Origin of the sequence: Rathayibacter sp. AY1C2, assembly GCF_002931195.1 — a bacterium.
Classification (GTDB): Bacteria; Actinomycetota; Actinomycetes; order Actinomycetales; family Microbacteriaceae; genus Rathayibacter.
Map to the genome: position 1 here is coordinate 113132 of NZ_PSWG01000005.1, position 55202 is coordinate 168333.

Consider the following 55202-nt stretch of genomic DNA (forward strand, 5'->3'; position numbering starts at 1 on the left):
CGCGCAGACCTCGTCGCCCTCCGAGAACCCGGTCGCGTCCTCGCCGAGCGCGACGACCGTGCCGGACACCTCCATCCCGAGGATCTCGGAGGCGCCGGGCGGCGGCGGGTAGACCCCGCCGCGCTGGCCGAGGTCGGCGCGGTTGACGCCGGCGGCCGCCACGCGGACGAGGACCTCGCCGGGTCCGGGGGAGGGCGTCGGCACCTCCTCCAGCACGAGTCGGGAGTCGGGGCCGGGGTTCTCGATGCGGATCGCCTGCATGAGGGGGATGCTACGCCGCGGGCCTCGGCGCTCGCGGTGCTCCCGTCCGGCGAGGGGCCGGCTCATCGCTGCTCCGCCAGGAACGCCAGCACCGCGTCCTTGAAGCCCCGCGCGGGCACGGTGCTGGTGTGGTCGCGGCCGGGGACGCTCACGAACCGCGCCCCCGTCTCCGCCGCCAGCAGCTCTCCGCCGGGAGCGATCGGATCCGCGCCGCCGGTCACGAGCAGCGTCGGCAGGCCGGGGTGCCGCCCGTGCTCCGGGTGCGCCCCGCCGCGGACGCCGTCGGCCACCGCCACCAGTGCCGCGAGGTCGTTGCCCTGCACGCCCTCCGCCATGCCGATGAAGGCGCGGGTGAAGCCGTCGTCGATCTCGCCACCGGAGGCGACGCGGGCCCGGGCCGCCTCCGCGTCGAAGGAGCGGAGGGGCTCGCCCACGGTCAGCCCGCCGAGGCTCAGCGATGCGAGCCGCTCCGGGTGCTCGAGTCCCAGCACCCAGCTCATCCGGGCGCCGAGGGAGTAGCCGAGGACGTGGGGCGCGTCGAGGTCGTAGGAGTCGAGCACCCGCACCAGGTCGGCCACCATGGCGTCCACGCTGTAGGAGTCGGAGTGGTGCGGCTTCTCGCTCGCGCCGTGCCCGCGCTGGTCGAGCGCCACGACGCGGTACCCGGCCCGGTGCAGCGTCCGCAGCCAGCCCGACGTCTCCCAGTTGAGAACGGCGTGGGAGGCGAAGCCGTGCACGGCGAGGACGGTCGGGGCGCTCTCCTCGCCGACGGAGTAGGTGGCCAGCCGCACTCCGTCGTCGGCCACGACGTAGACGGGCGGAGGGAAGGCGATCACTCCACCACCCTGCCCGCCGCCGCGACGTGGAGGGGGGCACCGCGCCGCGGACACGCCGGGCGGAGTCCCAGGAGCGGAGAGCCGCCGTGCCCGGTGTCCCCGGACGGTCAGCGCGGCGGACGGGTGGAGCGGGCGAAGGGCACGGCGATCCAGAGGCGCACGGTACGGCCCTGGCCGGACCGGACTCCGAGGACGACGCACAGCACGAGGTTGAGCACGGCCAGCGCGAGGATCGCCGAGATCGTCGCGAGCGGCCAGTCGGCGCCGAGCGAGTCGCGCACCGATACCAGCGCGAGGTGCAGCGGGACCAGCATCAGCTGGAGCGCGAGGTAGGTGAGCTGCCAGTTGACGGCGACCAGCCCGTTCCGGTCGCTGAGGGTGCCGATCCGTCGCCGCGACCCCCACACCATCACGGTCGCCGTGAGGGAGATCACGGGGGAGATCACCACGAAGCCGGCGAGCGCCGACAGCCCGGCGAACCAGACGGCCCGGGCGCCCTTGCGGTCCCGGGTTCGGTGCCGCAGCTCGTCGTCGTCCATCGTCGCCGCCTCCTCGCGCCGGGACCAGTCTCGCACCCGCCCCCGCGTCGAGGCGGGGGATCGCCCCCGAGTTCCGGGGGTTCCCCGGATGGGGCGGGTCCGGGCTCGTCCGTAGCGTGGAGGCATCGCCGGAGCACACCGGCAGCACCGCCGGCCCGCCCGGCGGGACCGCATCCCGCCGGGCGACCGGCACCCGAGAAGGAGCACACCGTGACCACCGACGACCGCACCGCCCGCCTCTCCACACCCGCCGACGAGCAGCCGACCGTGGACCTGGGCGCGACCGCCGTCCTCACCGAGGAGCGGCCGTCCGCCGGGGAGCGCCCCGCCGCCGAGGAGCCCGCCTCCTCGCAGCAGGCCCGCGCCTCCTACGGCACCCCCGCCGTCCCGCCCGCGGCCCTCGCCCCGGCGCCCTCGACCCCGTTCTCGCTCACCAGCCTGATCCTCGGCGTCACCTCCGTCTTCTTCGGACTGACCGTGATCGCTCCGGCCGCGGGCCTCGTCTTCGGCATCCTGGGCCTGCGGAGGGAGCCGACCGGCCGCACGCTCTCGATCTGGGGCATCGTGCTCAACTCCGTCATGCTCGGCCTCGTCCTGCTCTTCGCGATCGCCGTGCTCGTCGTGGTCGTGCTCGTGCCGCTCGCGGCCCTCGCGTCGGGCAGCGACTACCGCTGATCCGCCGCTTCCCGCGTCCCGCGCCTCCTGTCCGCTCCGGCGGCGGGAGGCGCGGTCGTTCCGCGCCCGTCGACCGGACGCTCCGCGCCCGCGTCCGCCGCCGCCCCGCGCCCCGGCGATAGGCTGGCCGCGCAGTTCGCGAGCCCCCTGCACCCTCCGGGGCCGCACGACGACAGCAACGGAGCTGGACGTGACCCTCGCACCGAGCACCCTCCCCGACCGCGACCCGGAAGGCAGAGCCCTGGACGACACCGAGACCCCCGCCACGCGCACCGAGAGCGACTCCCTCGGCTCGATGGAGATCCCCGCCGAGGCCTACTGGGGCATCCACACGGCGCGGGCCCTCGACAACTTCCCGATCTCGAAGCGCCCCATCTCGATCTACCCCGATCTCGTCCGGTCCCTCGCCACGGTCAAGCTCGCGGCCGCCCGGGCGAACACCGAGCTCGGCAGCCTCGCCCCCGCCAAGGCCGAGCTGATCGACGCCGCGTGCCGCCGCATCATCGACGGCGAGTTCCACGACCAGTTCGTGGTCGGCGTGATCCAGGGCGGCGCCGGCACCTCGACGAACATGAACGCGAACGAGGTCGTCGCCAACGTCGCACTCGAGATCGGCGGCTTCGAGCGGGGCGACTACGCCCACCTGCACCCGCTCGACGACGTCAACCGCAGCCAGTCCACCAACGACGTCTACCCGACCGCGATCAAGATCGCGATGACCTGGTCGCTGCGCCGCCTGCTCGACGAGCTGGCGCTGCTGCGCGAGTCGTTCTCCCGCAAGGCGGTCGAGTTCGGAAGCGTCCTGAAGGTCGGCCGCACGCAGCTGCAGGACGCGGTGCCGATGACGCTCGGCCAGGAGTTCCACGGCTTCGCGACGACCCTCGGCGAGGACCACGCCCGCCTCTCCGAGACCATCTGGCTGCTCGCCGAGGTCAACATCGGAGCCACCGCGATCGGCACCGGCATCACCGCCGATCCGCGCTACGGCGCAGCCGCGGTCCGCCACCTCAACGAGATCACCGACCTCGACCTCGAGATGGCGCAGGACCTCGTCGAGGCGACGAGCGACACCGGCGTCTTCATGTCGTTCTCGAGCGCGCTCAAGCGCTCCGCGATCAAGCTGTCCAAGATCTGCAACGACCTGAGGCTCCTCTCCTCGGGCCCTCAGGCCGGCTTCGGCGAGATCAACCTGCCTCCGCGCCAGGCGGGATCCAGCATCATGCCCGGCAAGGTGAACCCGGTCATCCCCGAGGTGGTCAACCAGGTCGCCTACTCGGTGGCCGGGGCCGACGTCACGGTCACGATGGCGGCCGAGGCGGGTCAGCTCCAGCTCAACGCCTTCGAGCCGGTGATCGCGCACTCGCTGCTGCAGAGCATCACCTGGATGACGCAGGCCTGCAGGACGCTCCGCGAGAACTGCATCGACGGCATCACCGCGAACGTCGACCGGCTCGAGGCCATGGTCGCCTCCTCGGTCGGGGTCGTGACGGCGCTCACGCCGAGCATCGGCTACACCGCGTCCGCCGCCCTCGCGAAGGCCGCCCTCGCGACCGGCCGCAACATCGCCGACCTCGTCGTCGAGGCGGGGCTCATGTCCCGCGAGGAGGTCATGCGGCTGATCTCGCCGGCGCGGCTCTCGGGCATCGAGGCGATGACCGCGGCGCTCCCGATCATCGACCCCGCGCCGGAGGCGTGACCGCGGCCGCGAGGCGCGCCCCGGCGTAGCTGCGCCAGGGCGCCCAGCGGCGCCCGGCCTCGGCCAGCCCGCGTTCGCCGGCGGGCAGGCCGAGCGCCGCCGCGCCCCGCCGGAGCACGGGATCCCCTGTGAGCAGGACGTCCGGATCTCCGGTCGCCCGCTGCGCCACCTCGGCCGCCGTGGCCGCGTCGATCCCGGGGACCGCCAGCAGCTGCTCGGCGAGCTCCTCCCGGTCGGCGTCGAGCCGCAGGGCTCCCTCGGCGAGCAGCGTGCAGGTCCGCACCAGCACGTCGGCGGATCCGCGGAGCACGTCGGCGGCGTGCTCGGCGATCACCGCGGGGGAGGGGAAGGCGCGTGCGATCGATCCGCTCGCCACGGACTCCGGGAGCGTCGCGCCGAGCGCCGCGACCAGCCGTGCGGCCTCCCGCCGGCCGAGCAGCGCGCGCACCAGCGTCTCGGCCGGATCGACGGAGCCGGGCACGCGGACACCGGGGCGGGCGGCGACGCTCGGAGCGAGTGCGGGATCGGCCGCGAGGGCCTCGTCCACGGCGCGGGCGTCCGCGTCCAGGTCGAGCAGCCGCCTCACCCGGGCGACCAGCGGCCCGACGTCGGCGACGGAGACGAGCGTCGCGCTGCAGCGGACGCTCTCCCCGTCCGCCGCCAGCCGGATCAGCGCCGCGCCCCCGGGCAGGACGAGCGAGCGCGCGTAGCCGCCGGGGGACGCCTCCTCGATGCCCGGGAGCGCGGTGCCGCCGAGCACGTCGAGCACCCCGGGATCGAACGGAGCCCGCACTGCCAGCCGGAGCTCCAGCGTGGTCGCGCCGTCGTGGACGCTCGCCTCGGAGCGCGTGCCGCGGGCCGAGGCGCGCAGGGCCGTCGGGGTCCGCTCGTACACCTCCGCCAGGGTCGCGTTGAACTGCCGGATGCTCGTGAAGCCGGCGGCGAAGGCGACGTCGGACACGGGCAGGTCGGTGCTCGTGAGCAGGAGCCGGGCGGTCTGGGCGCGCTGGGCGCGAGCGAGGGCCAGCGGAGGCGCGCCCAGCTCCTCGCGCAGGATGCGGCCGAGGTGGCGCGCGCCGTAGCCGAGCCGGGCGGCCAGCCCCTCGACCCCCTCGCGGTCGACCACTCCGTCGGCGATCAAACGCATGGCGCGCGCCGCCGTGTCGTCGCGCAGGTTCCACTCGGGGGAGCCGGGGACGGCGTCCGGCAGGCAGCGCTTGCAGGCGCGGAGCCCCGCCTCGTGCGCGGCGGCGGCCGTCGGGTAGAAGCGCACGTTCGCGCGCCGCGGCGTGATGGCGGGGCAGCTCGGACGGCAGTAGATGCCGGTGGAGTGCACGCCGGTCAGGAACCGCCCGTCGAACCGGGAGTCGCGGGAGGCGACGGCGCGGTAGCGCTCCTCGAAGAGCGGATCGGAGTCGGGCACGCCTCGAGCCTCGCACGCGGCGACGTCGAGCAGGAGCGGGAATCGGACACGGGCGTCCGCACCCCGGCCCTCCTCCACGCGCCCGGCGCGTGTCAACCGCCGACAGCGCACCCCGCCCGTGCCCTACTGTCGGCCCCATGAGCGCCTATCCGCCGCCCGCACCGCCCGCCACCGCCCGCCCCTCCGTCGTGCCGACCGTGCTCGGCTCGATCGGCGTGGCGCTCCTCGGGATCCTGCTGCTGCTCGTGCTCGCCTACGTGGTTCTCGGACTCGGCGTCAGCGCCGCGGGGATCTGCGCGGTCATCGCCCTCGTCCCGCTGACCGTGGTTCTGCTGGGCGTCCGCTGGGTCGACCGGTGGGAGCCGGAGCCCGCGCTGGGCCTGTGGTTCGCGTTCCTCTGGGGTGCGGCCGGATCCGTCGCGATCGCGCTCCTGGTCGACCTCGGCGTGCAGATCGCCGTCTACGCGTCCGGGCAGCAGCCGAGCGGATCCGACTTCGTCGGCGCCGTGATCCAGGCGCCGCTGGTCGAGGAGACGGCCAAGGGGATCGGCGTCCTCCTCGTCCTGCTGATCTGGCGCCGGACCTTCGACGGACCCGTCGACGGCATCGTCTACGCGGCCGTCGTCGCCTCCGGGTTCGCCTTCGTCGAGAACATCCTCTACTTCGGCAGCGCGCTGGTGGAGGGCGGTCTCGGCTCGCTCGCCGTGACCTTCTTCCTCCGCGGGGTGCTCTCGCCCTTCGCGCACGTGCTCTTCACCGCCTGCACGGGCGCGGCCCTCGGCTTCGCCTCGAACCGGCCCGCCGTCGCGCGGCTGCCCATCGCCCTGCTCGGGCTGGCGCTCGCCGCGTTCCTGCACGCGCTCTGGAACGGCTCGTCGTTCCTGGTGTCCGACTGGTTCGGCTTCTACGGCGTGGTCCAGGTGCCGCTGTTCGCGGTCGCCGTGGTCGTGGTGGTGCTGCTGCGCCGGCAGGAGCGGCGCGTGACGCTCCAGCGGCTCGACGACTACGCCGTCGCCGGCTGGCTCTCGCCGGCCGAGGTGCGGATGATCGGCACCGCGGAGGGGCGCCGCACCGCCGCCCGCTGGGCCCGGAGCGCGGGAGGGGACCGGCCGCGGGCGATGCGGGACTTCCTCCGCTCGGCGACGCGGCTCGCGCACCACCGGCAGCACCTCCTGCTCGGCCGCGGCGGACGCACCGGAGCGGTCGACGAGCAGGTCCTGCTCGACGAGCTCGTCGCCCGCCGGGCGGTGCTCACCCGCTGAGCCGGGGCCGCCCCCGCTCAGCCCCGGCGCGCTAGGCGGAGGCGCTGCGCACGCGGCGCTCGCCGGCCGTCACGGGCACGCCGAGCCGGTTCTGCGCGGGCGGCAGCGGGCAGTTGTAGTGGGGCGAGAAGCCGCACGGCGGGATGTACGCCCGGTTGAAGTCCAGGAGCACCGGACCGGGGGTGCCCGCGTCGGCCGCGCCGCCGATCCGCTGCACGACGAGGAAGCGGCCGACGGGGTAGCTCGCGAGCTCCGGGTCGTCGCTGCGGTTGGTCGGATCGCCGAACGGGACGAGGAGCGTGCCGCCGTCGTCGAACGCCGCGACCGTGTACTCGCGGGCGCGCCCGTCGTCCACGAGCGAGAAGGTGATGTCGCCGGGCACGACGAGCTCGCGGGTGGCGCCGTTGTCGCGCAGGTGCTCGAACGGGACCGTGCGATCCTCGGCGACCGGCTCGAACCACGCCTCGAGCACCCAGGCGGCGTCGAACGGGAAGGTCTCGATGGCGTCGAAGGAGCGGATGCCGTCGGAGGCCGCGTCCCAGACGCGGTAGCCGTACTCCGGCTCGCCGGTGTCGAGGTTCTCGCGGCGCATCCGCGTCAGGGTCGCCGAGGGGCCGTAGCCGGCCAGCGCCTGCTCGTCGTCGACGCTCTCGCCGGGCTCGAGCCAGCGCGTCTCGACGAGGGCGAGATCGCCCCGGGGTCCGGTGACGCGCTCGACGCGTCGGGCGAGCCACGACTCCCAGCCGGCGCGCGCCGACTCCGTGAGGTCGATCGAGGCGCGGGAGGGGGCGGTGACGCTGCTGCTCGGAGTGGCCATGGGGCGTGCAACGCGGAGCCGTCCGGTTCTCTTCCCGGTCGATGACCGGACGGCGGACGGGCTCCCGCGAGAAAGAGCTCGACGCCCTGCGGCAGCGGCAGGGCCGGCTGCTCGGACGGGGCGTCGAGCTCTTCGTGAGAGAGAGGATGCTCCTCCGCGGCGCCGAGCGCAAGAGGCATCCGGATCCCGCTGTCGGGACGGGCCGCTTCGGATCGCTCGGTAGACTGGACCGCCTGTTTTCCCGCGGCCCCCGGAGCGCATCCCGCGCCTCCCGGCCCGCGGCGGCGGACCCTCGGAAGGCGGACGATGACGGACGGCAGCACTGTGCAGGCCACCGAGCTCTCTCGGGAGCGCGACTACGTGGCGGCGCTCTACGCCCGCCTCGACGAGCTGATCGCCCAGGCCCGCGAGGCTCTGGACACCGTCCGCATCGAGAGCGTCGGCGGCAACCACCAGAGCCGCTCCGAGCGCGACGCCTACGCGCGGCTCTACGAGGACCGCATCCGCTCGCTCACCGGCGCCGACGACCGGCTCGCCTTCGGCCGGCTGACGCTCGCGGACGCCGACGCCGAGCACCGCTACATCGGCCGGATCGGCCTGCGCGACGAGGAGCAGGACACGCTGCTGCTCGACTGGCGCGCCCCGCAGTCGGCCGCGTTCTACCAGGCCACCGCCGCCCGGCCGATGGGGACGCGCGCCCGGCGCCACCTCACCACTCGGGGCCGCGAGGTCCTCCGCTTCGAGGACGAGGTCTTCGACGAGGAGCTGCTGCGCGAGGGCACCGTGCTGCAGGGCGAGGGCGCGCTCATGGCGGCCCTCGGCGCGCAGCGCACCGGCCGGATGCACGACATCGTCGCGACCATCCAGAGCGAGCAGGACCGCATCATCCGGTCCGAGCTGCGCGGCGTGCTCGTCGTGCAGGGCGGGCCGGGCACCGGCAAGACCGCGGTCGCCCTGCACCGGGCCGCCTACCTCCTCTACTCCTACCGCGACCGCATCGCCTCCTCCGGCGTGCTCGTGGTCGGCCCCTCGCGGTCCTTCCTCCGCTACATCGAGGCGGTGCTGCCCTCGCTCGGCGAGACGGGCGTCGTCCTCTCGACGCTCGGCCAGCTCTACCCGGGCCTCGACCTCGTCGAGGAGGACGTGCCCGCGGTCGCCCGCGTGAAGGGCTCGGCGCGGATGGCGGAGCTGCTCAAGCGCGCGGTCCGCTCCCGCCAGACCGTCCCGGCCGAGACCCAGGTGCTCGACGTCAACGGCGAGAAGCTCCGTCTGGAGCCGCAGGACGTGGAGCGCGCGATCACCCGGGCGCGCGACACCCGCAAGCCGCACAACGAGGCGCGCGTCTCCTTCGTCAAGACGCTGCTCTCGCAGCTCACCCGCCAGCTCGCCGATCAGCTGCGGAGCCACGGCAGCACGGTCGACGAGGCCGACGAGGCGGTGCTGCGCGAGGACGTGCGGACCGCCCACGACGTCCGCGTCGCTCTCAACACCGCGTGGATCCCGCTGACCCCCGAGAAGCTGCTGCAGGACCTCTACGCCCGTCCGAACTGGTTCGCGACGCTCACGCCGCGCTGGACCGCCGCGCAGCGCTCCCTCCTCCGCCGCGACCGCGACGCTCCGTTCACGGTCTCCGACGTACCGCTGCTCGACGAGGCCGCGGAGCTGCTCGGCGCCTACGACGACCACGCCGACGCCTCGAAGAAGGCCGAGAAGGAGCAGCGCAAGCGCGACGTCGAGAACGCGGAGGCCGCCATCCGCAACATGGGCGTCGACGGCCTCGTCAACGCCAAGGACCTCGCGGCCGGCTTCGCCGAGCGCTCGGTGCTCGGCACCACCGCCGAGCGGGCCGCGGCCGACCGCACCTGGACCTACGGGCACGTCGTGGTCGACGAGGCGCAGGAGCTCTCGCCGATGCAGTGGCGGGTGCTGCTGCGCCGCTGCCCGATGCGCTCGTTCACGATCGTGGGCGACGTCGCGCAGGCGTCCGGCGCCTCCGCCGCCTCGAGCTGGGACGCCGCGCTCCGCGACACCTTCGGCCGCCAGGGCCGGGGAGTGGAGGCGGCGCCGTGGCGCCTGGAGGAGCTGACGGTCAACTACCGCACGCCCGCGCAGATCGTCGCCTTCGCCGAGCGGACGGCGCGCGAGAACGGGCTGGAGATCACGCCGGGGGAGGCCGTGCGCTCCACCGAGTGGCCGGTGCGGACGATCCGCGATCGCGGCGACGCGAGCCTCTCGGAGCGCGTGCTGGCGGCCGTCGTCGAGGACCGGGCGATCGAGGCGGAGGGGACGCTCGCGGTCATCGCGCCCGACGACGACCTCGCCGCGATCGCCGAGCGCCTCGAGGAGCGGTTCGGCCGGGAGGTGGGCCGTGGAGCGACCGGGCTCGACCGCGCGATCGCCGTGCTGTCGACGAACGACGCCAAGGGGCTCGAGTTCGACTCCGTGATCATCGCCCGCCCTCGCCTCATCGCGCAGACCGGCGAGCGCGGCGCCGCATCGCTCTACGTCGCGATGACCCGGCCGACGCAGCGCCTCACGCTCGTGGAGTGAGTGCTCGCAGCCCGCTCCCAGACTCCGCTCCCGAGCGCCGTAGGATCGAGGCATGAGCAGCGAGAACCTGACCAAGCCCGAGGTCGACGCCCCTGAGGGCCCGGCCCCCGACACCCTCGTCGTCGAGGACATCGTCGTCGGCGACGGCGCCGAGGCGCAGCCCGGCTCGACCGTCGAGGTCCACTACCTCGGCGTCGAGTACGACACCGGCGAGGAGTTCGACTCCTCCTGGAGCCGCGACCAGTCGATCAACTTCCCCCTCAACAACCTCATCCGCGCCTGGCAGCAGGGCATCCCGGGGATGAAGGTCGGCGGCCGCCGCAAGCTGATCTGCCCGCCCGCGCTGGCGTACGGCCCGGCCGGCGGAGGGCACCCGCTCTCCGGCAAGACCCTGATCTTCGTGATCGACCTGCTCGGCACCAAGTAGCTCCGAGCACACGACGAAGGCGCAGCTCCTAGCGGGGCTGCGCCTTCTTCACGCGGTCGACCAGCTCGCGCCAGGCTCCGTCGAGCTCGGTCTCGCCGAGGCGGACGTGGTGCGTCTGCACGCGGATCTCGTAGACGAAGCGGTCGGCCCGGCCGGGGGACTCGCCGTCGGCGGCGTCCCAGGGGAGCGAGCCGAGCAGGTCGCGCCAGGCGCGCTCGTCGGGCTGCTGCTCGACGTCGACCCGCCACACCCGGCGGAGGCCGGCGACTCCGCCGCTGCGCGACACGATGACGTCCATGCGCGCGATGCTACCCGCCTCCGCCCTCGAGCGGACCGGCTCAGGCGGACAGCGTCACGCCGACCGTCGTCCAGCCGGTGCGCACGGCGGCTTCGACCTCGGAGCCGGATCCGTAGCGCTCGGCGGCGGCCCGCACGGTGAGCGCCGCGAACGCCTCGAAGTCGGCCGTCGCGGTGAGGACGCCCCCGGTCAGCACGTCGTACCAGACCTGCCCAGCGCGCTCCCACGCCTTCCCGCCGAGGGTCGTCGCCGCCACGGCGAACGCGCGGTTGGGGATCCCCGAGTTGATGTGCACTCCGCCGTTGTCGTCGTCGGTCTCGACGTAGTCGGCCATCGAGCCCGGCTGCGGGTCGGAGCCGAGGACGTCGTCGTCGTAGGCGGTGCCGGGGGCGATCATCGACCGCAGGGCCGTGCCCTGCACCTCGTCGGTGAAGAGCCCCTCGCCGATCAGCCAGCTCGCCTCGTCGGCGCTCTGGCCGGCGCCGTACTGCTCCATCAGGGCTCCGAACACGTCCGAGACCGACTCGTTGAGCGCTCCGGACTGGCCGCGGTAGACGAGGTTCGCCGTGTACTCGGTGATGCCGTGGGCGAGCTCGTGGCCGATCACGCTCTGCGAGACGGTGAAGCGGCGGAACACCTGGCCGTCCCCGTCGCCGAAGACCATCCGCGAGCCGTCCCAGAAGGCGTTGTCGTAGTCGTCGCCGAAGTGCACGGTCGCGTCGAGCGGCAGCCAGGCGTCGTCGATCGAGTCGCGGCCGTACGCACCCTGCAGGAAGGCCGACATCGCGCCGAGGCCGTCGTACGCCTCGTCGACGGCCGCATCCCCCGTGGCCGCCTCGCCCTCGCGGCGGACGACCGTGCCGGGCAGCGTCTCCTCGGTCCGCGCGTCCGCGATGGTGCGCTGGAGGGACTGCACGCGGGTGCGCGGCGAGGACGTCGCGGCGGCGGTCGGCGCCCCGCGGTCGGGCGCGGGCTCTCCGGGCCGGACGCGCCGGAACGGCACGTCCTGCTCGAGCGAGCGGCTCGCGGCCCGCGCGGCCCGGGCGAAGGCCGGGTCGTCGAGGCGGGCGATGCGGACGAGGAGGTACGGCGGCACGACGGTTCGTCTCATGCCCCGATCCTGGCACCGACGTCCGACACGGTCCCGGGCTCGCCCGGCGGGCCCGCATGCGGTAGCGCCGAGCGGTAGCGTGAGCGCGACGAGCGGTTTCCAGCGATCCGGGGCCAGGCCCCGAGGACGACGAGGGCGGACATGGGCATCATCACGCGGGGCTTCTTCGGCAAGAGGGAGGCGGACCCGGACCTCCCGCCGGGCCAGCACCTCGAGAACGGCTTCCCCGTCCTCTCGATCGGGCCCACCCCGAACATCCACGAGTGGGCCTTCTCCATCGACGGCGGACCCGCGGGCGTGCGCCGCTGGAACCGGGAGGAGTTCGACGCGCTCCCGCACGAGGACGTGCACACCGACATCCACTGCGTGACCCGGTGGTCGAAGCTCGGCACCAGCTGGCGCGGCGTCTCGGTCGACACTCTGCTGGAGGGCCTGGAGACGGACGCCGGCTTCGTCATGGCGCAGAGCTTCGGCGGCTACACGACGAACCTCCCGCTCGCCGAGATCCGAGGCGGGAGGGCCTGGGTCGTCACCGAGTTCGAGGGGAAGCCCCTCGCGGCCGAGCACGGCGGCCCAGCCCGGCTCCTGGTGCCGCACCTCTACTTCTGGAAGAGCGCGAAGTGGGTGCGGACGCTCCGCCTGATGCCCGGCGACGAGCCCGGCTTCTGGGAGCAGAACGGCTACCACATGCACGGGGACCCCTGGAAAGAGGAGCGCTACTGGTGATGTGGACGGAGGCGGTGGCCGAGTCGGTCGCGCCGCTCACGCCCACGTCGCGCCTCCTGGTGCTCCGCGTGCCCGGGTGGCCGGGCCACCTGGCGGGGCAGCACCTCGACGTGCGCCTCACCGCGCCCGACGGCTACCAGGCGAGCCGCTCCTACTCGATAGGCGCCCCGGCCGACGGGGAGCGGGTCGAGCTCGCGGTCGAGCGGCTGGACGACGGGGAGGTCTCCCCGTACCTGGTCGACGGCCTCGAAGCGGGCGACCGGCTCGAGATCCGCGGTCCGATCGGCGGCTGGTTCGTCTGGCGTCCGGAGCAGGCGGAGCCGGTGCAGCTGATCGCGGGCGGGAGCGGCGTGGTGCCGCTGATGGCGATGGCGCGCGAGCACGCCCGGTCCGGGAGCGCGGCGCGGATGCAGCTGCTCTACTCGGTCCGCTCGCCCGTCTTCGCCTACTACCGCGAGGAGCTGGCGGCGCTCGCCGAGCTGCCGGCCGCGACGGGCGGAGTCGCGGTGGACCACGTCTTCACCCGGGTGGCGCCGGCGGGAGCGGCGCGTCCGGCCGGCCGCGTCACTCCGGAGCTGCTCGCCGAGGCGGCTCTGCCGGCCCCGCTCGAGCCGACCGTCTACGTGTGCGGCCCGTCCTCGTTCGTCGAGGCCGTCGCCACCGCCCTGGTCGAGCAGGGCCACGCGCCCGAGCGCGTCCGCACCGAGCGCTTCGGCGGCGCCTGACGCCTGTCCCCGCGAGGCGCCGCGCCCCGGCGGCGCCTCGGGGGGAGGGATCACTCGAAGGAGACGGTGCGGTTCTCGCCGATGTCGGGCTGTCCGCCGGTGACGGCGGCCTTGAGGACCTTGAACAGCACGACCGGACGGGGCTCGTCGGTCGCCCACAGCTCGACGGTCTCGGCCTCGACGCGGATCAGCGCGACGGTCGGGTCGTCCTTGCCGTCGGGGAACCAGCCGGCGACGGCCGGGGACCACAGCTCGTCCACCTTCGCCGGGTCGTGCACGACAGTCGCCGAGCCGGCCACCGACAGGTAGCCCTTCTTCGACTCGAACGCGACGTTGACGCTCGGGTTCGCGCGGATGTCGTCGACCTTGGGCGACGGGTCCTGCGTGAAGAACCACAGTTCGCCGTCGAAGTCGATGTCCTGGGCCTTGAGCGGACGGCTGACGAGCTGCCCGGTGGCGTTGACGGTGGTGAGGAGCCCGATCCCGGCGCTCTTCACCATCTCGGTGATCTGCTCGCGGTCGTCGGAGTCGGCGGGAGTGATGTCGGTGTCGGTCATGGTGCCGACGCTACGCGGACCGTGCGCCGCCGCAAGGGGTGGCGACGCCTCACCGCGCGTGTCTAGCGTCGAGGCATGGACACCGAATCGACGTACACCGCCATCCTCGACAGCGGAGCGGAGCAGGAGAGCATCCGCCTCGAGATGATCGACGGCTCCCCGCAGCGCTCCTTCACCCGCCTGGCCGACATCGACGGCGAGGAGGTCGAGGTGGTCTGGGAGCTGGAGCCCGACGACGACGGCTTCCACGTCTACCGCCCGGTGCGGGTCGAGGGCCGCGACGACGACAGCGGACTGGTCTCGGACGACCGGCTGACCGACGGCGGCGGCGCCGACGCGGCCTCCGGCGACTGATCCCCGGCGCGCCCGTCCGCCGGCCTGAGCCGAGCGGGCGGGCGCGCTGTCCCATCCGGCTCGAGGGAGACGCCCCTCCGCTCAGGCCGTCGGGTGCAGGGCGTCGTACCCACGGAACCCCGGTCGGAGTCGCAGCACCGCGGCGAGGATCGCGATGATCGCGAGCCCGCCCGCGAGCGGCGGCAGCCAGAGCAGCGCGAGCGAGGCGAGCAGTCCCGTGTAGAGGTCGCCGACCCGCGGGCCGCCCGTCACCACGACGATGAACACGCCCTGGAGCCGACCCCGCATGTTGTCGGGGACCGCGGTCTGCAGCATCGTCTGCCGGAAGATCGAGCTGACGTTGTCGGAGGCGCCCGCGCCGGCCAGGGCGACCGCCGCCAGCGCGATGAGCACCGCGTTCGGCGCCGACGCGTCGTGCTGCACGAGTGCGGCACCGAGCAGGACCGCGCCGAACGCGACCACGAACGCTCCGTACACCTGGATCGAGCGGCCGATCGCGAGGCCCTGCCGGCGGACCCCGGTCAGCCGGCCGGAGAAGACGCCGCTGATCAGCGCCCCGATCGCGAACGCGGCCGTGAGCGCGCCCACTGTCACCGCGCCTCCGCCGAGCAGCACGGCGGCGGCCGCCGGGAAGACCACGCGCGGCTGTCCGAAGGTCATGGCCACGATGTCGACCAGGAAGGACATCCGGATGTTCGGGGCGCCCTTCAGGAAGCCCAGGCCGTAGCGGAGGGACTCCAGCCCCGGCCGCTGCCGCTCGCCCTCGGGCATGAGCGCCGGCAGCCCCGCGATGCCGAGGAACGCGGCGAGGAACAGCACGACGTCGATCGTGTACGTGATCGCGAAGCCGGAGGAGGCGACCAGCACGCCGGCGACGGCGGGCCCCACGGTCACCTCGACTCCGCTCGCGATGCCGCCCAGCGCGGCGGCGGCGGGGACCAGCTCGGTGCGGAGCAGCCGCGGAGCCAGCGTCATCCGGGTGGTCACGATCACCGTCGTCGCCACCGCGTTCACGGCGGTGAGCACGTAGAGGGAGAGCGGGGTCTCGGCGCCGAGCCAGGCGAGGACCGCGATCCCCGCGGTCGAGCCCCAGGCCACGACCGCGGCGAGCAGGAGCACCAGGCGGCGGTCGAACGCGTCGGCGAGCATCCCGCCGTAGAGGCCGGCGATCACGGTCGGGACCAGCGCCACCACGCCGACCAGCGCGACCGCGAGGGTCGATCCGGTGAGCTCGTAGATGTGCAGGCCGACCGCGACGATCGTCATCTGGCCGCCGATGCCCGAGATCACGTTGCCGGCCCAGAGCCGGGCGAAGGCCGGGGACTCGCGGAGGGGGGAGACGTCGAGGACGTGGCTGCGCCGGGGGGCGCGGGGGGTCTGGCTCACTCGCTCCATTCTGCTGACTCCGCCGCCCCGGCGGGCCGCGTCGCGTCGATCCGGGGGCTCAGGGGTCATCCCCTAGGGTGAGAGGCATGAGCACGTCATCCGACGGCGCGCCCGGGCGTCAGGGTCCTCCTGCCCCGCGAGCAGCCGGAGCCGCCCCCTCGCGACGCTCGATCCGCACCGCCGCCGAGGCGGGCGCGCGTCGCGCGGCGGCCGCCACGGGCGGTCGGCGCAGCTCCACGGGCGGCCTCCGCGCCGGAGCCGCTCGGACCGGTGCCACGGCCTCGGGCGCTCGCGGGTTCCTCCGCCGCTACGGAGCCGGGATCGTCTCGGTCCTCCTGGCCGTCCTCGCCGTCCCGCTGTCGTTCTTCGTCTGGTACGCCCTGATCTCGCTCGGCGCCTACCCGGGCGACCAGGCCGTCAGCGACCTGCTGGTCGGCGTGCTCTACACCGCGCTCGTGCACGCGGTCCTGCTCGCCGGGATCCTGCTCGCCGTCTCCACCCTCCGCGCCCGGCGTCGCGAGAAGCGCCCGCCGATCGCCGGCTGGATCGGCGTGGTCCTCAACGTCCTCGTGCTCGTCTACTGGCAGCTGCTGGTCTCGCCGTGGCTCGTCGTGCTCTGGAACCGGGCCACCGGCTCCTGATACCGCCCTCCCTCTGGTAGAGTCGTCCGGTTGCCGTTCGACGGCCGCGGATCAAGAGAGCCCACGCATCAGGCGCCGGGCACCGCGCAACGAGAGAGAGGGGATCCCATATATGGCACTCGAAGCAGATGTCAAGAAGGCGATCATCGAAGAGTACGCGACCCACCCCGGTGACACCGGATCCCCCGAGGTGCAGGTGGCCGTCCTGACCAAGCGGATCAAGGACCTCACCGAGCACCTCAAGGAGCACAAGCACGACCACCACTCGCGTCGTGGTCTGCTGCTGCTCGTGGGTCAGCGTCGTCGACTCCTCGGCTACCTGTCGGATGTGGACATCAACCGCTACCGCTCGCTGATCGAGCGTCTCGGTCTGCGCCGCTAGCTCCTCCTGGAGCAGGGCGCGGTCTCGATGACACCGCGAACTTCTTGCCGAACGGGCCGTCCTCCTCGCGGAGGGCGGCCCGTTCGCGTTCCCGGGCGGACGAGGCGCGCGGCGCCGGTCAGGGCAGGGGAGCGGGGCGGTCGACTCCGCCCCACGAGTAGCCGCTCGAGGCCGAGAACCAGTCGGCCGCGGCCCGCTGGAGCGCCGTGTCCTCCTCGGGGCGGCCGGGAGCCTCCACGGCGTCGACGAGCCCGGGCAGGGCGATCCGCCAGGCCGCCGCGCTCCGCTGGGCGCGGGCCCAGTGGCGCGCGCACACCGGGTCCTCGGCCGCCGCGGCGAGAGCCCGCGGCGAGGTCACCCGCCAGCCGGTGTCCGACTCCGCGACCACGACCGCGCAGGTGAGCGCGGCGCCGCGGATGATGCTGTCGGGACCGGCGGAGGGGCCGATCGCCTGATCCTGAGCCGCGACCACCGCGGTGAGCGCGAGCTGCAGCCGGGTCGAGGGCTCGTCGGGCCGCGGTCGGATCCTCCCGTCGCCGGCCGAGACCGAGGCCGCCGATCCGGGTGCGAGGAGCAGCCCGGAGGAGGACTGCGACGCGTGCAGGCTCAGCAGCCCCGTCACTCCGTCCGTCCCGCTCGTCACGCCCCGCACCGAGGCGTCGCCGAGACTCCAGACGACGGGGGTGCGGTTGTGGATCGTGAGGCGCCGGTGGTCCTCGTCGAGGCAGGCCACGAGGTGGCCGGCCGGCACGCCCGCTCCGCCCTCGAAGGCGGACGAGGCGGCCAGCAGCTCCCGGGCGTCGTCGCACTGGGCGGGGGCGTCGGAGGCGGCGGCGGCCTGGTCGGCGACCGGCGCCCGGGGGGCGAGGGAGCCGTGCACGCTCGCGACCGCCGCCGTGGTGAGCGCCGCGGCGGCGAGGAGGAGGACCACACCGCGCCTGCCCATCCTCCGCACCTCCTGGTCGGAGGCTAGCCCGGCGCGGGCGCTCGGGCCAGCGCTGCGAGGGGCTCGCAAAGTGTCCGGCAGGAATTCTTTCGAAGAATCTCAGACCGGGTGCATCCGAGGAGGCGCCTCGGCCGGAAGTAGTGGTGAAGGCCCTTCTCGACCACCCCCCGACCCCACGCGGGTCCCATCGTGAAAGAGGAACACCGTGACCACCTCCCGCTTCTCCCGCAGCCTGCTCGCCGGTGCCTGCATCGGAACCCTGGCCGTCGTCGGCATCGCCGCCACGCCCGCCGCCGCCGCCGACGCCGACTCGGCCGACCTCTCGGTCCTGCACGCCGTCCCCGACACCCCGGTCGACGTCTACGTCGACGGCAAGCTGACGCTCGACGACTTCACCCCCGGCTCGCTCGCCGGCCCGCTCGACCTCCCCACCGGCACCTACAAGGTCGCCATCACGGCCTCCACCGCCGCGGACGCCAGCGCCCCCGTGATCGGCCCGATCGACATCAGCCTCGAGGCGGGGAAGAGCTACACCGTCGCGGCGCACCTCAAGCCGGACAACACCCCCACCGCGACCCTCTTCACCAACGACATCTCGAAGACCGCCGCGGGCGAGGGCCGGCTCACGGTCCGCCACATCGCCGCCGCTCCGGCCGTGGACATCCTCGCCGGAGGGTCGCCCGTCCTGACGAACGTGACGAACCCGAACGAGGGCGTGCTGAACCTCGCCCCGGCCACGATCTCGACCGTGGTCGCCGCGACCGGGACCACCGCGCCGGTCATCGGCCCGGCCGACGTGCAGGTCCAGGAGGGCGTGAACACGATCGTCTACGCCTGGGGCAGCCTGGAGAAGGGCAACCTCGCTCTCGCGACGCAGACCATCGATGGACTGCACTCCTCGCCGTCGGGCGTCCCCGCCGGTGAGGCCGGCCTCGCGGCGGACAACCGCCCCGACGCCGCCGCGGGCTGGTGGGGCGGAGCACTGCTCGCCGCCCTCGCCGCTGCCGGCGCCGTGCTGATCGGCCGCCGCACCGCCGCCTCGCGTCGCTGACCCGAGGATCCGACCGCCGGGTCGGCCGTGCTGGAGCGCGGCCGTCCCTGCACCCCCGACCACGACCCAGGAGGACGCCATGAGCCGGAGCCCCTTCCCTCTGCGCGTCCTCGCCGTGGTCGGGCTGATCGTGGCCGGTGCCGGTCTCGCCGGATGCGCGGCGCAGGAGTCCCGGGTGGAGCCCGCTCCCGCCGCCGTCTCCTCGGCGCCCCAGCAGCCGGTGCCGGCCACGGTCCCCTCCTCGCCCGCGGCGGCCCTGCCGGAAGCGGTGCCGTCCGTCCCGGTGGCGGACGCCCGGCTCGGCGCGACCCCCGCCCCCACCGCGCTCGCTCCCGAGCGGCTCGTCGTCGACGGGCTCCCCGTCGACATGGCCGTCGAGCCGGTCGGAGTCGCGGACGACGGCACGATGGAGCTCGTGCCCGACACGCAGGTCGCCGGCTGGTACCGCTTCGGCGCCGGCCTCGACGAGCCGGAGGGCACGGTCGTGATCGCCGCGCACGTCGACTCCCTCGCCTACGGCCTCGGGCCGTTCGTCGAGCTGAAGGAGGCGGTCCCGGGCCAGACCGTGACCCTCACCGGCGCGGACGGCTCGGAGCGCGCGTACACCGTCTCGACGGTGGAGACCACGGAGAAGACCACGGTCGACCTCTCGGCCGTGTTCGCCGCCGACGGACCGCCGCGGCTGGTCCTGATCACCTGCGGCGGCGACTTCGACTACGACACCCGCCACTACCTCAGCAACGTGGTGGTCACGGCCGTCCCGGCCGGCTGATCCGCCCGCCCGAGCCTCAGCGACGTACGATGAGCCTCGCAGCGCCGCACGCCCCCGGGCGGCAGCGCTCCCCGCAGCCCTGGAGGGATCCCCTGATCGAGACCATCGAGCCCGCCGACGGCGCCGAGGCCGACAGCGCTCTCGTGGCCCGGCTCAGCCGCCGCTTCGCCGCAGGGGAGGAGGCGGCGCTCGCCGAGGCGTACTCGCGCTGGTCGCCGCTGGTCTTCACGCTGGCGCTGCGCTCGCTGGGCGACCGCGGCGACGCGGAGGACGTGGTGCAGCGCGTCTTCGTCTCGGCCTGGACCTCGCGCTCGGGCTTCGACCCCGGACGGGCGGCTCTCGGAGCCTGGCTGGTGGGGATCTCCCGGAGGAGGATCGCGGACGCGCACGAGGCGCGGGCGCGCGAGCGGAGGCTCACCGAGGCCCTCGTCGCCGTCACGCCGGTCGAGGAGGGGGAGGCCCCCGTCGACATCGAGGCGCGGATCCTGATCGCCGACGAGCTGGCCCGCCTGGATCCCGTCCCCCGGCGGGTGATCGGCCTCGCCTTCTACGAGGACCTCACCCACACCGAGATCGCCGAGCGCACCGGCCTGCCGCTGGGTACCGTCAAGAGCCACATCCGCCGCAGCCTCGACCGGCTCCGCTCCCGCCTGGAGGTGAGCAGCACATGACCCACCTCGATCCCGACGAGCTCGCCCTGCTCGCCCTCGGCGAGCACTCGAGCGACGCCGAGCAGGCCCACCTGCGCGACTGCCCCGACTGCGCCCGGCAGCTGGTCGAGCTCGGCCACGCCGCGGGCCTGGGCCGTGCGAGCCGTGCTGTCGAGCTGGAGGCGCCGCCCGCGATCGTCTGGGACCGCATCCGCGAGGAGCTCGCCCTCGGCGACCTCGGGCCCGGCGCCCTGCCGTCGTCGGCGGCTGCCGTGCCGCCTCCGCTCGCCCTTCCCCGGGGACGGCACCGTCCTGCGCGCCGCCGCCGGCCCCGCGCTCTGAGCGCCGTTCTGGCAGCTCTCGGCGCGCTCGTCATCGGGGTCGCGGGCGGAGCCTGGTGGCAGGCCTCGCGGAGCGACGACACCACTGCCGTCGTGGCTCGCGCTGATCTCGCCGCTCTCCCCGACTGGCAGGGAGCGAGCGGAACCGCGGAACTGGAGGACGCCGACGGCGCCCGCCGCCTGCACGTGCACCTCGATGCGCAGAGCGCGGACGACTCGTACCGGGAGGTCTGGCTCCTCGCCGCCGACGCCTCCGGGCTGGTCGGCCTCGGCGTGCTCGACGGGACCGACGGCGTCTTCGCCGTGCCCGACGACGTCGACCTCGCCGAGTACTCGCTCGTGGACGTCTCCCAGGAGCCGTTCGACGACGACCCGGAGCACTCCGGCGACTCGATCGTCCGCGGCCCCCTGCGCGAGGGCTGAGGCCTAGGCCGAGCGCTCCGCCAGCACGGCCGTGAGCGCCTGCACCGCGGCGGAGGGGCGCGGCGCCGTGCAGACCGAGAGCTCCCAGACCAGCCCCGGCCAGTCGAGCGCGAGGGCCGTGACGCCCTCCAGCGGCTCGACGCCCGCGCGCGGCACGATCGCCGGCCCCAGCCCCGCCTGCACGAAGCGGGGGATCCCCGGCAGATCGGCGACCTCGGTGGCCACCCGGCGCGACGCCCCGGCTTCGCGGAAGGCGAGGTCGACGGCGACCCTGTTGCCGAAGCCGGCGGGCGTGTCCACGAAGGTGAGCCCGTCGAGGTCCTGCGGGGAGGGCGGTCCCGCCGCGGCGAGCGGATGCGCGCTCTCCACCAGCAGGACGTAGTCGCTGCGCACCAGCCGCGTCACCGCCAGGCCCCGCAGCTGCGTCGCCGGCAGTGCCAGCAGAGCGGCGTCGAGCAGGCCGCGGCGCAGGTCCTCGGCGAGACCGGTGGAGCCGGTGGTCGAGGTGCGCAGGAGCAGGTCCACCAGCGGGTGCCGAGTGCGGAAGACGCCGAGCGCGCCGGGCAGGTCGACGAGGTCGAGGGCGGAGAAGGTGCCCACCCGCACCCGCCCGCGGAGCCCCGCCGCGTCGTCGGCCGCGAGCGAGCGCATCCGGTCGAGGCTGTCGATCGCCGATCGGGCCGAGGGCAGGAGCGCCTCGCCGACCGCGGTGAGCGCCACCCGCCGGGTCGAGCGGGCGAACAGCGGCGAGCCGAGCTCCTGCTCGAGCGAGCGGATGCTCGCCGAGAGGGTCGACTGCACGACGAACAGGCGCGCGGCCGCCCGGGTGAAGCTGAGCTCCTCGGCGACGGCGACGAAGGCGGCGAGCTGGCGGTCGTCCATGCGCCCATTATCCAACAGGGACGATCAATTCATCCGAGATCCTCCGTTGGACACGGATGATGGGGCGGAGCACTGTGGACACTGTGACCACCACCGAGCGCTCCCTCCCGTCCGTCCATCGCCGCGAGCTCCCGCACCGTCACGGCTTCTGGGTGATCGCCGTCGCCTTCCTCACGGTGATGGCGTTCTCGACCGTGCCGACACCGCTCTACGCGATCTACCAGCAGCGCGACGGGTTCCCGGCCTTCGTCGTCACCGTGGTCTTCGCCGCGTACGCGGTCGGAGTCGTGGCGAGCCTCTTCCTCGCCGGGCACGTCAGCGACTGGCTCGGCCGCCGCCGGATCCTGCTCGCGTCGATCCTCGTCGAGGTCCTGGCGGCCGCCGTGTTCCTGCTCTGGCCGGACGTGCCCGGGCTGATCCTCGCCCGCCTGCTGACCGGGCTCGGCGTCGGCGCGCTCACCGCGACGGCCACCGCCCATCTCTCGGAGCTGCGCGCCGTCGCCCGCCCGGAGGAGGGCCCCGGCACCTCCCGCGCCGTCTCCGCCCTCGTGAACATGGGCGGGCTGGCGCTCGGACCGCTCGTCGGCGGGGTGTTCGCCGTGACGGTGCGCGAGCCCCTGGTCGTCCCGTACGCCGTGTTCCTCGTCCTCCTGGTCGTCCTCGGGATCGGCGTCGCGCTCGTCCCCGAGACGGTCGAGCGGCGCGAGGTCCTCCCGGCCTACCGTCCGCAGCGCCTGGCCGTGCCGGCCGCGTCCCGCGGCGTCTTCCTCTCGGCCGCGGTCGGCGCGTTCGCCGGGTTCGCCGTGTTCGGCCTCTTCACCTCGCTGGCGCCGACCTTCCTCGCCGGGCGCTTCGGCGAGACCTCCCACCTCGAGGCGGGCGCGGTCTCCTTCGGGGTCTTCGCCGCCGGAGCCGTCGCGCAGCTGGTCTCGATCCGGCTGTCCTCGCGGACGGCGCTCCGCCTCGCGGCCGTGGCGCTGACGGCCGGGCTGCTGCTGGTCGCGACCGGCGCCGTGATCGTCTCGGTGTCCGCCTTCATCGTCGGCGGGGTGCTCGCGGGAGCGGGCGTGGGCCTGCTCTTCCGCCTGGCGCTCGGAGTCGCCGGCTCGCTCGCCACCGACGAGACCCGAGGCGAGGTGCTCGCGGCCGTGTTCCTCGCCGCCTACCTCGGCCTCGCGGTGCCGGTCCTGGCGATCGGTGCCGCGCTCGCGCTCCTGCCGGCCGTCCCGGTCCTGCTCGGCTTCGTCGCCGTCGTGCTCGTCCTGGTGCTCGCGGCGATCGCCCGGATGCGGCGCACCGCCTGACGCGAGCGGGGGAGGGGCCGCGCGCTGGACAATGGAGGCATGAAGCTCTTCTCGTTCGGACGCGGCGACGCGAACCCCCTCCCCTCCGACGACCGCGGCTCGGGCAAGCTCGACGACTACGACTACGAGCTGCGCCCGAAGTCGCGGCGCGGTGACACCCTCCTCCGCCTCGCCGACTCCCGGCCGCACCAGGACGAGATCGCGCGGGTGCTCGCCCTCGGCGAGGACGAGGTCACGGCCGTGATCCCGCGCCGCACCGCGGAGGAGGAGCGCGTGGACGCTCCGATGCCGGTCCGCCTGTTCGCGGCCCAGCGCCCCTCGGGGCTCGTCGGCCAGGTGCCGCGCGGTCTCGAGAACGTGGTCGAGGCCGCCCTCGCCCGGCTCTCGGAGGCGGGGAGGTCGCCCCGCGTGCCGGCCCGCATCGTGACGGTGAGGGGCGGGCTGCGCGTCGAGCTGCTGATGCACGAGACGCGGGGCTGACGGGCGGAGGGCCCGCCGGGTCGGCGCGGTCCATGGAGGAACCGCACCGCGGCTGATAGCATGAACCGGTTCCGAATCCGAAAGCGACCGCCGGTCGACCCAGGATTCGAGCCACGGAGCAGGCCGGCAGGAAGCTGGTCCTCGGTGGTGGAGTCCCGGACGGCGGCAGCGTGCGACAGAGCACGGGCCGCCGCGGCACGAGTCGCAGGCGGCACGTCCCGCTCGCGGCACAGGTCGCGACAGCCCGGAGCTCTTCTACTGGTGGCCAGCACGAACGCCCTCCACACGACGGCACGGCGCGAAGCCCTGCCGTGGGATCGTCTCGATTCCTGACCGGACCGCTGCTCCGACGAACGCCGGCGCCCAGAAGGGGCGCCGCTGCAGACGTTAAGGAGACAGACCTCTTGGAAGGTCCTGAAATCACATTCGCCGAAGCCGTTCTCGACAACGGCTCGTACGGCACCCGCACCGTCCGCTTCGAGACCGGCCGCCTCGCGCAGCAGGCTCAGGGCGCCGTCGCCGCCTACCTCGACGAGGACACCATGCTCCTCTCGGCCACGTCGGCCTCGAAGAACCCGAAGGACAACTTCGACTTCTTCCCGCTGACCGTCGACGTCGAGGAGCGCTCCTACGCCGCCGGCAAGATCCCCGGCTCGTTCTTCCGCCGCGAGGGCCGCCCCTCCACCGAGGCGATCCTGGTCTGCCGTCTGATCGACCGGCCGCTGCGCCCCTCGTTCGTCGAGGGCCTGCGCAACGAGGTCCAGATCGTCATCACGGTCCTCAGCATCGCGCCGGACGAGTTCTACGACGCCCTCGCGATCAACGCCGCGAGCGCGTCCACGCAGATCTCCGGCCTGCCGTTCTCCGGCCCGGTCGCCGGCGTCCGCCTGGCGCTCATGTCCGACGGCTCCGGCAACGACCAGTGGGTCGCCTTCCCCAAGGCCTCCCAGCTGGAGAACGCCGTCTTCGACCTCACCGTCGCGGGCCGCGTCGTCACCAACGAGGACGGCTCCTCGGACGTCGCCATCATGATGGTCGAGGCCGAGGCCACGGAGTCCTCCTGGAACCTCATCAAGGCGGGTGCGACCAAGCCCAGCGAGGACGTCGTCGCCGAGGGCCTCGAGGCCGCCAAGCCCTTCCTCCGCGCACTCGTCGAGGCGCAGGCGAAGCTCGCCGCCGAGACCGCGAAGCCGGTCAAGGACTACCCGGTGTTCCTGCCCTACGCGCAGGAGACCTACGACAACGTCGCCGAGCTCAGCTACGACGAGCTCGTCCGCGTGTACCAGATCGCCGACAAGGTCGAGCGGCAGGACGCCGACGACGCCCTCAAGGCGCGCGTCAAGGAGCAGATCGCCGAGCGCATCGCCTCGGGTCAGCTGTCGGCCGAGGCCTACAACCAGGTCGGAGCGGCGTACAAGTCCGTCACGAAGGTGGTCGTCCGCGGCCGCATCCTCCGCGACGGCGTGCGCATCGACGGACGCGGCCTGGCCGACATCCGCCCGCTCGACGCCGAGGTGCAGGTCATCCCGCGCGTCCACGGCTCGGCCATCTTCCAGCGCGGCGAGACCCAGATCCTGGGTGTCACCACGCTGAACATGCTCAAGATGGAGCAGCAGATCGACTCGCTGTCGCCCGTCACCAAGAAGCGGTACCTGCACCACTACAACTTCCCGCCCTACTCGACCGGTGAGACCGGCCGCGTCGGATCGCCGAAGCGTCGCGAGATCGGGCACGGCTTCCTCGCCGAGCGCGCCCTCGTGCCGGTGCTGCCGAGCCGCGAGGAGTTCCCCTACGCGATCCGCCAGGTCTCCGAGGCGCTGAGCTCCAACGGCTCGACCTCGATGGGCTCGGTCTGCGCGTCGACCCTGTCGCTCCTCAACGCCGGAGTGCCGCTGCGCGCCCCGGTCGCGGGCATCGCGATGGGCCTCGTGTCCGACGTCGTCGACGGCCAGACCCGCTACGCGGCGCTGACCGACATCCTGGGCGCCGAGGACGCGCTCGGCGACATGGACTTCAAGGTCGCCGGAACCGCCGAGTTCGTCACGGCCATCCAGCTCGACACGAAGCTCGACGGCATCCCGTCGTCGGTGCTTGACGCCGCGCTCAAGCAGGCCAAGGACGCCCGCACCACGATCCTCGCGGTGCTCACGGCGGCCATCGACCAGCCCGATGAGATGGCCCCGACCGCGCCCCGCGTGATCTCGGTGCAGATCCCCGTCGACAAGATCGGCGAGCTGATCGGCCCCAAGGGCAAGACGATCAACGCGATCCAGGACGAGACCGGCGCCGACATCTCCATCGAGGAGGACGGCACCGTCTACATCGGAGCCGTCGACGGCCCGTCGGCCGAGGCCGCGCGTGCGCAGGTCAACGCCATCGCGAACCCGACCAACCCCGAGGTCGGCGAGCAGTTCCTCGGAACCGTCGTCAAGCTCGCGACCTTCGGCGCGTTCGTCTCGCTCCTCCCCGGCAAGGACGGACTGCTGCACATCAGCGAGGTCCGCAAGCTCGCCGGCGGCAAGCGCGTCGAGAACGTCGAGGACGTCCTCAGAGTCGGCCAGAAGCTGCTCGTCCAGATCACCAAGATCGACGACCGCGGCAAGCTGTCCCTCGCGCCCGTCGTGGCCGAGGAGGTCGAGGTCGAGGCTCCCGCCGAGAGCTGATCCCTCCTGCACGACCGTGACGCCCGTCCCACTCCGGTGGGGCGGGCGTCCGTCGTCGGCGGGGGCATGGGGTACGGTGGCGGGACCGCGCCGCACCGCCCCGACCGGAGGACTCCGTGACCGACCCGACGCCCCTGGCCACCGAGCCGGAGACGCCCCTCCTCTCACGCACTCTGGGTCGGACCGGCCTCCCCGTGCATCCGCTCGCCCTCGACGGCTCCGTCTTCGGCTGGGCCGCCGGGATCGACGACACCACCGAGGTGCTCGACGCGTTCGGCCGTCTCGGCGGCACCCTGATCTCGACCGCGGACCACTACGCGACCGGTCGGAGCGAGTACATGATCGGCCGCTGGCTCGAGCAGAGCGGGCTGCGCGAGCGGATGCTGGTCGCGACGAAGGTCGGCCGGCACCCGGACGCGCCGGGCCTCGCCCCGGAGGACGTCCGCATCGCGATCGAGGGGAGCCTCGAGCGGCTCGGCACCCGGATCGACCTGCTCTCGTTCGACAGCGAGGACCCCGGGATCCCCATCGCCGACAGCCTGGCGGCGGTCGCGCCGTTCCTGGCGGACGGCTCGGTCGGCGCCCTGGGCGCCGCGCACTTCAGCGGAGCCGCGATCACGGCGCTGCACGAGACGGCGACCGCGTTCGCGCTGCCGTCGCTCTCGGCCGTCGTGTCGGAGTACAGCCTGATGGAGCGCCGGACCTACGAGACCGACGTCGCCCCCGAGGTGGTGCGGCTCGAGCTCGGCACCCTCGCGCGGCTGCCCCTGGCGAGCGGCTACCTCACCGGCGCCCTGCGCAGCCGCACGGACGAGCCGGAGTCGGCCCTGTTCGAGGCGGGCCTGGACTACGTCGGCCGCCACGGCTCCCGCGTGCTCGCTGCCCTCGACGAGATCGCCGGGGCCCACGGCACGGAGCCCGGCGTGGTCGCGCTCGCCTGGGTGCTCTCGCACCAGGAGGTCTCGGCGGCGATCGTCCGGGCGCGGAACGCCGCGGAGCTCGAGTCGCTGTTCGCGGCGGCCGCGCTCCCGCTGACCCGGAGCGACATCGCTCAGCTGGACCGCGTCTCCGCCTGAGGCTCTCGCCCGCTGGTCCGCCGCCGTCGGGCGCCGCGCCCCGCGCCGGGCTCGGAGCGGGGCGCGGCGAGGTTCAGCGGCGCAGGATGCGCGCCTCCCACGGGCCGAGCGTCGACCCGGTCGCACCGGCGACGTTGCCGAGGACCGTCTCGGCAGCCGCCCACTCCTCGAGCAGCGGCACCTCGAGCGGCTCACCGGACACGTTCCCGACGACGAGCAGCTCGCCCGGTCCGGTGCGCGTGAAGGCGAAGAGCGCGGGGTGCTCGGGCTCCAGCAGCGCGAAGCGGCCCAGCTGCACCGTCTCGTCGGCGTGCCGCAGCGCGATCAGCGCCCGGTAGTACTCGAAGACCGACCGCTCGGCGGCCCGATCGGCGGCGACGTTCACCTCGGCGGCGTTCGGGTTGACCGCGATCCACGGCTCGCCGGTCGTGAAGCCGGCCTGGAGGCCGTCGTCCCACTGCACCGGCGTGCGGGCGTTGTCGCGGCTCTGCGCGCGCAGCCCGGCGAGCACGGTCGCCGGGTCCTCGCCGCGCTCGCCGACGGCCTCGGCCCAGTAGTTCAGGGACTCGACGTCGCGGAAGTCCTCGATGCCGGCGAACGGGACGTTCGTCATCCCGATCTCGTCGCCCTGGTAGATGTACGGCGTGCCGCGCTGGAGGTGGAGGAGCGTCGCCCAGAGGGTCGCGGACTCGTAGCGGTGCGCGCCGTCGTCCCCGAAGCGCGAGACGAGACGCGGCTGGTCGTGGTTGCCGAGGTACAGGCTGTTCCAGCCGCGCTCGGCCAGGCCGTCCTGCCAGCGCGCGAGGTTGGCCTTCAAGGCGACCAGGTCCAGCGGCACCGGGTGGAACTTGTCGACTCCGTGGTCGATGCCGACGTGCTCGAACTGGAAGACCATGTCGAGCTCACGCCGCTCGGGATCGGTCACGAGCACCGCCTCCTCGAGGGTGACCCCGGGCATCTCGCCGACGGTGAGGAAGGAGCCCTCGCGGTGCGCGAACACGGCCTCGTGCATCTCGCGGAGGTACTCGTGCAGCCGCGGACCCACCCCTCCGACGATCCCCGCGCCGCCCTGCTCGCCGTCGACGGCTCCGACGTCCTTCGAGACGAGGTTGATCACGTCCATCCGGAAGCCGTCCACTCCGCGGTCGAGCCAGCGGTTCATCATCGCGTGCACCGCGTGCCGCACCTCGGGGTTCTCCCAGTTGAGGTCCGGCTGCTGCACCGCGAAGAGGTGGAGGAAGTACTCGTCCGTCGCCGGGTCGAGCGTCCAGGCCGGGCCGGAGAAGTAGGAGCGCCAGCCGTTCGGCTCGGCGACGTCGAGGCCGGCGCCGGCGGCCGCCTCGAGCTCGCGGCCGGGCTCGGCCGAGCGGCGCCCGCGGCGCCACCAGTACCAGTCGCGCTTCGGGTCCTCCTGCGAGGAGCGGGACTCGACGAACCAGGCGTGCTCGTCGCTCGTGTGGTTGACCACGAGGTCCATCACGATGCGGATGCCGCGCTCGTGGGCCTCCGCGAGGAGCAGGTCGAACTCCTCCAGCGTCCCGAACCGCGGGTCGATGTCCTCGTAGTCCGAGATGTCGTAGCCGTTGTCGTGCTGCGGCGACGGGTAGACCGGCGAGAGCCAGATCACGTCGACCCCCAGGTCGGCGAGGTGGTCGAGCTTCGAGCGGATGCCGCCCAGGTCGCCGATGCCGTCGCCGTTCGAGTCCGCGAACGAGCGCGGGTAGATCTGGTAGACGACGGCGCTCGTCCACCAGGGCGCTGACGTCTCCCGCTCGGGGGAGTCGGAGGTCGGGGCGGCGGTCTCGGAGGGGGTCGGGGCGGCGGAGTCCATGGTCGCGAATCTAGCCCGGACGGCCGACACGGAGGGGCCCGCCGCACCGCTCGCCGGCGCGAGTCGACCCCGCCGGCGGCGCCCGTGTAACGATCTGGTGAACCGTGCGCGACCCGGCGGAGTGGCGGCTCCGGCGCTCGGATACTCTCTCCCCTGGCGGGACCCGAGCCGCCGCAGGGAGAGTGGTGGCGTGCCCAGGGACAGGACCGGCGCCGTCGTGCGGGCTCCCCGTCACAGTGCCGTCCCGCTCCCGCCCGCGGCGTCCCGCGCAGCCTCCTCGAGCGGCGTCCTCGCCGAGACCGGCCCCGTCGAGCCGACCGCCGTCGCACCCTCGCACCGCCGGCCGATGGGCGACTCCGGCCACGACCTCTTCCCCTTCGTGCTCGACGCGGCGGCCCTCGGCCGCGACGACGGTGCCGCGCTGCTCGAGCGCTACGCGGCGTGGGGCGGCAACGGCGTCGTCGTCACCGACTCGAGCCTCGCGGAGGGCGTCAGCGGCTGGCCCGCCGGACACCGCGACCGGGACCGCTTCCTCCTGATCGGCCGCTTCGCCGCTCCGGTCGGCGCCCCCGCGACGCCACGTGCGCTGGTGGACCGTGTCGAGGGGGCGCTGCGCCGCCTCCGCACCGATCGCCTCGACGTGCTGGCGGTCCGCCCCGACGGGGCCGGGCGCCTCGACGAGCTCCTCAGCGCTGTCGACGTGCTGCTGGCGCGCGGGCTGGTGCGGTCGGTGGTCGCCTCCGGGTTCTCCCCGGAGGAGCTGTTCGAGGCGCGCGTCCTGGCCGCCCACGGGCTGCCCCGCCTCGCCGGCGCGGAGGTCCGCTGGAACCTGCTCGAGCGGCCCGGCTCGGAGGGCGATCTCGGCCTCGTCGCCGCCGGCCAGGGACTCGCCCTGCTCGCGACCGTCCCCCTCGCCCACGGCTTCCTCCGCGGCGCCGAGCGCACCCGCCGCGAGCTCGGCCGCCTGCCCGACGGCGCACTCGCCGCCGCCCACCTCGGGCGCCGCGGACGCCGGGTCCTCGCCGTCCTCGACGCGATCGGTGCCGAGCTCTCGGCCGCTCCCGCCGCCGTCGCCCTGGCCTGGCTGCTCGGCCGGCCGCGGCTGACCGCCGCGACGGTCGCCCCGCGCTCACCCGCCGACGTGGACGCGCTGGTGCGCGCGGTCTCGCTCGAGCTCGACCCCGGACACCTGGCCGCGCTGGAGCGCGCGCGCCGCTGACCGCGCCCGTCCGCGACGCCCCCTGCATCTCTCCCGCCACGGCGCGACAGCCCGGCTCGGGCCGCCGTCGCGGTGGCCTAGGGTGGGCACGATGAATCACGGAGTCGCACTGCCCCTCGACCAGCCGGAGACGTCAGTCCGGGCCGCAGGCGGATCCACGGTCCGCCGCTCCGTCCTCCCGAGCGGTGTCCGCATCCTCAGCGAATCGGTGCCCGGCGCCCGCAGCGCCACGATCGGCTTCTGGGTCGCCGCGGGTTCTCGCGACGAGCGGCTCGGCCGCCCCGCGACCGCGGGCGAGCCCGCCGTGCCCTCCAACGTCGGCTCGACGCACTTCCTCGAGCACCTGCTGTTCAAGGGCACGCAGAAGCGGTCCGCCCTCGACATCGCCGTGTCCTTCGACTCCGTGGGCGGGGAGCACAACGCTCTCACCGCCAAGGAGTACACCTGCTACTACGCCAAGATCCAGGACCGCGACCTCCCGATGGCGGTCGAGGTGATCGCCGACATGGTGACCTCGAGCCTGATCGATCCGGACGAGTTCGAGACCGAGCGCGGGGTCATCCTCGAGGAGCTGGCGATGGCGGACGACGATCCGGCCGACGTGGCGGGCGAGAAGCTGTTCGAGGCCGTGTTCGGCGACCACCCGCTGGGCCGCCCGATCGGGGGCACCGCCGCGACCATCGGCGAGGCCACCCGGGACGCGGTCTGGGCGCACTACCGCGCCGCCTACCGCCCGCGAGACGTGGTGATCACCGTCGCCGGCGCCGTCGACCACGAGGCGCTCGTCGCGCTGCTCCAGCGGGTCCTCGTCGCCGACGGCTGGGACCTCGGCACGGCGGCCCCGCCCGTCGAGCGGCGCGTCGGCGGCCGTGCGTCCTACACCCGCGGCAGCGCCCTGTCGGTGGTGCACCGCCCCACCGAGCAGGCGAACCTGCTGGTCGGCTTCCCCGGTCTCGCCGCGGGCGACGAGCGGCGGATGACGATGGGCGTCCTCAACTCGATCCTCGGCGGCGGCATGTCCTCGCGGCTGTTCCAGGAGGTGCGCGAGAAGCGCGGCCTGGCCTACTCCGTCTACTCCTTCGCCCCGTCCTACTCGGACGCGGGCCTCTTCGGGCTCTACGCCGCGTGCACCCCGGCGAAGGCGGGGACGGTCGCCGAGCTCCTGCTCACCGAGTTCCACCGCCTCGCCGAGGACGGCGTCACCGACGACGAGCTCGCGCGCGCCCGCGGCCAGCTCTCGGGAGCGGCGGCGCTCGCGCTGGAGGACTCCGACACCCGGATGTCGCGCCTCGGACGCGCCGAGCTGACCTTCGGCGAGTTCGTCGACCTCGACGAGAGCCTGCGCCGACTCGCCCTCGTCGGCGCGGAGGACGTCCAGGCACTCGCGGCAGACTTGGCCCGGGGGCCGTCGTCGATCTCGGCCGTCGGCGCGGTCGACGAGTCGGCCTTCGCCGGGATCGCCGGGATCGAGAGCGCCTCCGCGATCTGATCCGATCGTCGAACGCCCGCTGACCGCGCACCGCCGCGCCGCACCAGGGAGGACCCCGTGTCCCACTACATCTACCTCGTCCGCCACGGCGAGCAGCAGGACGCCGAGCACGGCATGCCGGACGGCCCGCTCTCGGCCCGTGGTGAGCGCCAGGCGAGGCTCATCGCCGAGCGGCTCGGCGGAGTCCCCTTCACGGGAGCGTGGCACTCCCCGCTGCGCCGGGCCGAGGAGACGGCCGCACGCTTCCAGACGCTTCTGCCGAGCCTGCCGCTCCAGCCGTCCTCGCTGCTGTTCGACTGCATCCCCTCGGGGCCGACCCCGGACATGCCCAAGGCGTTCGAGCCCTTCTTCGGCAGCGTCACCGCGGCCGAGATCGAGGCGGGGCACGCGCAGATGCAGGACGCGGTGGCCGAGTTCCTGGCGCCGTCGCGCGAGGACCGCCACGACCTCCTCATCACCCACAACTTCGTGATCGGCTGGTTCGTCCGCCACGTGTTCGACGCTCCCGACTGGCGGTGGCTGGGCCTCAACCAGGCCAACTGCGGGCTGACGATCATCCGCGTCCGCTCCCGCAAGCCGCCGGTGCTCGTCGTGCACAACGATCTCTCGCACCTGCCCGTGGAGCTGCGCACCGGCCTGCCCGAGGCCCAGCCGTACTGAGCCGCGGGCTACGCTGAGTCGGTGACTACCTCCGTCGCCGTGGTCGGCGCGTCCGGCCGACTCGGCTCGTTCACCTGCTCGCTCATCGAGGCGTCGAGCGAGTTCTCGCTCGTCGCGCGGCTCGGCTCGCGGAGTGATCCCGCCGAGATGCTCGCGGCCGACGTCGTCGTCGACATGACCGTGCCGGCCGTCAGCCAGCAGATCGTCGACTTCGCCGTGGCCAACGGGAGGAAGGTGCTCGTCGGCACCTCCGGCTGGACCGGCGACCGGATCGCGGCCCTCCGGCGCAGCGTCGCCGAGCAGCCCGAGGCCGGTGTCGTGATCATCCCCAACTTCTCGCTGGGCTCGGTGCTCGCGACCGCGCTGGCCACCGTGGCCGCGCGCTTCTTCGACGCCGCCGAGATCGTCGAGACCCACGGCGCCCGCAAGGTCGACTCGCCCTCCGGGACCGCGGTCCGCACGGCCGAGCTGCTGCTGCGCGCCCGGGCCGAGCTCGGTCCGGTGCAGGCTCCGCACACCGACCAGCGGGCCCGCGGCCAGCAGGTCGCGAGCGTCCCGGTCCACAGCCTCCGCCTGCCCGGAGTGGAGGCGCGCCAGGAGGTCGTCTTCGGCGGCACCGGCGAGACGGTCACCATCCGGCACGACACCACCTCGCAGGCCTCCTACGAGCAGGGCGTCCTGCGCGCTCTCGACGCGGTCCGGACGACCACGGGCGTGGTGGTGGGCCTCGACGCGCTGATCGACCTGCGCGCCGCCTTCGACGCCGCGCCTCTCGCCGAGCGGCCGGTCGACGAGCAGCCCGTCATTGACCGGGCTCCGTCCGGCCAGGCCGCCGCAGCGACGAGCACCCCGTGAGGACCCGCGTCGGTGTCGTCCTGATGGCGGTCCTGCTCGCCCTCTACCTGTTCGTCTGCCTGCAGTACTCCGTCGTCGCCTTCGCCGCGGCGACGGTGCCCGGCATCGTGATGGGCGTCGGCCTGCTGATCCTCGGCGCCGTCGGCGTCTGGGGGCTCGTGCGCGAGCTGCTGTTCGGGCTCCGCGCCGAGAAGCTGGCCCGTCGGCTGGAGGGCGAGAACGCGCTGCCGCAGGAGGTCCTCGACTCGCGGGCCAGCGGGCGTCCGCTCCGGGAGGAGGCGGACGCGCTGTTCCCGCAGTACGCGGAGGAGGTCGACGCGCAGCCCGGGAGCTGGCGCGCCTGGTACCGCCTCGGCCTCGCCTACGACGCCAGCGGCGACCGCAAGCGCGCCCGAGGCGCCATCCGCCGGGCCATCGCGCTGGAGCACGAGGCTCCGGCCTGACCGCTCGGCCGCGACCCGAGCCCGGCCCTCCGGGCGAGGACCGCTCAGGCGGCCCGGATCAGGCGAGCACCCACTCCAGCGCCTCGCCGACGGTGCGGTGGCGGAACTCGAAGCCGTCGTCCAGCAGCCGCTGGGGAACCAGGCGCTGGCTCGAGAGCAGGAGCTCGTGCCCGGCGTCGCGCAGCGCGAGCTCGATGATCTTCTCGGGGACGGCCAGCTTGAACGGGCGGTGCAGCTGCTCGGCGAGGGTGCGCATCACGTCGTTCGCGGTCGCCGGCACCGGTCCGGCGAGGTTCACCGGGCCCGAGAGCGAGGACGTGAGCAGGTGGCGGATCGCCGCGGCCTCGTCGTAGAGGCTGATCCAGGGCCAGGCCTGATTGCCGCTGCCGAGGGGTCCGCTGAGACCGAGCTTCGTCAGGGGCAGGAGCGGCTTGAGCGCGCCGCCGTCGCCGAGGACGAGCCCGGTGCGAGCGGTGACCACCCGCGTGGCCTCGGGCGCGAGGTGGGCGGCCTTCTCCCAGCGGTCGACGACATCGGCGAGGAATCCGTCGCCACGCGAGGACTGCTCGGTGAGCTCCTCGCCCGGGCGGTCTCCGTAGTAGCCGACCGCGGAGGCGTTGATCAGCGTCGTCGGCGGGGTCGAGGACATCCGCATCGCGTCGGTGAGGGTCTGCGTGGACTGGATCCGCGAGTCGAGGATCTCCCGCTTGTAGGACGCGGTCCACGGCAGGCGGCTGATCGAGGCGCCGGAGAGGTTGATCACGGCGTCGACGCGGTCGAGCACGCTGAAGTCGAGCATGTGCGAGGTGGGCGCCCAGTGGAACTCGTCCGGGCTCGACGGCGCGTGGCGCACCAGGCGCAGGATCTCGTGCCCCTCGGCGCGCAGCTGGCGGGTCAGCTCGGAGCCGATCATCCCGCTGGCGCCCGAGATCAGGACGCGGAGCCGGGGAGCGGACGCATCCGGCCGGGCCGACGGCAGCTCGGACGGCGTCGACACGCGCTCGCCCGGCGTGCGCGCGGCGCGCCGCGGCGAGCCGGAGTCCGTGGTCCCGTCGTGGTCGGAGTGCCGTGCGGATGAGTCGCTCATGGTGCCTCCCGGAGCCGGTCGCGGGCCGCCCGCGAAGCGGACCCAGCCTAGAGCCTCACGCCCGGGAGCCGGCCGAGCGCCCGACCAGGCCGGCCCGCGCGAGCACGAGGTAGAGCTCGCAGCCCAGGCAGAGGCCGAACACGGCGTTGAGGAAGGCGGCGAGGAAGGCGACGGCCGCGGCGACCGGAACCGATCCCGGGACGCCGGCGACGTGCAGGAGGACGCCGGCGCCGGTCACCACCAGGCCGATCAGCTGGGCGAAGCGCGGCGGGCGGGCGTCCTCCCACTCGCGCGGCGGTGCCAGGTGCGGCCGGACCACCCGGCGGAACAGCACCGCCCAGGGGCCGGAGCCGACGCCGCGCGCGGCCGACCAGGCGAAGAGGGCGGCGAGCGCGAGCAGCAGGAGGAAGCCGGGCTGGGAGAGCCGGCCGTCGAGGTCGGCCCGGGCCGCGGCCGCGAGCCCGAGGCCCACGGCCGTGAGGAGGAGTGCGGCGGTGACTCCGGCGGCGACCCTCGGGCCGCGGGGATCGACGGTGCCGGACGGGGGAGTGGCGCCGGTGGTGGAGGGGGAGCGGGTGCTCATCATGTCTCCTGGAGTCGGTCGAGCTCGATGGTCAGGGCGGCCCGGGTCGGAGCGCCGCCGACGCGGCTGCGCGGCACTCCGTCTCGATCGAGCAGGAGGAGCGTGGGCGTCTGCCGGACGCGGAAGCGCGCCGCGAGGTCGGGGCGGTGCGTCAGATCGACGTCGAGGTGCGCCAGCCCGGGCCGCTGCTGGGCGAGCTCCCCGAGCATCCGTCGCACTGCAGGGCACCGCGTGCAGACGTCGGTCGAGAACTGCACGACTGTGGCCCGGGTCCCGAGCACTGCGCCGGGGACGAGCTCGCCGGGGTCGATCGCGGGGTCCTGGCGCGAGGGGGCGCTCGCGACGCGCCCGGAGCGGGCCCGATGGACAGCCCCGAGGACGACGCCCAGCACGACGAGGCCGAGCAGTGCGGCGAGGATCGTCACGGGCTCCATCCGGGAAGCGTAGGTCGGCGCGGGCGCTCCGCGGACGACTGTTTCGGGATGTGACGACGGCCGCGGTCGGAGCGTGGTCTAGGTTCGATCCGTGACCGAACAGAGCAGCCTCAGCGCAGACCCGAGTAGTCCCGTCTTCCGCAGTGATGTCGTCGTCGAGCTGGTCCGCGCGAGCGCCCACGACTCCGACGTGCTGTTCGCGGCCCGCGTCTCGACCCAGGGCGAGAAGACGCTCGCCGAGGCGCTCGACGGCGAGGAGTCCGACGCCGAGTTGCAGCGCAAGCGCGACCGCGGACTGATCAACTACCTGATGCGCGACCGCCACGGCTCGCCGTTCGAGCACAACTCGATGACCTTCTACGTGCAGGCGCCGATCTTCGTCTTCCGCGAGTTCATGCGGCACCGCATCGCCTCCTACAACGAGGAGTCGGGCCGCTACCGCGAGCTCCGCCCGGTCTTCTACGTACCCGGTCCCCGCCGCAACCTCGTGCAGGTCGGCAAGCCCGGCGCCTACTCCTTCGAGCCGGGCACCCCCGAGCAGGCCGAGCTCGTCGCCGAGGAGACGCGCCGCGTCAGCACGCAGGCCTACGAGTCGTACCGGCGGATGCTCGGCGAGGGCGTCGCCCGCGAGGTCGCCCGGATCGTCCTCCCGCTGAACATCTACTCGTCGATGTACGTCACGCTCAACGCCCGCTCGCTGATGAACTTCCTCTCCCTGCGCACCAAGCGCGAGGACTCGACGTTCCCCTCCTTCCCGCAGCGCGAGATCGAGATGGCGGCCGAGCAGATGGAGACGCACTTCCAGGAGCTGATGCCCCTCACGGCCGCCGCCTTCACAGCGAACGGCCGCGTCGCTCCGTAGCCCGCCGCCCGGCGAGGACGAGCGGGCCGTCCCGCCCGATCCGCCTGCTGCCGTCCGCGCGGGCGGCTCCGGGAACCTCCTCCCGGCGGCGCGGCGGCGACCCGCTACCCTGGCAGCGTGTCAACTCCGGAGAATCCCTTCGGCCAGGTCCTGGTCGCCCTGGTCACCCCGTTCACCGCCGACGGCGAGGTCGACTGGCCCGGTGTCGAGAAGCACATCGACGACTGCATCGCAGCGGGCGCGGACGGCATCGTGGTCACCGGGACCACGGGCGAGACCAGCACCCTGACCGACCCGGAGAAGATCCGCCTCGTCGAGGTCGGCCGCTCGGTCGCGGGGGGCCGCGCGAAGATCATCACGGGAGGCGGCTCGAACGAGACCGCCCACGCCATGCAGCTCGCCCGTCAGAGCGAGAAGGCCGGCGCCGACGGCAACATGATCGTCACCCCGTACTACAACAAGCCCACGCAGGCGGGCGTGCTCACCCACTTCCGGATGATCGCGGATGCGACGGACCTGCCGGTCATCCTCTACGACATCCCCGGCCGCACCGGCGTGCCGATCCGCTACGAGACGATCCTGCGGGCGGCCAAGCACCCGAACATCCTGGCCGTGAAGGACGCGAAGGGCGATCTCTCCGAGGTCAGCCGCGTGCTCAACCAGACCGACCTGATGTACTTCTGCGGCGACGACGCGAACGTGCTCCCCGAGCTCGCCATCGGCGCCACGGGGCTCATCGGCGTCACCGCGAACATCGCCGCCGCGCCGTACCGCACGATCGTCGACGCGGTGAACGCGGGCGACCTCCACGCGGCCACTCGTGCGCACCAGCAGCTCGAGCCGCTCGTGCGCGCCGTGATGACGCACGTCCCCGGGACCGTCGCCGCGAAGTACATCCTGCACGGCCTCGGCCGCATCTCCTCGCCGCGCGTGCGGCTGCCCCTGGTCGGCCCGGAGGAGTCGGAGGCGGCGCTCATCGAGGACGAGCTCGGCCTGGTCCGCGACATCCCGGGCGTCGACTTCCGCAACTTCCGGCCCGACCGCAACGCCGCGGCCGGCGGCGCCCTCCCGAAGGTCGCCGGCACCACCCGCTGAGCCCGAGCGGCACGTCCCGAGAAAGCACCGCTGGAGAAGGAGGGCGCATGCCCGGTCCCGTGATCATCCCCGCCCCGCTCGCTCCGGGAACGCTCCGGATCATCCCCCTCGGCGGCCTCGGCGAGATCGGCCGCAACATGACCGTCTTCGAGATCGACGGCAGGCTCCTGGTCGTCGACTGCGGCGTGCTCTTCCCGGAGGAGGACCAGCCGGGCGTCGACCTGATCCTCCCGGACTTCACGCCCATCCGGGACCGGCTCGACGACATCGTCGGAGTGGTCCTCACCCACGGCCACGAGGACCACATCGGCGCCGTCCCCTACCTGCTCCGGCTGAAGCGCGACATCCCGCTGATCGGCTCCACCCTCACGCTCGCCCTCGTCGAGGCGAAGCTCAAGGAGCACCGGATCACGCCGTACACGCTCACGGTGAAGGAGGGCGACGTCGAGAACCTCGGGCCCTTCGAGCTCGAGTTCGTCGCCGTGAACCACTCGATCCCGGACGCGCTGGCCGTGTCGATCGTCACCGACGCGGGCTCGGTGCTGCACACCGGCGACTTCAAGATGGACCAGCTGCCGCTCGACGGCCGGATCACCGACCTGCGCGCCTTCGCCCGCCTCGGCGAGGAGGGAGTCGACCTGTTCATGGTCGACTCCACCAACGCCGACGTCCCCGGCTTCACGCCGAGCGAGCGCGACATCGGCCCGGTCATCGAGAGCGTCATGGCCAGGGCGACCCGCCGCGTCATCGTCGCGAGCTTCTCCAGCCACGTGCACCGGGTGCAGCAGGTGCTCGACGCGGCCCACGCCACGGGCCGCCGCGTGGCGCTGCTCGGCCGCTCCATGGTCCGCAACATGCGCATCGCCGCGGATCTCGGCTACCTGCACGTCCCTCCGGGAGTCCTGGTCGACATGAAGAAGTCGGGCGACGTCCCCGAGGACAGGATCGTCTACATGTCCACCGGGTCGCAGGGCGAGCCGATGGCCGTCCTCAGCCGGATGGCCAACCTCGATCACCAGATCGAGCCGGGGGAGGGCGACACGGTGATCCTCGCCTCCAGCCTCATCCCCGGCAACGAGAACGCGGTGTACCGGGTCATCAACGGGCTCACGCGGCTCGGAGCGACCGTCGTGCACAAGGGCAACGCGAAGGTGCACGTGTCCGGGCACGCCGCGGCCGGCGAGCTCCTCTACTGCTACAACATCCTCAAGCCGCTGAACGTGATGCCGGTGCACGGCGAGTACCGGCACCTGGTCGCGAACGCGCAGCTCGCGCGCGAGACCGGGATCGCGGAGGAGAACACGATCATCGCCGAGGACGGCACCGTGATCGACCTGCTCGACGGCAGGGCGACCGTCGTCGGACGGCTCGACCTGGGGTTCGTCTACGTCGACGGATCGTCGGTGGGCGAGATCACCGACGCCGACCTCAAGGACCGGCGGATCCTCGGCGAGGAGGGCTTCATCTCGATCATCGTGGTGGTCGAGGCGGGCACGGGGCGGATCGTCGTCGGCCCCGAGATCCACGCGAAGGGCTTCGCGGAGGACGACAGCGTCTTCGACGAGGTCAAGCCGCGGATCGCGGCCGCGCTCGAGGAGGCGGTGCGGAACGGGGCGAGCGATCAGCACGCGCTCTCGCAGGCCGTCCGTCGAGTCGTCGGCCGCTGGGTCAACACCTCCTACCGCCGCCGGCCCATGATCGTGCCGCTCGTCATCGAGGCCTGAGCCTCCCGGCCGGCGGCGGATCGGCGCCTGCCGTCGCGGCGCGGGTCACCGGCCCTGACGGGGGCGGCAGGTACGGTGGCCTCATGGCGACCAGTACCAAGACGACCTCGCGCGGGCGCGGCAGCGCGACTCCGCGCTCCGGCGCGCCGCGATCCGGCCGGGGCTCGGGCAAGGCGGCCGCCGAGACGAAGACGGTGGCCTTCGAGTCCGCCCCGCGCACCAACCCCGCCGTGCGGCTCTGGATGGCGCTGGCCCACCTCGCGGGCGGCGCAGCGCGCGCCCTCGGTCCCGAGCGGCTGGCGAAGGAGGAGCGCCGCGACGGCGTCCCCTTCCTGCTGCTGCTGCTGGCCGTCGCGGGCGCGGTCGTCGAGTGGTTCCTCGCGACCGACCCGGTCGCCCTGGTGCTCGACGCGTGGAGCTTCGGCGGCTTCTTCGGCCGGGTCGCCTACGTGCTGCCGGTCGTCCTTCTCCTCTTCTCCCTCTGGCTCTTCCGGCACCCCCGGTCCGTCGACGACAACGGGCGGATGGGCGTGGGCGTCATCACGCTGCTCGTCGCCTCCGCCGGCATCTGCCACGCGCACCTCGGCCTGCCGCAGCCCGGCCAGGGAATCGAGACCATGGCGGCAGCGGGAGGCGTCCTCGGCTGGCTGGTGGGCGCCCCGCTCGTGGCGATCGCCACCGTCCCCGGCGCGACCGTGCTGCTGTCGCTCGTGATCCTGCTGTCGCTGTTCATCATCACCAAGACCCCGCCGAACCGCATCGGCGCGCGCTCGCGGGAGCTCTACGGCTACCTCTTCGGCGCCCCCGTGCTCGACGACGAGGAGCGCGCCCGCCTCAAGGCCGAGCGGGCCGCCGCCAAGGCCGCGGCGAAGGCGGAGGCCGAGCAGGAGGAGGACGCGCAGCAGGACGGCGGAGAGCTGCCCTGGTGGCGGCGCACCGAGTCCGGGCGCGAGGACGAGCCGACCGTGCAGACCGAGCTCCCGATCGACTCCTTCACCGAGGTGCTCGAGGGCACCGCTCCCGCCCGCGGCCGCGCGAAGGGCTTCGACACCGCGCTCGAGGAGCGCGACGACGAGGCCCACCCGCCGACCCGCTCCTACGCCACCGAGGTGCTGGCCGAGGCCGAGACCGCCGAGGCCGCGCTCGCCCGCTTCGAGCAGACGGGCGCTCCCCGCGGCGCGACCGGTGTGGTCGACGACGACGCGACCGAGGTCATCCGGCTCGACCGCCTCGATGTGGCGCCCGCCGTCCCGATCCCGCCCGTCATCGAGACCGGCCCGATCGCGCCCCTCGCCGAGGAGGATCCGACCGCCGGCTTCGACTCCTCGTTCGAGGACGACGCGCCGTACCGCCTCCCCTCGGCGGCCGCCCTCTCGACGGGCACGCCCTCCAAGGCGCGCTCGGCGGCCAACGACGAGATGGTCCGCGCCATCACCGAGGTGCTGCAGCAGTTCAACGTGGATGCGACGGTCACCGGCTTCTCCCGCGGCCCGACCGTCACCCGCTACGAGATCGAGCTCGGCCCCGGCGTCAAGGTCGAGCGCGTCACCGCGCTCAGCAAGAACCTCTCCTACGCCGTCGCCAGCAACGAGGTCCGGATCCTCTCCCCGATCCCGGGCAAGAGCGCGATCGGCGTCGAGATCCCCAACACGGACCGCGAGATCGTCTCGCTGGGCGACGTCCTCCGCTCGCCGGCCTCGACGACGTCCACGCACCCGATGACCATCGGCGTCGGCAAGGACGTCGAGGGCGGCTACGTCGTGGCGAACCTCGCCAAGATGCCGCACCTCCTGGTCGCCGGCTCCACCGGCTCCGGCAAGTCCAGCTTCGTCAACTCGATGATCACGAGCCTGCTGATGCGCGCGCGCCCGCAGGACGTGCGGATGGTCCTGATCGACCCCAAGCGCGTGGAGCTCACCATCTACGGCGGAGTGCCGCACCTGATCACTCCGATCATCACGAACCCCAAGAAGGCCGCCGAGGCGCTGCAGTGGGTCGTGAAGGAGATGGACATGCGCTACGACGACCTGGCTTCGTTCGGGTTCCGTCACATCGACGACTTCAACGCGGCCGTCCGCGCGGACGAGATCAAGCTCCCGGCGGGCAGCAGCCGCGTCCTCAAGCCGTACCCGTACCTCCTCGTGGTGGTCGACGAGCTCGCCGACCTGATGATGGTCGCCCCGCGCGACGTCGAGGACTCGATCGTGCGGATCACCCAGCTCGCGCGCGCCTCGGGCATCCACCTCGTGCTTGCCACGCAGCGGCCGAGCGTCGACGTGGTGACCGGCCTCATCAAGGCGAACGTGCCCAGCCGCCTCGCCTTCGCGGTGACCAGCGTGACCGACTCGCGGGTCATCCTCGACCAGCCGGGAGCCGACAAGCTCATCGGGCAGGGCGACGGCCTCTTCCTCCCCATGGGCACCAACAAGCCGATGCGCGTGCAGGGCGCCTGGGTCCGCGAGGACGAGATCGCGAAGGTCGTCGAGCACGTCACCCGTCAGGCGCAGCCCGAGTACCGCCAGGACATCACCGTGCAGGCGCAGCGCAAGGAGATCGACTCCGACATCGGGGACGACCTCGAGCTGCTGGTCGCGGCGGCCGAGCTCGTCGTCAGCACGCAGTTCGGCTCGACCTCGATGCTGCAGCGCAAGCTCCGCGTCGGCTTCGCCAAGGCCGGCCGACTGATGGACCTGCTCGAGTCGCGCGAGGTCGTCGGCCCCTCCGAGGGGTCGAAGGCCCGCGACGTGCTGGTCACCGCCGAGCAGCTGCCGGGCGTCCTCGCGCGGATGCGCGGCGAGGACCCGGGCGAGGGGCCGGCCGCGCCGTCCTCGGTCGCCCCGGATCCGTATGCGGATCCGCTGGCCGAGCCGACGGGGCCCGCCGCCACCGACTACCACGACGACGACGAGGGGTCCGGCGAGGACGCCTGGACGCTGACGGGACGCGAGTGACCGTCCCGGTCGCCCGCACTGCGAGGAACGGCGGAGCACGATGACCCACCCCACCGCACCGGCTCCGGCCGCGTCGGGCAACTGGAACCTGCCGAACGCGATCACGGTCCTCCGGATCCTGCTGGCGCCCGTCTTCTTCTGGCTCCTGCTGGCCGACGGGGGGCAGGACGGCGGGATCCGGATCGCCGCGGCGCTCCTCTTCATCGTCGCGATCGCCACGGACGGCATCGACGGGCACATCGCCCGGAGCCGGGGCCTCGTGACCGATCTCGGCAAGCTCCTGGATCCGATCGCCGACAAGGTGCTGACCGGTGCGGCGCTCGTCGGGCTCTCGATCCTCGCGGAGCTGCCGTGGTGGGTGACGATCGTCATCCTGGTGCGCGAGATCGGCATCACCGTCTTCCGGATGGCCGTGCTCTCGGACCGGGTGATCCCGGCGTCACGGGGCGGCAAGCTCAAGACGATCGTGCAGTCGATCGCGATCTCCCTCGCTCTGCTGCCGCTCTGGGCCGTCCTCGGCGAGTGGGTCCACTGGCTGAACGGGATCACGATGACGGCCGCGGTGGTGCTCACGGTCGCCACCGGGATCGACTACCTCGCCGACGCCGCCCGCCAGAGCCGGGCCGCCCGGTCGACGCGGTGACGGCCGCGCAGCTGATCGCCGAGCTCCGGCGGCGGGGTGTCGACCTCGCCGTCGCGGAGTCGCTCACCGGCGGCGCGCTCAGCTCCGCCCTCGTGGAGGTGCCCGGCGCCTCCGCCGTGTACCGCGGGGGAGTGGTGAGCTATGCCACCGACCTCAAGGACCGGCTCCTCGGGGTCGACGCGCGCGTCCTCGGCGAGCGGGGGGCCGTCGATCCCGGAGTCGCCGTGCAGATGGCGCGCGGAGCGTCCTCGCGGCTCGCAGCCGACGGGCGTCCGACGCTCGGCCTGGCGACGACGGGGGTCGCCGGTCCGGATCCGCAGGGGGATGCAGCCGTCGGCACCGTCTTCGTGGCGGCCGTGCTCGGCGAGGACGAGCTCGTCCGTGAGCACCGGTTCGACGGCGACCGCGCCGCGATCCGCGCCGCCTCGGTCGACGCTGCTCTCGCCCTCGGCGCGGAGCTGATCTCCCGCGGCCCATGAGGCGGATACCCAGCCGGGGCCCTTCGGGAATCGGAATGCGCCGCATTGCGGCCCGGTTACAACTGGTGTCGCTCACACGCAAAGTCCAGTCATCCGGTATTAGAGTCGACACCATACGAACCGGGTAGTGAACAGCTATCCGGTTCTCTCGTCCCAGCCCCCCGATCACCCGCTCCGGAATCTCCGGCGCTCGTGCTCGCGGTGCAGGTGCACGACATGCGGTTGACGTGGAGAAGGAGGGTCCAGTGGTTCTAGTTCGTCAGGAGATCGGCGATGTCCTCAGGGACTTTCGCCTGCAGAAAGGTCGTACGCTCCGTCAGGTGGCGAGCAAGGCGAGCGTTGCGCTCGGCTACCTGAGCGAGGTCGAACGCGGTCAGAAGGAGGCCTCCTCGGAGATCCTCGCCTCTGTCGCCGACGCCCTCGACACCCCCATCTCGGTGATCATGCGCGAGGTCGGCGATCGTCTCGCCGTCATCGAGGGCATCGACACCATCCCCGACACCATCCCGGCCGACATGGTCGCAGGCTTCGACGCGGACCTCGTCACGCAGTAGTCGGCCCCCGTCCCCTCCACTCACCGCACCCGTTCCACCCGAAGGGCGCCCAGGCTCCGGCCGGGCGCCCTTCGGCGTTCCCGGGGGAGTGCGGCCTCCGGGCAGCGGCTACCGTGGACGCATGCGCTTGAGCGAGTTCCGGCAGCTGGTGGACGACGAGTTCGGCGGCGCCTATGCCCGTGTCCTGGTCTCGGACCTCGTGCTGACCGAGCTCGGGGGCCGCACCGCCGAGCGCGCCCTCGCGGACGGAGCGGAGCCGCGCGAGGTCTGGCTCGCCCTCTGCCGCGCCAACGACGTCCCGGAGGCCCGGTGGCACGGCGTGGATCCGCGGAAGCGCCACCGCTGACGCTCCCGTCGCCGAAGCCGTGTTCGACACGCCGACGGCTCGTGCTCGAATCCGTGTTCGAACGGGTCTAGGCTCCTCCACAGAAGCAGGAACGGCCCCGTCTCCACGGAGTCGCTCTCGCTCGGCCTCGATGTCGGTGGTCGGGCGTACCGTCGGAGGCACCTGAACGGACCTGCTTCACCGCCTTGTCGCAGCCGGCCGGCACTGTCACTCCGACAGCCACCGGCATGTCGCGACAGCCTGTAGGCGACACCAACACGAACACGAGAGCGAGACGGCCATGCCCAGTTCCTCCGACCGCGAGAAGTCCCTCGAGACCGCACTCGCCCAGATCGACCGCCAGTTCGGCAAGGGCGCCGTCATGCGCCTCGGAAGCGACGACCGCGCTCCCGTCGAGGTGATCCAGACCGGTTCGATCGCGCTCGACGTCGCGCTCGGGATCGGCGGGCTCCCCCGCGGCCGCATCGTCGAGATCTACGGCCCAGAGTCCTCCGGAAAGACCACCCTCACGCTGCACGCGATCGCGAACGCGCAGCGCAACGGCGGCATCGCCGCCTTCATCGACGCGGAGCACGCGCTCGACCCCGAGTACGCCAAGAAGCTCGGCGTCGACATCGACTCCCTCCTCGTGTCGCAGCCCGACACCGGAGAGCAGGCGCTCGAGATCGCCGACATGCTCGTGCGCTCGGGCTCGATCGACCTCATCGTGATCGACTCCGTCGCGGCCCTCGTGCCGCGTGCCGAGATCGAGGGCGAGATGGGCGACTCCCACGTCGGCCTGCAGGCCCGCCTCATGTCCCAGGCGCTGCGCAAGCTGACCGGCGGACTGAACACCACGAACACCACGATGATCTTCATCAACCAGCTGCGCGAGAAGATCGGCGTCTTTTTCGGAAGCCCCGAGACCACGGCGGGCGGCAAGGCGCTCAAGTTCTACGCGTCGGTCCGCCTCGACATCCGCCGCATCGAGACGCTGAAGGACGGCACCGACGCGGTCGGCAACCGCACCCGCGTCAAGGTCGTGAAGAACAAGATGGCCCCGCCCTTCAAGCAGGCCGAGTTCGACATCCTCTACGGCGTCGGCATCTCCCGCGAGGGCAGCCTGATCGACTTCGGTGTCGAGCACGAGATCGTCCGCAAGTCGGGCGCCTGGTACACCTACGACGGCGACCAGCTCGGCCAGGGCAAGGAGAAGGCGCGCCAGTTCCTCATCGACAACCCCGATGTGGCCGCCGAGATCGAGAAGCGCATCCTGGTCAAGCTCGGCGTGATCGTCGACCCGAACGCGGCCGTCGAGGCCGCGCCGGTCGCGATCGAGACCAAGCAGCCCGTGCGCAAGGGCGCCTAGCCCGTGGCGGAGAAGGCCGCGGAGGGGGCGAAGGGCCGCCCCGTGGCCTTCCTGCCCTGGGTCGACCGGGGTGCGGCGGGCGACGAGGGCTGGGCTCCGGCGGCGCCGGACGCCGACGGGGCCGGGTCGCTTCCGGAGCCGTCCGGAGCCGGGACGCCGAGTACCAGTGCTCCCCGGACGGTCGCAGGAGAGTCGGGAGGCTCCGCCCTCGGGGGCGCCGCGTCTCCGGCCTCCGAGCGGATCGCCGAGCTCTCGGCTCATGTCGCCCGGCGCGTGCCGGCGTTCGTCGAGAACGCGGACGACGAGGACGACGACGACGCGATCGAGATCCCGGAGGAGATCGATCCGGAGCAGGTCGCGGATCGGATCGTACGGGGGCTCTCCCGCAAGAGCCTCTCGGTCGCCGAGGTCGAGGCGCGCCTCTACACGGAGGGCGTCGCCGAGAAGGACGCCCTCGAGATCCTCGAGCGCTTCACGCGCTTCGGCTACCTCGACGACCTCCGCATGGCGGAGCAGCTGGTCGTCTCGCTCCGTGACCGCAAGAAGCTCGGCCGCTCCTCCATCCAGCAGGAGCTGCGCGCGCGGAAGATCGACCCCGAGGCGATCGCGTCAGCGCTCGACGAGCTGGACGGCGACGACGAGTACCGCACGGCGCTCGAGCTCGCGCGCAAGCGCCTGCCGAGCCTGCGCTCGCTCTCCGACGAGGTCGCCGAGCGCCGGCTCACGGGATTCCTCGCGCGCCGCGGCTACGCCGGCGGACTCGTGCAGCGCGTCGTCCGCGAGACGATCCGCAAGCCGGGGTCGAGCGTCCGCTTCCGCTGACACGGCGAGCCGGGAGCGGTCCGACCGGAGCGTAGAATCCCACACCATGAGCACGCTCGGTACCGCCCCGTCGCCCGTCGCCGAGACCCGGCCGAGGACCTACGAGGTCCGTACGTTCGGGTGCCAGATGAACGTGCACGACTCCGAGCGGCTGAGCGGTTCGCTCGAGGCGGCGGGCTACGTGTCCGCCGATGGAGCCGAGGCCGACGTCGTCGTGATCAACACCTGCGCGGTGCGCGAGAACGCCGACAACAAGCTCTACGGCAACCTCGGCCACCTCGCGTCGGTGAAGCGCCGACACGAGGGGATGCAGATCGCGGTCGGCGGCTGTCTCGCGCAGAAGGACAAGAACGTCATCCTCGACCGTGCCCCGTGGGTCGACGTGGTCTTCGGCACGCACAACATGGGCGCCCTCCCTAGCCTGCTCGAGCGCGCCCGCCACAACGACGAGGCACAGCTCGAGATCCTCGAATCGCTCGATGTCTTCCCCTCCACGCTCCCCACGAAGCGCGACTCGACCTACAGCGGCTGGGTCTCGATCTCGGTCGGCTGCAACAACACCTGCACCTTCTGCATCGTCCCCTCGCTCCGCGGCAAGGAGAAGGACCGGCGTCCCGGCGACGTGCTCGCCGAGATCCAGGCGCTCGTGGACGACGGCGCGATCGAGGTCACCCTTCTCGGCCAGAACGTGAACTCCTACGGCGTCGAGTTCGGCGATCGCCAGGCGTTCTCGAAGCTGCTCCGCGCGGCGGGCACCATCGACGCGCTCGAGCGGATCCGCTTCACGAGCCCCCATCCCGCGGCCTTCACCGACGACGTGATCGACGCCATGGCCGAGACGCCGGCGGTGATGCCGCAGCTGCACATGCCGCTCCAGTCCGGCTCCGACCGCGTCCTCAAGGCGATGCGCCGCTCCTACCGCTCCGAGAAGTTCCTCGGGATCCTCGACCGGGTGCGCGATCGCATCCCGCACGCGGCGATCAGCACCGACATCATCGTTGGCTTCCCCGGCGAGACGGAGGCCGACTTCCAGGAGACCCTGCGGGTGGTCGAGGCGGCCCGCTTCGCCTCCGCCTTCACCTTCCAGTACTCCATCCGGCCCGGCACCCCGGCCGCGACGCTGCCCGACCAGATCCCCAAGGCGGTCGTCCAGGAGCGCTACGAGCGGCTCGTCGCCCTGCAGGACGCGATCAGCGAGCAGGAGAATCGCACGGTCGTCGGCCGAGAGGTCGAGGTCCTCGTCGCGACCGGCGAGGGCCGCCGCGACACGGAGACGCACCGGCTGAGCGGACGCGCCGAGGACAGCCGTCTGGTGCACTTCGACGTGCCCGAGGGCTCCGAGCAGCCGCGTCCCGGAGACGTGGTCTCCGTCCGGGTCACCCGTGCCGCCCCCTTCTACCTCCTGGCGGATTCGCCCGACGGCGCGCCGCTCCGCATCCGCCGCACCCGCGCGGGCGACGCCTGGGACCGGGCGCAGACCGAGTCCTGCGGAGTTCCGGCCGCCCCGGGCGCGAGCGGGGCGCCCCGGGTCTCGCTGGGCCTGCCGTCGCTGCGCGTGCGCGACGCCGGCACGCTGACGACGCCGATCTACGACGCCCTCGATGGCGAGCGCTGAGACCGGAGCCCCCGATACCGCGCCGGAGCTCATCGCGGTCGTCGGCGCGACCGGCACGGGCAAGTCCGACCTCTCGCTCGAGCTCGCCGAGGCGATCCGGCAGGACGGCGGCGCCGCTGAGATCGTGAACGCCGACGCGATGCAGCTCTACCGCGGGATGGACATCGGCACCGCGAAGCTGCCCGCCGACGAGCGTCGGGGCGTCCCGCACCACCTGCTCGACGTCCTCGACGTGACGGAGGAGGCGTCGGTCGCCCGCTACCAGAGCGAGGCGCGGCGCGTGATCGAGAGCGTGCTGGCGCGCGGGGCGACGCCGATCCTCGTCGGGGGCTCCGGTCTGTACGTCTCCAGCGTCGTCTTCGAGTTCTCGTTCGCGGGCACCGACCCGGCCGTCCGGCGCCGGCTCGAGGAGACCGCCGAGCGGGAGGGCCTGGGCGCCCTCGTCGAGCGGTTGCGCCGGATCGACGCCGGAGTGGCCGAGCGGATCGGTCCGCACAACGCCCGGCGCATCGTCCGCGCGCTCGAGATCGCGGAGCTCACCGGCGGGAGCACGCACAGCGCGCTGATGTCCGACGAGCCGGTTCGGTGGCGCCCCGCCTCGATCCTGTTCCTCGAGGCTCCGCGGGAGGAGCTGGTGCAGCGCCTCGACCGGCGGGTGGAGCGGATGTGGGCGGCCGGGATGCTCGACGAGGTCGAGCGGCTCGTCCCCCTCGGCCTGGAGCGCGGCGTCACAGCCGGGCGGGCCATCGGGTACGCCCAGGCGCTCGCCCAGCGTGCCGGCGTCCTCCGCGAGGAGGAGGCGATCGCGGCGACGCAGGCGCTCACGCGCCGCTACGCACGTCGGCAGAACAGCTGGTTCCGGCGCTACGCCGGCGCCCACCGGCTCCCGTACGACGCGCCGGACCTGGTGTCGCGGGCGCACGCCGCCGCCCAGGCCGCCGCTCCCGCTCCTCGCTAGGCTGTGCGCCATGACGATCGAGCTGCACTTCACCAAGGGCCAGGGCACCGGCAACGACTTCGTGCTCTTCAGCGACCCGGACGGTGAGGTCGACCTCTCGCCCGCGCAGATCGCGATGATCTGCGACCGCCACTTCGGCGTCGGCGCCGACGGCGTCATCCGTGCCGTCCGCTCCCGCGCGATCCCGGAGGGCGCCGCGGCTCTGGCCGAGGAGAGCGAGGCGGAGTGGTTCATGGACTACCGCAACGCCGACGGCTCGATCGCCGAGATGTGCGGCAACGGCATCCGCGTCTACGCCGCGTTCCTGCTCGCGGGCGGCCTCGCGGCGCTCGAGCCCGGCGACACCCTGCCGATCGGCACCCGCGCCGGCGTCCGCGACGTCACCCGCAGCGGTGCCGGGTTCCAGGTCGACCTCGGCCGCTGGGAGCTGGCGGGCGGCGAGCCCCTGGTGCGGGCGAAGGAGCTCAAGGTCGCGCGCCCCGGTCTCGGGATCGACCTCGGCAATCCGCACGTGGTCGTCGCCCTCAGCAACGACGAGGAGCTCGACTCCGCCGACCTCTCCTACATCCCGCAGCTCGACCCGGAGCCCGAGGACGGCGCGAACGTCGAGTTCGTGGTTCCCGGCGAGCCCCTGGTCCACGACGGGATCGGGCGGATCCGGATGCGCGTGCACGAGCGCGGCAGCGGCGAGACCCTGAGCTGCGGCACGGGTGCCGCGGCGGCGGCACTGGCGGTGCGCTACTGGGCGGGAGCGCGCGCTCCGCAGGCCTGGCGCGTGGAGGTCCCGGGCGGCACGCTCGGCGTGACGATGTTCGCGGCGGAGGAGAGCGAGCACGTCGGGCTCTCCGGCCCGGCCGACCTCGTCTTCACCGGGACGATCCGGATCGACTGAGGACCCGGTCAGGCCCGGCGGGTCGTCCGGAGCACGCGGAAGCCCTTCGCCGAGGAGACGCGCTCCACGTCGAGCCACCCGGCGAACGCGGCGCCGAGCCAGGTCTGGAGCGAGTCGGAGCCGAGGTTGCGCTGCACGACGAGCCAGGCGTCCGCGCCCTCCTCGAGCCGCGGCAGCCAGCGTTCGAGCAGGAGGTGCAGCTCCTCCTTGCCGATGCGGATCGGCGGGTTCGACCACACGGTGCGGAAGCGGACGTCGTCGGGAACATCCTCGGGCAGCACGGCGTTGACATTGAGGACGCCGAGTTCCTCGCAGTTGCGACGGACCAGCTCGAGCGCCCGCTGGTTGACGTCGACCGCCCACACCCGGGCGTCGGGGGAGGCGAGGGCGAGCGCGAGGGCGACCGGGCCCCAGCCGCAGCCGAGGTCCAGCAGGTCCCCGTCAGCGGGGGCGTCGGGCACCGCGTCCAGCAGGACGCGCGTGCCGAGATCGACGTGACCGGGGCTGAACACCCCTCCTGCCGTCGTGACCTCGAGGTCGCGGCCGGCCAGGCGGGCCTGGATCCTGCGGGGCCGGAGGTCGCCGTCGGGAGTACTCGAGAAGTAGTGCTCGGCGGCCATGAGAAGTGAACCTATCAAGACCTGAGGAGTTAGTGTTATCCGGATGACGGAAGACCTGAACGAGACCGACACGACCGAGGCCGTGGACGTCGTCTCGAGGGTCCTGGCGAACGCGCAGTCGCGTTCGGCAGGGTACTCGCGCTTCGTCGCGGGTGGAGCCCAGGCGCTGCAGAGCGCCGGCCACGAGGGCGAGAACAGCGACGGCGAGCAGTTCGACCGCGACGACCGGCAGGCGCTGCGACGCGTCGCCGGCCTCTCGACCGAGCTCGAGGACGTCACGGAGGTCGAGTACCGCCAGCTGCGCCTGGAGAACGTCGTGCTCATCGGCGTGTACTCGCAGAATTCGCTGGAGGACGCGGAGAACTCGCTGCACGAGCTCGCCGCGCTCGCGGAGACGGCGGGAGCGACGGTCCTCGACGGCCTGCTCCAGCGCCGCCCGCACCCCGATCCGAGCACCTACCTCGGCAAGGGCAAGGCCCAGGAGCTCGCGGGGCTCGTCGCGGCCCTCGGCGCGGACACGGTCGTCGCCGACACCGAGCTCGCACCGAGCCAGCGGCGTGCGCTGGAGGACGTGGTGAAGGTCAAGGTGATCGACCGCACCGCGGTGATCCTCGACATCTTCAGCCAGCACGCGAAGAGCCGCGAGGGCAAGGCGCAGGTCGAGCTCGCGCAGCTCGAGTACCTGCTCCCGCGACTGCGCGGCTGGGGCGAGTCCATGTCCCGCCAGGCCGGCGGACAGGTGGGCGCGGGAGCCGGAATGGGCTCGCGCGGTCCGGGTGAGACGAAGATCGAGCTCGATCGTCGCCGCATCCACACCCGCATGGCGCGCCTGCGCAAGCAGATCACGGCGATGAAGCCCGCCCGCGAGGCCAAGCGCGCGAACCGCAAGCGCAACGCCGTCCCCTCGGTGGCGATCGCGGGGTACACGAACGCCGGCAAGTCGAGCCTGCTGAACCGGATGACGCACGCGGGCGTCCTCGTCGAGAACTCGCTCTTCGCGACCCTCGACGCCACCGTCCGCAAGGCCCAGACGAAGGACGGGCGCCTCTACACGCTCGCCGACACGGTCGGCTTCGTCCGAGCGCTTCCGCACCAGCTCGTCGAGGCCTTCCGGTCGACGCTCGAGGAGGTCGCGGACTCCGATGTGATCGTCCACGTCGTGGACGCCTCCCACCCCGATCCGGCCGGGCAGATCGCCACCGTGCGCGACGTGATCGGCGAGGTGGGCGCCCGCAGCATCCCCGAGATCATCGCCTTCAACAAGGCCGATCTGGTGGACGAGGGCACGCGGCTGGTGCTGCGCGGTCTCGCTCCCGACGCGATCTTCGTGTCGGCGCGCAGCGGCGAGGGCATCGACGAGCTGGAGGCGCGGATCGCCGAGATCCTGCCCGAGCCGGACGTCGAGATCGACCTGCTCGTGCCGTACGACCGGGGCGACGTGATCTCGCATCTGCACCGCAGCGGCCGGATCCTGTCGACGCAGTACGTCGAGGGCGGCACCCACGTGGTCGCCCTCGTGCACGCCGATCTGGCGGGCTCGCTCACCGAGTTCGCGGTTCCGCGCGCGGCCGTCCAGGCCTGATCGCCACCACCCGAGCGCCCGTCTCCCCGTCAGGGAGGCGGGCGCTCGGCGCATCCGGGAGGGGGTGCGGCGACCCGCACCACCGACCGGCGGCGGCCGGAGGGTTCGGCGACGGGGTTTCGGCGGCCCTCCTCCGCCTTCCCGTGACCGCGACGGAGGGGCGCGGGCCCCGATCGCCGGTGCCCGTCGAACGCGGGAGGGGCCCGGCCGGCTGCACGCCGGTCGGGCCCCTCCTGCGTTCCCGGTGTCAGACCGAGCGGAGGACCGCCACGATCTTCCCGAGCACCTCGGCCTCGTCGCCGAGGATCGGCTCGAAGTTGGAGTTGCGGGGCAGCAGCCAGGTGTGGCCGTCGCGCTGGCGCAGCACCTTGACGGTGGCCTCGCCGTCGAGCATGGCCGCTACGATCTCGCCGTTCTCGGCGGTGCGCTGCGAGCGGACCACGACCCAGTCGCCGTCGCAGATCGCGGCGTCGATCATCGACTCGCCGACGACCTTGAGCATGAAGAGCTCGCCCTTGCCGACGAGCTGCCGGGGAAGCGGGAACACCTCGTCGATCTGCTGGTCGGCCATGATCGGCACACCCGCCGCGATCCGGCCGACGAGGGGGACCATCGCCGCGTCGCCGACCGTCGCGGTCGACTCGAACGACCCGTCGTCCTCCGTCGAGCTGGGGACGTCGATGAGGATCTCGAGGGCGCGGGGCCGGTTCGGGTCACGGCGCAGGTAGCCGCTGAGCTCGAGCTGGTTGAGCTGGTGGGTGACGCTCGACAGCGAGGCGAGGCCGACCGCGTCGCCGATCTCGCGCATGCTCGGCGGGTAGCCGCGGCTCGACACCGAGCGCTGGATCGCGTCGAGGATCGCGAGCTGCTTGGCGCTCAGGCTCTTCCGGCGCCGGCCCGCGGCCGCCTTCGTCTTGGCGGCCGGGTTCCCGGCCCTCTGCGCGTCGCTCACGATGCTCCCTCTTCCCGGTGCGCACGCCGCGTGCGCGCCCGCCCGGTCGCGACCCGACAAGGAATGTCGGTGGTCGCTGCTGTACTACGACCAGGCTCTCGAAACTGTATCCGCCGGAACTCACGACTCGGAACATTCGTTCGAGTGTGTCGCGCGCGAGTCCGCCCGCGGATCAGCCGGACGGTCCCTTGACCGCTCCGTCGTTCGAAGATATGTTCGGTACAGGCGTTCGGGGCGGCCCTCCCGGCCGAGGGCCTCCCCGAATCCCCGTTGAAAGGAGCGATCCCATGACCGCACAGCTCACCTCCCGCCCGCTCCAGCGCTCGTCCGCGGCTCGGCCCGTCGAGGTCCTGCCGTCCGCTCCCGAGCCGATGAACGCGTTCGGCGAGGCGCGCATCGTCCGCACCCGTCTGCGCCTCACGCGCCGCGGCCGCGCCGTGGTGGCCGCTCTGGGGGCCCTGCCGATCGTGGCGGGCGCCTTCGCCTTCGGGCTCAACGGCGGTGGAGCGGTCGCGTCGAGCGATGCCGCTGCGGTCGAGTTCCAGTACGTCACCGTCCATGCGGGCGAGTCGCTCTGGTCGCTCGCCGAGGAGCTCGCCCCGCAGGCGGACCCGCGCGACGTGGTCGACGACATCCTCTCCCTCAACCAGCTCTCGAGCGCGGGCGTCGAGCCCGGGCAGCGCCTCGCGGTCCCGGCCGAGTACGACACCGCTCGCTGAGCCGGGCTGCCCGGACGTCCGCGCCGGGTGCTTCGCTACCATTCCCTGGTGACGACTCTCGACGACCTACCCCTCCGCGACGACCTCCGAGGCAGGCACCCGTACGGTGCACCCCAGGCGGTCGTGCCCGTCGCCCTCAACGTCAACGAGAACACCCACCCGGTCCCGGACGACGTGATCGCCGACATCGTCGGGCGGGTCACGGAGGCGCTGCGCACCGTCAACCGGTACCCCGACCGCGAGTTCCGAGAGCTGCGCGACTCCCTCGCCGGCTACCTCGGTCACGGGCTCACCGCGGACGGCGTGTGGGCTGCGAACGGATCGAACGAGGTGCTCCAGCACGTCCTTCAGGCGTTCGGCGGTCCCGGGCGCTCGCTGCTGGGGTTCGCGCCCACCTATTCGATGTACTCGATCCTCGCGTCGGGGAGCGGAACGGAGTGGATCCCCGCTCCGCGCGAGGCGGAGTTCGAGATCGGAGCCGAGTACGCCGCGGAGCAGGTGCGCCGGGCCCGGCCCGACATCGTCTTCCTCTGCGCTCCGAACAACCCGACCGGGACGCCGCTCGACCTCGCCGTGATCGAGGCTGTCTACGACGCGACCGACGGCATCGTCGTCGTCGACGAGGCGTACGCCGAGTTCGCCGGCAGGGGCGCGCCCACCGCGCTGAGCCTCCTCCCCGGGCGACCGCGCCTGCTCGTGTCCCGCACCATGAGCAAGGCCTTCGCCTTCGCCGGTGTCCGCCTGGGCTACCTCGCCGCCGACCCCGCGGTGATCGACGCGCTCCGCCTCGTCCGCCTCCCGTACCACCTGTCGGCCCTCACCCAGGCCGCCGCGACCGCCGCCCTCGCTCACGCCGACGAGATGCTCGCCATGGTCGGCGAGATCATCGTGCAGCGCGACCGGATGATCGACGGACTGCGCGCCCTCGGCTACCGCCCGTACAGGACCGGCAGCAACTTCGTCCTCTTCGGCGGCGTCGCGGATCCGGCCGCGATGTTCGAGGGCCTGCTCGCCCACGGCGTCCTCATCCGCGACGTCGGCATCCCGAACCACCTCCGTGTCAGCGCCGGCACCGAGGAGGAGACGACCGCGTTCCTCGAGGCGCTCGCCTCCCTGCCCGCACCGTCGGCCGACGCCACGGTGGCGCTCTCGCGCGAGTGAGCTCCGCCCGGGGGCGGCGACGCG

At 73.2% G+C, this 55202-nt stretch carries 56 protein-coding genes (1 of these 56 cut by a window edge); 39 read left to right on the forward strand and 17 right to left on the reverse strand.

Annotated features, from left to right (window positions below):
• The 3 genes from C5C55_RS05860 to C5C55_RS05870 all read right to left on the reverse strand — a co-directional run.
• Nucleotides 1–261, reverse strand: the 5' end (the start) of a protein-coding gene (locus C5C55_RS05860; protein WP_104233239.1) for an NAD(P)H-quinone oxidoreductase. It extends 717 nt beyond the left edge of the window; only the first 261 of its 978 coding nucleotides appear in the window; its start codon is at nucleotides 259–261; its stop codon lies beyond the left edge, outside the window.
• Between the two features lie 62 nt (nucleotides 262–323).
• The gene (locus C5C55_RS05865; protein WP_181028772.1) at nucleotides 324–1097 is read right to left on the reverse strand and encodes an alpha/beta fold hydrolase; all 774 of its coding nucleotides are present in this window, start codon (nucleotides 1095–1097) and stop codon (nucleotides 324–326) included.
• 107 nt (nucleotides 1098–1204) lie between these two features.
• Entirely contained in the window at nucleotides 1205–1636 is a 432-nt protein-coding gene (locus C5C55_RS05870) for a DUF4870 domain-containing protein (protein WP_181067783.1), read from the reverse strand.
• Nucleotides 1637–1846: 210 nt separating this feature from the next.
• Here C5C55_RS05870 and C5C55_RS05875 point away from each other — a divergent pair, with 210 nt between their 5' ends.
• A complete protein-coding gene (locus C5C55_RS05875) occupies nucleotides 1847–2311 on the forward strand; it encodes a DUF4190 domain-containing protein (RefSeq protein ID WP_104233242.1) in 465 nt (154 codons plus the stop codon).
• 241 nt (nucleotides 2312–2552) lie between these two features.
• On the forward strand, nucleotides 2553–4007 hold the full coding sequence (locus tag C5C55_RS05880) for an aspartate ammonia-lyase (protein WP_258062860.1): 1455 nt from the start codon (nucleotides 2553–2555) through the stop codon (nucleotides 4005–4007).
• Here C5C55_RS05880 and C5C55_RS05885 read toward each other — a convergent pair.
• A complete protein-coding gene (locus tag C5C55_RS05885; protein ID WP_181067784.1) occupies nucleotides 3982–5430 on the reverse strand; it encodes a DNA-3-methyladenine glycosylase 2 family protein in 1449 nt (482 codons plus the stop codon). The genes C5C55_RS05880 and C5C55_RS05885 overlap by 26 nt on opposite strands.
• Nucleotides 5431–5567: 137 nt before the next feature.
• On the opposite strand from C5C55_RS05885, the gene C5C55_RS05890 reads away from it, so the two are divergent.
• Entirely contained in the window at nucleotides 5568–6692 is a 1125-nt protein-coding gene (locus C5C55_RS05890) for a PrsW family intramembrane metalloprotease (protein ID WP_104233243.1), read from the forward strand.
• A gap of 31 nt (nucleotides 6693–6723) precedes the next feature.
• Here C5C55_RS05890 and C5C55_RS05895 read toward each other — a convergent pair whose 3' ends face one another.
• On the reverse strand, nucleotides 6724–7509 hold the full coding sequence (locus tag C5C55_RS05895; protein ID WP_104233244.1) for a DUF1684 domain-containing protein: 786 nt from the start codon (nucleotides 7507–7509) through the stop codon (nucleotides 6724–6726).
• A 306-nt stretch (nucleotides 7510–7815) separates the two neighbouring features.
• Here C5C55_RS05895 and C5C55_RS05900 point away from each other — a divergent pair, with 306 nt between their 5' ends.
• Nucleotides 7816–10059 carry a UvrD-helicase domain-containing protein gene (locus tag C5C55_RS05900; protein WP_104233245.1) on the forward strand — a complete coding sequence of 748 codons (2244 nt, stop codon included), beginning with the start codon at nucleotides 7816–7818 and terminating at the stop codon, nucleotides 10057–10059.
• Nucleotides 10060–10111: 52 nt separating this feature from the next.
• Nucleotides 10112–10486, forward strand: coding sequence for an FKBP-type peptidyl-prolyl cis-trans isomerase (locus tag C5C55_RS05905; RefSeq protein WP_104226280.1), 375 nt, complete (start codon nucleotides 10112–10114; stop codon nucleotides 10484–10486).
• A 28-nt stretch (nucleotides 10487–10514) separates the two neighbouring features.
• Here the strand turns inward: C5C55_RS05905 and C5C55_RS05910 are convergent, their stop codons facing one another.
• Nucleotides 10515–10784, reverse strand: a complete 270-nt coding sequence (locus C5C55_RS05910; protein ID WP_104233246.1) for a protealysin inhibitor emfourin — start codon at nucleotides 10782–10784, stop codon at nucleotides 10515–10517.
• Between the two features lie 40 nt (nucleotides 10785–10824).
• A complete protein-coding gene (locus C5C55_RS05915; RefSeq protein WP_104233247.1) occupies nucleotides 10825–11895 on the reverse strand; it encodes a M4 family metallopeptidase in 1071 nt (356 codons plus the stop codon).
• A 141-nt stretch (nucleotides 11896–12036) separates the two neighbouring features.
• Between C5C55_RS05915 and C5C55_RS05920 the strand changes: the two genes are divergently transcribed.
• Both C5C55_RS05920 and C5C55_RS05925 read left to right on the forward strand, forming a co-directional pair.
• Nucleotides 12037–12621, forward strand: coding sequence for a molybdopterin-dependent oxidoreductase (locus C5C55_RS05920; RefSeq protein WP_104224820.1), 585 nt, complete (start codon nucleotides 12037–12039; stop codon nucleotides 12619–12621).
• Nucleotides 12621–13346: an FAD-binding oxidoreductase gene (locus C5C55_RS05925; RefSeq protein WP_104233248.1), complete on the forward strand. Its 726-nt coding sequence runs from the start codon at nucleotides 12621–12623 to the stop codon at nucleotides 13344–13346. The genes C5C55_RS05920 and C5C55_RS05925 overlap by 1 nt, the downstream gene beginning before the upstream one ends.
• A gap of 50 nt (nucleotides 13347–13396) precedes the next feature.
• Here C5C55_RS05925 and C5C55_RS05930 read toward each other — a convergent pair whose 3' ends face one another.
• Nucleotides 13397–13903: a pyridoxamine 5'-phosphate oxidase family protein gene (locus tag C5C55_RS05930; protein WP_104224818.1), complete on the reverse strand. Its 507-nt coding sequence runs from the start codon at nucleotides 13901–13903 to the stop codon at nucleotides 13397–13399.
• A gap of 75 nt (nucleotides 13904–13978) precedes the next feature.
• On the opposite strand from C5C55_RS05930, the gene C5C55_RS05935 reads away from it, so the two are divergent.
• Nucleotides 13979–14257: a hypothetical protein gene (locus C5C55_RS05935; RefSeq protein WP_104224817.1), complete on the forward strand. Its 279-nt coding sequence runs from the start codon at nucleotides 13979–13981 to the stop codon at nucleotides 14255–14257.
• A gap of 81 nt (nucleotides 14258–14338) precedes the next feature.
• Here the strand turns inward: C5C55_RS05935 and C5C55_RS05940 are convergent, their stop codons facing one another.
• Nucleotides 14339–15643 (reverse strand): MFS transporter, encoded by a 1305-nt coding sequence (locus C5C55_RS05940; RefSeq protein WP_258072506.1) that lies wholly within the window; start codon nucleotides 15641–15643, stop codon nucleotides 14339–14341.
• Nucleotides 15644–15729: 86 nt separating this feature from the next.
• Here C5C55_RS05940 and C5C55_RS05945 point away from each other — a divergent pair, with 86 nt between their 5' ends.
• Entirely contained in the window at nucleotides 15730–16284 is a 555-nt protein-coding gene (locus C5C55_RS05945) for a hypothetical protein (RefSeq protein ID WP_104233250.1), read from the forward strand.
• 112 nt (nucleotides 16285–16396) lie between these two features.
• Nucleotides 16397–16666 (forward strand): 30S ribosomal protein S15, encoded by a 270-nt coding sequence (gene rpsO / locus C5C55_RS05950; RefSeq protein WP_068252328.1) that lies wholly within the window; start codon nucleotides 16397–16399, stop codon nucleotides 16664–16666.
• Nucleotides 16667–16784: 118 nt separating this feature from the next.
• On the opposite strand, the gene C5C55_RS05955 is transcribed toward rpsO, so the two are convergent.
• The gene (locus tag C5C55_RS05955) at nucleotides 16785–17612 is read right to left on the reverse strand and encodes a hypothetical protein (RefSeq protein WP_146080897.1); all 828 of its coding nucleotides are present in this window, start codon (nucleotides 17610–17612) and stop codon (nucleotides 16785–16787) included.
• Between the two features lie 205 nt (nucleotides 17613–17817).
• On the opposite strand from C5C55_RS05955, the gene C5C55_RS05960 reads away from it, so the two are divergent.
• From C5C55_RS05960 to C5C55_RS05975, 4 genes are all read left to right on the forward strand, one after another.
• Nucleotides 17818–18663, forward strand: coding sequence for a DUF4397 domain-containing protein (locus C5C55_RS05960; protein WP_104224813.1), 846 nt, complete (start codon nucleotides 17818–17820; stop codon nucleotides 18661–18663).
• 79 nt (nucleotides 18664–18742) lie between these two features.
• The gene (locus C5C55_RS05965) at nucleotides 18743–19435 is read left to right on the forward strand and encodes a class F sortase (RefSeq protein ID WP_104233252.1); all 693 of its coding nucleotides are present in this window, start codon (nucleotides 18743–18745) and stop codon (nucleotides 19433–19435) included.
• A 29-nt stretch (nucleotides 19436–19464) separates the two neighbouring features.
• Complete coding sequence (locus C5C55_RS05970; protein WP_104233253.1) at nucleotides 19465–20106, forward strand: RNA polymerase sigma factor; 642 nt, start codon at nucleotides 19465–19467, stop codon at nucleotides 20104–20106.
• On the forward strand, nucleotides 20103–20849 hold the full coding sequence (locus C5C55_RS05975; protein ID WP_104233254.1) for an anti-sigma factor: 747 nt from the start codon (nucleotides 20103–20105) through the stop codon (nucleotides 20847–20849). Before C5C55_RS05970 ends, C5C55_RS05975 begins: the two co-directional genes overlap by 4 nt.
• Before the next feature lie 3 nt (nucleotides 20850–20852).
• Here the strand turns inward: C5C55_RS05975 and C5C55_RS05980 are convergent, their stop codons facing one another.
• A complete protein-coding gene (locus C5C55_RS05980) occupies nucleotides 20853–21731 on the reverse strand; it encodes a LysR family transcriptional regulator (protein ID WP_104233255.1) in 879 nt (292 codons plus the stop codon).
• Between the two features lie 83 nt (nucleotides 21732–21814).
• On the opposite strand from C5C55_RS05980, the gene C5C55_RS05985 reads away from it, so the two are divergent.
• From C5C55_RS05985 to C5C55_RS06000, 4 genes are all read left to right on the forward strand, one after another.
• The gene (locus tag C5C55_RS05985) at nucleotides 21815–23035 is read left to right on the forward strand and encodes an MFS transporter (RefSeq protein WP_258062854.1); all 1221 of its coding nucleotides are present in this window, start codon (nucleotides 21815–21817) and stop codon (nucleotides 23033–23035) included.
• 39 nt (nucleotides 23036–23074) lie between these two features.
• Nucleotides 23075–23515 (forward strand): hypothetical protein, encoded by a 441-nt coding sequence (locus tag C5C55_RS05990; RefSeq protein ID WP_104233257.1) that lies wholly within the window; start codon nucleotides 23075–23077, stop codon nucleotides 23513–23515.
• A gap of 404 nt (nucleotides 23516–23919) precedes the next feature.
• A complete protein-coding gene (locus C5C55_RS05995; RefSeq protein ID WP_104233258.1) occupies nucleotides 23920–26178 on the forward strand; it encodes a polyribonucleotide nucleotidyltransferase in 2259 nt (752 codons plus the stop codon).
• 116 nt (nucleotides 26179–26294) lie between these two features.
• Nucleotides 26295–27254, forward strand: coding sequence for an aldo/keto reductase (locus tag C5C55_RS06000; RefSeq protein ID WP_104233259.1), 960 nt, complete (start codon nucleotides 26295–26297; stop codon nucleotides 27252–27254).
• Between the two features lie 73 nt (nucleotides 27255–27327).
• Here the strand turns inward: C5C55_RS06000 and C5C55_RS06005 are convergent, their stop codons facing one another.
• Nucleotides 27328–29085, reverse strand: coding sequence for an alpha-glucosidase (locus tag C5C55_RS06005; protein ID WP_104233260.1), 1758 nt, complete (start codon nucleotides 29083–29085; stop codon nucleotides 27328–27330).
• A 190-nt stretch (nucleotides 29086–29275) separates the two neighbouring features.
• On the opposite strand from C5C55_RS06005, the gene C5C55_RS06010 reads away from it, so the two are divergent.
• The 5 genes from C5C55_RS06010 to C5C55_RS06030 all read left to right on the forward strand — a co-directional run bounded on the left by C5C55_RS06010 (nucleotide 29276) and on the right by C5C55_RS06030 (nucleotide 33751).
• The gene (locus tag C5C55_RS06010; RefSeq protein ID WP_181067786.1) at nucleotides 29276–30304 is read left to right on the forward strand and encodes an aldo/keto reductase; all 1029 of its coding nucleotides are present in this window, start codon (nucleotides 29276–29278) and stop codon (nucleotides 30302–30304) included.
• A 91-nt stretch (nucleotides 30305–30395) separates the two neighbouring features.
• Complete coding sequence (locus C5C55_RS06015; RefSeq protein WP_104233302.1) at nucleotides 30396–31793, forward strand: pitrilysin family protein; 1398 nt, start codon at nucleotides 30396–30398, stop codon at nucleotides 31791–31793.
• A gap of 57 nt (nucleotides 31794–31850) precedes the next feature.
• Entirely contained in the window at nucleotides 31851–32453 is a 603-nt protein-coding gene (locus tag C5C55_RS06020; protein WP_104224462.1) for a histidine phosphatase family protein, read from the forward strand.
• Nucleotides 32454–32474: 21 nt separating this feature from the next.
• Nucleotides 32475–33308 (forward strand): 4-hydroxy-tetrahydrodipicolinate reductase, encoded by an 834-nt coding sequence (gene dapB, locus C5C55_RS06025; protein ID WP_104233262.1) that lies wholly within the window; start codon nucleotides 32475–32477, stop codon nucleotides 33306–33308.
• Nucleotides 33305–33751, forward strand: a complete 447-nt coding sequence (locus tag C5C55_RS06030; protein WP_104233263.1) for a tetratricopeptide repeat protein — start codon at nucleotides 33305–33307, stop codon at nucleotides 33749–33751. The genes dapB and C5C55_RS06030 overlap by 4 nt, the downstream gene beginning before the upstream one ends.
• A 58-nt stretch (nucleotides 33752–33809) precedes the next feature.
• On the opposite strand, the gene C5C55_RS06035 is transcribed toward C5C55_RS06030, so the two are convergent.
• Genes C5C55_RS06035 through C5C55_RS06045 form a run of 3 tightly spaced genes read right to left on the reverse strand, consistent with a single transcriptional unit; the run spans nucleotide 33810 to nucleotide 35855 of the window.
• Complete coding sequence (locus tag C5C55_RS06035) at nucleotides 33810–34838, reverse strand: TIGR01777 family oxidoreductase (RefSeq protein ID WP_104233264.1); 1029 nt, start codon at nucleotides 34836–34838, stop codon at nucleotides 33810–33812.
• Between the two features lie 55 nt (nucleotides 34839–34893).
• Nucleotides 34894–35421: a DUF4395 domain-containing protein gene (locus C5C55_RS06040; RefSeq protein ID WP_104233265.1), complete on the reverse strand. Its 528-nt coding sequence runs from the start codon at nucleotides 35419–35421 to the stop codon at nucleotides 34894–34896.
• The gene (locus tag C5C55_RS06045) at nucleotides 35421–35855 is read right to left on the reverse strand and encodes a thioredoxin family protein (protein ID WP_104233266.1); all 435 of its coding nucleotides are present in this window, start codon (nucleotides 35853–35855) and stop codon (nucleotides 35421–35423) included. The genes C5C55_RS06040 and C5C55_RS06045 overlap by 1 nt, the downstream gene beginning before the upstream one ends.
• 91 nt (nucleotides 35856–35946) lie before the next feature.
• Between C5C55_RS06045 and thyX the strand changes: the two genes are divergently transcribed.
• The 13 genes from thyX (at nucleotide 35947) to dapF (ending at nucleotide 50144) form a co-directional block, all read left to right on the forward strand.
• On the forward strand, nucleotides 35947–36717 hold the full coding sequence (thyX, locus tag C5C55_RS06050) for an FAD-dependent thymidylate synthase (protein WP_104224468.1): 771 nt from the start codon (nucleotides 35947–35949) through the stop codon (nucleotides 36715–36717).
• Nucleotides 36718–36834: 117 nt separating this feature from the next.
• Nucleotides 36835–37812: a 4-hydroxy-tetrahydrodipicolinate synthase gene (gene dapA, locus C5C55_RS06055; RefSeq protein ID WP_104224469.1), complete on the forward strand. Its 978-nt coding sequence runs from the start codon at nucleotides 36835–36837 to the stop codon at nucleotides 37810–37812.
• Nucleotides 37813–37859: 47 nt separating this feature from the next.
• Nucleotides 37860–39536, forward strand: a complete 1677-nt coding sequence (locus C5C55_RS06060) for a ribonuclease J (RefSeq protein ID WP_104224470.1) — start codon at nucleotides 37860–37862, stop codon at nucleotides 39534–39536.
• 83 nt (nucleotides 39537–39619) lie between these two features.
• Nucleotides 39620–42487, forward strand: coding sequence for a DNA translocase FtsK (locus C5C55_RS06065; protein ID WP_104233267.1), 2868 nt, complete (start codon nucleotides 39620–39622; stop codon nucleotides 42485–42487).
• 40 nt (nucleotides 42488–42527) lie between these two features.
• Complete coding sequence (pgsA, locus tag C5C55_RS06070; protein ID WP_104233268.1) at nucleotides 42528–43130, forward strand: CDP-diacylglycerol--glycerol-3-phosphate 3-phosphatidyltransferase; 603 nt, start codon at nucleotides 42528–42530, stop codon at nucleotides 43128–43130.
• Nucleotides 43127–43609, forward strand: coding sequence for a CinA family protein (locus C5C55_RS06075; RefSeq protein WP_104233269.1), 483 nt, complete (start codon nucleotides 43127–43129; stop codon nucleotides 43607–43609). Before pgsA ends, C5C55_RS06075 begins: the two co-directional genes overlap by 4 nt.
• Before the next feature lie 245 nt (nucleotides 43610–43854).
• Nucleotides 43855–44163 (forward strand): helix-turn-helix domain-containing protein, encoded by a 309-nt coding sequence (locus tag C5C55_RS06080; RefSeq protein WP_068207524.1) that lies wholly within the window; start codon nucleotides 43855–43857, stop codon nucleotides 44161–44163.
• A gap of 121 nt (nucleotides 44164–44284) precedes the next feature.
• Nucleotides 44285–44509 carry a DUF3046 domain-containing protein gene (locus tag C5C55_RS06085; RefSeq protein WP_104224474.1) on the forward strand — a complete coding sequence of 75 codons (225 nt, stop codon included), beginning with the start codon at nucleotides 44285–44287 and terminating at the stop codon, nucleotides 44507–44509.
• A gap of 280 nt (nucleotides 44510–44789) precedes the next feature.
• On the forward strand, nucleotides 44790–45857 hold the full coding sequence (recA, locus tag C5C55_RS06090) for a recombinase RecA (RefSeq protein WP_104224475.1): 1068 nt from the start codon (nucleotides 44790–44792) through the stop codon (nucleotides 45855–45857).
• A 42-nt stretch (nucleotides 45858–45899) separates the two neighbouring features.
• The gene (locus C5C55_RS06095) at nucleotides 45900–46679 is read left to right on the forward strand and encodes a regulatory protein RecX (protein ID WP_181067787.1); all 780 of its coding nucleotides are present in this window, start codon (nucleotides 45900–45902) and stop codon (nucleotides 46677–46679) included.
• Nucleotides 46680–46725: 46 nt separating this feature from the next.
• Nucleotides 46726–48294, forward strand: a complete 1569-nt coding sequence (gene miaB, locus C5C55_RS06100; RefSeq protein ID WP_104233271.1) for a tRNA (N6-isopentenyl adenosine(37)-C2)-methylthiotransferase MiaB — start codon at nucleotides 46726–46728, stop codon at nucleotides 48292–48294.
• Nucleotides 48281–49252 (forward strand): tRNA (adenosine(37)-N6)-dimethylallyltransferase MiaA, encoded by a 972-nt coding sequence (miaA, locus tag C5C55_RS06105; RefSeq protein ID WP_104233272.1) that lies wholly within the window; start codon nucleotides 48281–48283, stop codon nucleotides 49250–49252. Before miaB ends, miaA begins: the two co-directional genes overlap by 14 nt.
• Before the next feature lie 10 nt (nucleotides 49253–49262).
• Nucleotides 49263–50144, forward strand: coding sequence for a diaminopimelate epimerase (gene dapF / locus C5C55_RS06110; RefSeq protein WP_104233273.1), 882 nt, complete (start codon nucleotides 49263–49265; stop codon nucleotides 50142–50144).
• Between the two features lie 8 nt (nucleotides 50145–50152).
• On the opposite strand, the gene C5C55_RS06115 is transcribed toward dapF, so the two are convergent.
• Nucleotides 50153–50764 (reverse strand): class I SAM-dependent methyltransferase, encoded by a 612-nt coding sequence (locus C5C55_RS06115; protein ID WP_104233274.1) that lies wholly within the window; start codon nucleotides 50762–50764, stop codon nucleotides 50153–50155.
• Nucleotides 50765–50807: 43 nt separating this feature from the next.
• Here C5C55_RS06115 and hflX point away from each other — a divergent pair, with 43 nt between their 5' ends.
• Entirely contained in the window at nucleotides 50808–52346 is a 1539-nt protein-coding gene (gene hflX / locus C5C55_RS06120) for a GTPase HflX (protein WP_104233275.1), read from the forward strand.
• Between the two features lie 247 nt (nucleotides 52347–52593).
• Here the strand turns inward: hflX and lexA are convergent, their stop codons facing one another.
• Nucleotides 52594–53298 (reverse strand): transcriptional repressor LexA, encoded by a 705-nt coding sequence (gene lexA / locus C5C55_RS06125; RefSeq protein WP_104233276.1) that lies wholly within the window; start codon nucleotides 53296–53298, stop codon nucleotides 52594–52596.
• Nucleotides 53299–53585: 287 nt separating this feature from the next.
• On the opposite strand from lexA, the gene C5C55_RS06130 reads away from it, so the two are divergent.
• On the forward strand, nucleotides 53586–54017 hold the full coding sequence (locus C5C55_RS06130; protein WP_308470901.1) for a LysM peptidoglycan-binding domain-containing protein: 432 nt from the start codon (nucleotides 53586–53588) through the stop codon (nucleotides 54015–54017).
• A gap of 48 nt (nucleotides 54018–54065) precedes the next feature.
• Nucleotides 54066–55178 carry a histidinol-phosphate transaminase gene (locus tag C5C55_RS06135; protein ID WP_181067788.1) on the forward strand — a complete coding sequence of 371 codons (1113 nt, stop codon included), beginning with the start codon at nucleotides 54066–54068 and terminating at the stop codon, nucleotides 55176–55178.
• Nucleotides 55179–55202: the final 24 nt, after the last annotated feature.

Coding starts and splice junctions, on each gene's coding strand:
- C5C55_RS05980 (WP_104233255.1), bottom strand. CDS start 21,731: ATGGACGACCGCCAGCTCGCCGCCTTCGTCGCCGTCGCCGAGGAGCTC.
- C5C55_RS06115 (WP_104233274.1), bottom strand. CDS start 50,764: ATGGCCGCCGAGCACTACTTCTCGAGTACTCCCGACGGCGACCTCCGG.
- miaB (WP_104233271.1), top strand. CDS start 46,726: ATGAGCACGCTCGGTACCGCCCCGTCGCCCGTCGCCGAGACCCGGCCG.
- C5C55_RS05945 (WP_104233250.1), top strand. CDS start 15,730: ATGAGCACGTCATCCGACGGCGCGCCCGGGCGTCAGGGTCCTCCTGCC.
- C5C55_RS05955 (WP_146080897.1), bottom strand. CDS start 17,612: ATGGGCAGGCGCGGTGTGGTCCTCCTCCTCGCCGCCGCGGCGCTCACC.
- C5C55_RS05970 (WP_104233253.1), top strand. CDS start 19,465: ATGAGCCTCGCAGCGCCGCACGCCCCCGGGCGGCAGCGCTCCCCGCAG.
- miaA (WP_104233272.1), top strand. CDS start 48,281: ATGGCGAGCGCTGAGACCGGAGCCCCCGATACCGCGCCGGAGCTCATC.
- C5C55_RS05890 (WP_104233243.1), top strand. CDS start 5,568: ATGAGCGCCTATCCGCCGCCCGCACCGCCCGCCACCGCCCGCCCCTCC.
- C5C55_RS06045 (WP_104233266.1), bottom strand. CDS start 35,855: ATGGAGCCCGTGACGATCCTCGCCGCACTGCTCGGCCTCGTCGTGCTG.
- C5C55_RS06130 (WP_308470901.1), top strand. CDS start 53,586: ATGACCGCACAGCTCACCTCCCGCCCGCTCCAGCGCTCGTCCGCGGCT.
- C5C55_RS05905 (WP_104226280.1), top strand. CDS start 10,112: ATGAGCAGCGAGAACCTGACCAAGCCCGAGGTCGACGCCCCTGAGGGC.
- C5C55_RS06005 (WP_104233260.1), bottom strand. CDS start 29,085: ATGGACTCCGCCGCCCCGACCCCCTCCGAGACCGCCGCCCCGACCTCC.
- C5C55_RS06040 (WP_104233265.1), bottom strand. CDS start 35,421: ATGAGCACCCGCTCCCCCTCCACCACCGGCGCCACTCCCCCGTCCGGC.
- C5C55_RS05915 (WP_104233247.1), bottom strand. CDS start 11,895: ATGAGACGAACCGTCGTGCCGCCGTACCTCCTCGTCCGCATCGCCCGC.
- C5C55_RS06015 (WP_104233302.1), top strand. CDS start 30,396: ATGAATCACGGAGTCGCACTGCCCCTCGACCAGCCGGAGACGTCAGTC.
- C5C55_RS05925 (WP_104233248.1), top strand. CDS start 12,621: ATGTGGACGGAGGCGGTGGCCGAGTCGGTCGCGCCGCTCACGCCCACG.
- C5C55_RS05990 (WP_104233257.1), top strand. CDS start 23,075: ATGAAGCTCTTCTCGTTCGGACGCGGCGACGCGAACCCCCTCCCCTCC.
- hflX (WP_104233275.1), top strand. CDS start 50,808: ATGACGGAAGACCTGAACGAGACCGACACGACCGAGGCCGTGGACGTC.
- C5C55_RS06065 (WP_104233267.1), top strand. CDS start 39,620: ATGGCGACCAGTACCAAGACGACCTCGCGCGGGCGCGGCAGCGCGACT.
- C5C55_RS05935 (WP_104224817.1), top strand. CDS start 13,979: ATGGACACCGAATCGACGTACACCGCCATCCTCGACAGCGGAGCGGAG.
- rpsO (WP_068252328.1), top strand. CDS start 16,397: ATGGCACTCGAAGCAGATGTCAAGAAGGCGATCATCGAAGAGTACGCG.
- pgsA (WP_104233268.1), top strand. CDS start 42,528: ATGACCCACCCCACCGCACCGGCTCCGGCCGCGTCGGGCAACTGGAAC.
- dapF (WP_104233273.1), top strand. CDS start 49,263: ATGACGATCGAGCTGCACTTCACCAAGGGCCAGGGCACCGGCAACGAC.
- C5C55_RS06035 (WP_104233264.1), bottom strand. CDS start 34,838: ATGAGCGACTCATCCGCACGGCACTCCGACCACGACGGGACCACGGAC.
- C5C55_RS05910 (WP_104233246.1), bottom strand. CDS start 10,784: ATGGACGTCATCGTGTCGCGCAGCGGCGGAGTCGCCGGCCTCCGCCGG.
- recA (WP_104224475.1), top strand. CDS start 44,790: ATGCCCAGTTCCTCCGACCGCGAGAAGTCCCTCGAGACCGCACTCGCC.
- C5C55_RS05930 (WP_104224818.1), bottom strand. CDS start 13,903: ATGACCGACACCGACATCACTCCCGCCGACTCCGACGACCGCGAGCAG.
- C5C55_RS05895 (WP_104233244.1), bottom strand. CDS start 7,509: ATGGCCACTCCGAGCAGCAGCGTCACCGCCCCCTCCCGCGCCTCGATC.
- C5C55_RS06085 (WP_104224474.1), top strand. CDS start 44,285: ATGCGCTTGAGCGAGTTCCGGCAGCTGGTGGACGACGAGTTCGGCGGC.
- C5C55_RS05920 (WP_104224820.1), top strand. CDS start 12,037: ATGGGCATCATCACGCGGGGCTTCTTCGGCAAGAGGGAGGCGGACCCG.
- C5C55_RS05870 (WP_181067783.1), bottom strand. CDS start 1,636: ATGGACGACGACGAGCTGCGGCACCGAACCCGGGACCGCAAGGGCGCC.
- C5C55_RS06060 (WP_104224470.1), top strand. CDS start 37,860: ATGCCCGGTCCCGTGATCATCCCCGCCCCGCTCGCTCCGGGAACGCTC.
- C5C55_RS05900 (WP_104233245.1), top strand. CDS start 7,816: ATGACGGACGGCAGCACTGTGCAGGCCACCGAGCTCTCTCGGGAGCGC.
- C5C55_RS05965 (WP_104233252.1), top strand. CDS start 18,743: ATGAGCCGGAGCCCCTTCCCTCTGCGCGTCCTCGCCGTGGTCGGGCTG.
- C5C55_RS05975 (WP_104233254.1), top strand. CDS start 20,103: ATGACCCACCTCGATCCCGACGAGCTCGCCCTGCTCGCCCTCGGCGAG.